The 57,671-nt window shown below is 63.7% G+C and carries 47 protein-coding genes, 5 tRNA genes, 1 rRNA gene, 1 pseudogene and 2 riboswitches (2 of these 56 only partly in view); of the genes and pseudogenes, 10 read left to right on the top strand and 44 right to left on the bottom strand.

The annotated features are described in order from the left end of the window. The 3 genes from C1A13_RS04035 to C1A13_RS04025 form a co-directional block, all read left to right on the top strand. Positions 1 to 606: the 3' portion of an AraC family transcriptional regulator gene (locus C1A13_RS04035; protein ID WP_101549337.1), read on the top strand. The gene continues 246 nt to the left of window position 1, outside the view; the window shows 606 of its 852 coding nt (coding positions 247-852); its start codon lies beyond the left edge, outside the window; its stop codon occupies positions 604 to 606. An 11-nt stretch (positions 607 to 617) separates the two neighbouring features. After that, positions 618 to 1,499, top strand: a complete 882-nt coding sequence (locus C1A13_RS04030) for a mechanosensitive ion channel family protein (RefSeq protein WP_101549335.1) — start codon at positions 618 to 620, stop codon at positions 1,497 to 1,499. Between the two features lie 179 nt (positions 1,500 to 1,678). Further along, on the top strand, positions 1,679 to 1,861 hold the full coding sequence (locus tag C1A13_RS04025; protein WP_101549332.1) for a hypothetical protein: 183 nt from the start codon (positions 1,679 to 1,681) through the stop codon (positions 1,859 to 1,861). Positions 1,862 to 2,564: 703 nt separating this feature from the next. Here the strand turns inward: C1A13_RS04025 and C1A13_RS04020 are convergent. The 17 genes and pseudogenes from C1A13_RS04020 to C1A13_RS03940 form a co-directional block, all read right to left on the bottom strand. Then, entirely contained in the window at positions 2,565 to 2,828 is a 264-nt protein-coding gene (locus C1A13_RS04020) for a spore coat protein (protein ID WP_101549330.1), read from the bottom strand. An 8-nt stretch (positions 2,829 to 2,836) separates the two neighbouring features. Beyond that, positions 2,837 to 3,019, bottom strand: a complete 183-nt coding sequence (locus tag C1A13_RS04015; RefSeq protein WP_101549328.1) for a spore coat protein — start codon at positions 3,017 to 3,019, stop codon at positions 2,837 to 2,839. 71 nt (positions 3,020 to 3,090) lie between these two features. Then, a complete protein-coding gene (locus tag C1A13_RS04010; RefSeq protein WP_101549326.1) occupies positions 3,091 to 4,107 on the bottom strand; it encodes a rod shape-determining protein in 1,017 nt (338 codons plus the stop codon). Positions 4,108 to 4,178: 71 nt separating this feature from the next. Further along, complete coding sequence (locus tag C1A13_RS04005; RefSeq protein WP_101549324.1) at positions 4,179 to 4,907, bottom strand: ComF family protein; 729 nt, start codon at positions 4,905 to 4,907, stop codon at positions 4,179 to 4,181. Then, positions 4,900 to 7,122, bottom strand: coding sequence for an SF1B family DNA helicase RecD2 (gene recD2, locus C1A13_RS04000; RefSeq protein WP_101549323.1), 2,223 nt, complete (start codon positions 7,120 to 7,122; stop codon positions 4,900 to 4,902). The genes C1A13_RS04005 and recD2 overlap by 8 nt, the downstream gene beginning before the upstream one ends. 87 nt (positions 7,123 to 7,209) lie before the next feature. Next, the gene (locus C1A13_RS03995; RefSeq protein ID WP_101549321.1) at positions 7,210 to 7,539 is read right to left on the bottom strand and encodes a hypothetical protein; all 330 of its coding nucleotides are present in this window, start codon (positions 7,537 to 7,539) and stop codon (positions 7,210 to 7,212) included. Positions 7,540 to 7,599: 60 nt separating this feature from the next. After that, entirely contained in the window at positions 7,600 to 8,784 is a 1,185-nt protein-coding gene (metK, locus tag C1A13_RS03990) for a methionine adenosyltransferase (RefSeq protein WP_101549320.1), read from the bottom strand. A gap of 52 nt (positions 8,785 to 8,836) precedes the next feature. Then, positions 8,837 to 9,583, bottom strand: coding sequence for a hypothetical protein (locus C1A13_RS03985; RefSeq protein ID WP_101549319.1), 747 nt, complete (start codon positions 9,581 to 9,583; stop codon positions 8,837 to 8,839). Next, a complete protein-coding gene (locus tag C1A13_RS03980; protein ID WP_146021678.1) occupies positions 9,580 to 11,364 on the bottom strand; it encodes an N-acetylmuramoyl-L-alanine amidase family protein in 1,785 nt (594 codons plus the stop codon). Before C1A13_RS03980 ends, C1A13_RS03985 begins: the two co-directional genes overlap by 4 nt. 120 nt (positions 11,365 to 11,484) lie before the next feature. Further along, positions 11,485 to 11,578: riboswitch (SAM riboswitch) on the bottom strand. 55 nt (positions 11,579 to 11,633) lie between these two features. Next, a complete protein-coding gene (locus C1A13_RS03975; RefSeq protein ID WP_101549315.1) occupies positions 11,634 to 12,194 on the bottom strand; it encodes an ECF transporter S component in 561 nt (186 codons plus the stop codon). Positions 12,195 to 12,296: 102 nt separating this feature from the next. Beyond that, positions 12,297 to 12,416, bottom strand: a riboswitch (FMN riboswitch). Between the two features lie 1,057 nt (positions 12,417 to 13,473). Next, positions 13,474 to 14,397: a pseudouridine-5'-phosphate glycosidase gene (locus C1A13_RS03970; protein ID WP_101549314.1), complete on the bottom strand. Its 924-nt coding sequence runs from the start codon at positions 14,395 to 14,397 to the stop codon at positions 13,474 to 13,476. 30 nt (positions 14,398 to 14,427) lie between these two features. After that, positions 14,428 to 15,531, bottom strand: a complete 1,104-nt coding sequence (locus C1A13_RS03965; RefSeq protein ID WP_172439158.1) for a PfkB family carbohydrate kinase — start codon at positions 15,529 to 15,531, stop codon at positions 14,428 to 14,430. Positions 15,532 to 15,666: 135 nt separating this feature from the next. Continuing rightward, complete coding sequence (locus C1A13_RS03960) at positions 15,667 to 16,593, bottom strand: ABC transporter permease (RefSeq protein ID WP_101549312.1); 927 nt, start codon at positions 16,591 to 16,593, stop codon at positions 15,667 to 15,669. After that, positions 16,583 to 17,710 (bottom strand): ABC transporter permease, encoded by a 1,128-nt coding sequence (locus tag C1A13_RS03955; protein ID WP_101549310.1) that lies wholly within the window; start codon positions 17,708 to 17,710, stop codon positions 16,583 to 16,585. The genes C1A13_RS03960 and C1A13_RS03955 overlap by 11 nt, the downstream gene beginning before the upstream one ends. Then, complete coding sequence (locus C1A13_RS03950; RefSeq protein ID WP_101549308.1) at positions 17,707 to 19,242, bottom strand: ABC transporter ATP-binding protein; 1,536 nt, start codon at positions 19,240 to 19,242, stop codon at positions 17,707 to 17,709. The genes C1A13_RS03955 and C1A13_RS03950 overlap by 4 nt, the downstream gene beginning before the upstream one ends. A gap of 191 nt (positions 19,243 to 19,433) precedes the next feature. Continuing rightward, the gene (locus tag C1A13_RS03945; RefSeq protein ID WP_101549304.1) at positions 19,434 to 20,549 is read right to left on the bottom strand and encodes a BMP family lipoprotein; all 1,116 of its coding nucleotides are present in this window, start codon (positions 20,547 to 20,549) and stop codon (positions 19,434 to 19,436) included. Between the two features lie 64 nt (positions 20,550 to 20,613). Beyond that, a pseudogene (locus tag C1A13_RS03940) lies at positions 20,614 to 21,039 on the bottom strand (cytidine deaminase); the annotation flags it as partial. A 470-nt stretch (positions 21,040 to 21,509) separates the two neighbouring features. On the opposite strand from C1A13_RS03940, the gene C1A13_RS03935 reads away from it, so the two are divergent. Genes C1A13_RS03935 through C1A13_RS03925 form a run of 3 tightly spaced genes read left to right on the top strand, consistent with a single transcriptional unit; the run spans position 21,510 to position 24,609 of the window. After that, positions 21,510 to 22,217, top strand: a complete 708-nt coding sequence (locus tag C1A13_RS03935; protein WP_101549301.1) for a Crp/Fnr family transcriptional regulator — start codon at positions 21,510 to 21,512, stop codon at positions 22,215 to 22,217. Between the two features lie 53 nt (positions 22,218 to 22,270). Then, positions 22,271 to 23,773 carry a YjjI family glycine radical enzyme gene (locus C1A13_RS03930; protein ID WP_101549299.1) on the top strand — a complete coding sequence of 501 codons (1,503 nt, stop codon included), beginning with the start codon at positions 22,271 to 22,273 and terminating at the stop codon, positions 23,771 to 23,773. Continuing rightward, the gene (locus C1A13_RS03925; RefSeq protein ID WP_101549298.1) at positions 23,770 to 24,609 is read left to right on the top strand and encodes a YjjW family glycine radical enzyme activase; all 840 of its coding nucleotides are present in this window, start codon (positions 23,770 to 23,772) and stop codon (positions 24,607 to 24,609) included. Before C1A13_RS03930 ends, C1A13_RS03925 begins: the two co-directional genes overlap by 4 nt. A gap of 112 nt (positions 24,610 to 24,721) precedes the next feature. Here C1A13_RS03925 and tuf read toward each other — a convergent pair whose 3' ends face one another. The 14 genes from tuf to C1A13_RS03855 form a co-directional block, all read right to left on the bottom strand. Continuing rightward, positions 24,722 to 25,924, bottom strand: a complete 1,203-nt coding sequence (tuf, locus tag C1A13_RS03920; RefSeq protein ID WP_101549297.1) for an elongation factor Tu — start codon at positions 25,922 to 25,924, stop codon at positions 24,722 to 24,724. A 119-nt stretch (positions 25,925 to 26,043) separates the two neighbouring features. After that, a complete protein-coding gene (fusA, locus tag C1A13_RS03915) occupies positions 26,044 to 28,128 on the bottom strand; it encodes an elongation factor G (protein ID WP_101549296.1) in 2,085 nt (694 codons plus the stop codon). 113 nt (positions 28,129 to 28,241) lie between these two features. Next, a complete protein-coding gene (gene rpsG, locus C1A13_RS03910) occupies positions 28,242 to 28,712 on the bottom strand; it encodes a 30S ribosomal protein S7 (RefSeq protein WP_172439157.1) in 471 nt (156 codons plus the stop codon). 129 nt (positions 28,713 to 28,841) lie between these two features. Continuing rightward, positions 28,842 to 29,267, bottom strand: a complete 426-nt coding sequence (rpsL, locus tag C1A13_RS03905; protein WP_101549292.1) for a 30S ribosomal protein S12 — start codon at positions 29,265 to 29,267, stop codon at positions 28,842 to 28,844. Between the two features lie 177 nt (positions 29,268 to 29,444). Continuing rightward, positions 29,445 to 33,029 (bottom strand): DNA-directed RNA polymerase subunit beta', encoded by a 3,585-nt coding sequence (rpoC, locus tag C1A13_RS03900; protein ID WP_101549290.1) that lies wholly within the window; start codon positions 33,027 to 33,029, stop codon positions 29,445 to 29,447. A gap of 58 nt (positions 33,030 to 33,087) precedes the next feature. After that, positions 33,088 to 36,846, bottom strand: coding sequence for a DNA-directed RNA polymerase subunit beta (rpoB, locus tag C1A13_RS03895; protein ID WP_101549288.1), 3,759 nt, complete (start codon positions 36,844 to 36,846; stop codon positions 33,088 to 33,090). A 410-nt stretch (positions 36,847 to 37,256) separates the two neighbouring features. Beyond that, entirely contained in the window at positions 37,257 to 37,856 is a 600-nt protein-coding gene (locus C1A13_RS03890) for a lysine exporter LysO family protein (protein ID WP_101549286.1), read from the bottom strand. After that, positions 37,853 to 38,164 (bottom strand): LysO family transporter, encoded by a 312-nt coding sequence (locus C1A13_RS03885; RefSeq protein WP_101549284.1) that lies wholly within the window; start codon positions 38,162 to 38,164, stop codon positions 37,853 to 37,855. Before C1A13_RS03885 ends, C1A13_RS03890 begins: the two co-directional genes overlap by 4 nt. Before the next feature lie 89 nt (positions 38,165 to 38,253). Next, positions 38,254 to 39,663: an aminopeptidase gene (locus tag C1A13_RS03880; RefSeq protein ID WP_101549282.1), complete on the bottom strand. Its 1,410-nt coding sequence runs from the start codon at positions 39,661 to 39,663 to the stop codon at positions 38,254 to 38,256. 81 nt (positions 39,664 to 39,744) lie between these two features. Next, positions 39,745 to 40,203: a lytic transglycosylase domain-containing protein gene (locus C1A13_RS03875; RefSeq protein WP_101549279.1), complete on the bottom strand. Its 459-nt coding sequence runs from the start codon at positions 40,201 to 40,203 to the stop codon at positions 39,745 to 39,747. Between the two features lie 130 nt (positions 40,204 to 40,333). Next, on the bottom strand, positions 40,334 to 41,086 hold the full coding sequence (gene coaE / locus C1A13_RS03870; protein ID WP_242970809.1) for a dephospho-CoA kinase: 753 nt from the start codon (positions 41,084 to 41,086) through the stop codon (positions 40,334 to 40,336). Between the two features lie 17 nt (positions 41,087 to 41,103). Beyond that, the gene (locus C1A13_RS03865) at positions 41,104 to 42,132 is read right to left on the bottom strand and encodes an L-threonylcarbamoyladenylate synthase (protein ID WP_101549277.1); all 1,029 of its coding nucleotides are present in this window, start codon (positions 42,130 to 42,132) and stop codon (positions 41,104 to 41,106) included. A 21-nt stretch (positions 42,133 to 42,153) separates the two neighbouring features. Further along, positions 42,154 to 43,230: a peptide chain release factor 1 gene (gene prfA, locus C1A13_RS03860; protein WP_101549275.1), complete on the bottom strand. Its 1,077-nt coding sequence runs from the start codon at positions 43,228 to 43,230 to the stop codon at positions 42,154 to 42,156. 47 nt (positions 43,231 to 43,277) lie between these two features. After that, positions 43,278 to 43,499 (bottom strand): DUF951 domain-containing protein, encoded by a 222-nt coding sequence (locus C1A13_RS03855; RefSeq protein WP_101549272.1) that lies wholly within the window; start codon positions 43,497 to 43,499, stop codon positions 43,278 to 43,280. A 1,308-nt stretch (positions 43,500 to 44,807) separates the two neighbouring features. Here C1A13_RS03855 and C1A13_RS03850 point away from each other — a divergent pair. Further along, positions 44,808 to 45,740: a S1 RNA-binding domain-containing protein gene (locus C1A13_RS03850; protein WP_101549270.1), complete on the top strand. Its 933-nt coding sequence runs from the start codon at positions 44,808 to 44,810 to the stop codon at positions 45,738 to 45,740. 50 nt (positions 45,741 to 45,790) lie between these two features. Here C1A13_RS03850 and C1A13_RS03845 read toward each other — a convergent pair whose 3' ends face one another. From C1A13_RS03845 to C1A13_RS03815, 7 genes are all read right to left on the bottom strand, one after another. Then, on the bottom strand, positions 45,791 to 46,027 hold the full coding sequence (locus C1A13_RS03845; RefSeq protein WP_101549268.1) for a helix-turn-helix domain-containing protein: 237 nt from the start codon (positions 46,025 to 46,027) through the stop codon (positions 45,791 to 45,793). 157 nt (positions 46,028 to 46,184) lie between these two features. After that, the gene (locus tag C1A13_RS03840; RefSeq protein ID WP_101549267.1) at positions 46,185 to 46,601 is read right to left on the bottom strand and encodes a YjdF family protein; all 417 of its coding nucleotides are present in this window, start codon (positions 46,599 to 46,601) and stop codon (positions 46,185 to 46,187) included. A 162-nt stretch (positions 46,602 to 46,763) separates the two neighbouring features. Continuing rightward, a complete protein-coding gene (locus tag C1A13_RS03835; protein WP_101549264.1) occupies positions 46,764 to 47,795 on the bottom strand; it encodes a hypothetical protein in 1,032 nt (343 codons plus the stop codon). Positions 47,796 to 47,799: 4 nt separating this feature from the next. Next, positions 47,800 to 49,071: a replication-associated recombination protein A gene (locus C1A13_RS03830; protein ID WP_101549263.1), complete on the bottom strand. Its 1,272-nt coding sequence runs from the start codon at positions 49,069 to 49,071 to the stop codon at positions 47,800 to 47,802. A gap of 263 nt (positions 49,072 to 49,334) precedes the next feature. Continuing rightward, the gene (gene glyA / locus C1A13_RS03825) at positions 49,335 to 50,588 is read right to left on the bottom strand and encodes a serine hydroxymethyltransferase (protein ID WP_101549261.1); all 1,254 of its coding nucleotides are present in this window, start codon (positions 50,586 to 50,588) and stop codon (positions 49,335 to 49,337) included. Between the two features lie 461 nt (positions 50,589 to 51,049). Beyond that, positions 51,050 to 51,367: a hypothetical protein gene (locus C1A13_RS03820; RefSeq protein ID WP_101549259.1), complete on the bottom strand. Its 318-nt coding sequence runs from the start codon at positions 51,365 to 51,367 to the stop codon at positions 51,050 to 51,052. Positions 51,368 to 51,701: 334 nt separating this feature from the next. After that, positions 51,702 to 52,787, bottom strand: a complete 1,086-nt coding sequence (locus C1A13_RS03815) for a hypothetical protein (RefSeq protein ID WP_101549257.1) — start codon at positions 52,785 to 52,787, stop codon at positions 51,702 to 51,704. A gap of 260 nt (positions 52,788 to 53,047) precedes the next feature. Between C1A13_RS03815 and C1A13_RS03810 the strand changes: the two genes are divergently transcribed. From C1A13_RS03810 to C1A13_RS03800, 3 genes are all read left to right on the top strand, one after another. Continuing rightward, on the top strand, positions 53,048 to 54,172 hold the full coding sequence (locus C1A13_RS03810) for a M42 family metallopeptidase (protein WP_101549255.1): 1,125 nt from the start codon (positions 53,048 to 53,050) through the stop codon (positions 54,170 to 54,172). 47 nt (positions 54,173 to 54,219) lie between these two features. Further along, positions 54,220 to 55,623, top strand: a complete 1,404-nt coding sequence (locus tag C1A13_RS03805; RefSeq protein ID WP_207654175.1) for a short-chain fatty acid transporter — start codon at positions 54,220 to 54,222, stop codon at positions 55,621 to 55,623. 128 nt (positions 55,624 to 55,751) lie between these two features. Beyond that, positions 55,752 to 56,645 carry a LysR family transcriptional regulator gene (locus C1A13_RS03800; protein ID WP_172439156.1) on the top strand — a complete coding sequence of 298 codons (894 nt, stop codon included), beginning with the start codon at positions 55,752 to 55,754 and terminating at the stop codon, positions 56,643 to 56,645. Between the two features lie 54 nt (positions 56,646 to 56,699). Here C1A13_RS03800 and C1A13_RS03795 read toward each other — a convergent pair. From C1A13_RS03795 to C1A13_RS03770, 6 genes are all read right to left on the bottom strand, one after another. Then, positions 56,700 to 56,775: transfer RNA gene (locus C1A13_RS03795), tRNA-Thr, on the bottom strand. A gap of 28 nt (positions 56,776 to 56,803) precedes the next feature. Continuing rightward, positions 56,804 to 56,879: transfer RNA gene (locus C1A13_RS03790), tRNA-Trp, on the bottom strand. Positions 56,880 to 56,929: 50 nt separating this feature from the next. After that, positions 56,930 to 57,006, bottom strand: a tRNA-Ile gene (locus C1A13_RS03785). Between the two features lie 47 nt (positions 57,007 to 57,053). Continuing rightward, positions 57,054 to 57,129 (bottom strand) — tRNA-Asn (locus tag C1A13_RS03780). Between the two features lie 50 nt (positions 57,130 to 57,179). Next, positions 57,180 to 57,296 (bottom strand): 5S ribosomal RNA (rrf, locus tag C1A13_RS03775). A gap of 335 nt (positions 57,297 to 57,631) precedes the next feature. Continuing rightward, positions 57,632 to 57,671 (bottom strand) — tRNA-Glu (locus C1A13_RS03770); it runs 35 nt beyond the window's last position.

Raw genomic sequence — 57,671 nt, 5'->3', positions numbered from 1 at the left:
GCGGACGACGCAGACCCGTGGGAATACTGCTGGGTGGGTTTCAACGGCGCGGAGGCCAAGCTGCTGATGGCCCAGACCCCCTTTACCCGCGAAAAGCCGGTCGTCCGCTTTGAGGACCCGGCCGCCATCGAGAGCGCCATCACCGGCATCTACCGCGCCTCCGGCACCACCCCTGCCAGCGAGCTGCGCGCCATCGGCCTGCTCTACCTCTTCCTCGCGCTGCTCACCGAGCAGCCGGGCGCGCCCGCGCCCGCCGCCGGACTTTCGCTCGAATATGTCGAGAGCGCCATCCGGTTCATCGCGCACAACTACTCAGGCTCGATCGACGTCAGCGACATCGCCGCCTCGGTCGGCATCAGCCGAAGCCACCTCTACCGGGTGTTCATGCGGCATATCGGCACCTCCCCCAACGAATACCTGACCAAGTTCCGCATCTCCCAGGCGGTGGAACTGATCGAGCGTTCCTCCCTGCCCGTCTCGGCGGTCGCCGCGTCGGTCGGCTATGACGACTCCCTCTACTTCTCCCGCGTGTTTAAAAAGATCACCGGCGTATCCCCCTCCTCGTATATCAAAAAATCCGCCTCCCACGCCGGGAAGGCGGATTGAAAGGAGCCCTCATGGAAACCATCGACACCTCCTCCGCCGCCTCCGAAATCCAGGAGGTGGTGAACGCCCTCACCAGCATGCCCTCCGACACCCGGTGGAACTACCTGTGGCACAAATTTCTCGACTTCGCCCCCCGCCTGCTGACGGCGCTCATCATCCTCGCGGCCGGCATCCTGCTTGTGCGCTGGATCTGCTCCTTCTCCCGCAAAATGCTTAAGCGCTCCAAGCTCGACCCCACCCTGCATAATTTCATCGTTTCAATCATCTGCGCGGTGCTCTATATCGTGCTCGGCATCATCGTCGTCACCGTGCTCGCCCCCTCCGCCGCCGGGTCGCTCATCGCCCTCTTCGGCGTCTTCGGCCTGGCGGTCTCGCTGGCCGTCAAGGACTCCCTCGCGAACCTCGCGGGCGGCATGTCGGTGCTCTTTACCAAGCCCTTCGCGCTCGGCGACTATGTCCGCATCAACGGCAACGAGGGCACCATCCAGGAGATCCGCCTCAACTACACGATCCTGAAGACCTTCGACAACAAGGTCGTGCACATCCCCAACGGCGACGTGGCCAAGGCGGAGATCGTCAACTTCACCTATGAGCCGACCCGCCGCCTCGACCTCGTCTTTTCGATCGGCTACGGCGACGATTTTGAGAAGGCCAAGCGGATCATCCGCGGCGCGCTCGGCGACAACCCCCTTGCGCACCGGGATCCCGAGCCGGTCGTCCGCATGTCCGAGCACGGCGACTCCGCGATCAAGATCGCCTGCCGCGTATGGGTGGACACACCCGACTACTGGACGCTCAACTTTGACCTGCTCGAGGAGGTCAAGCGCCGGTTTGACGCGGAAGGCATCTCGATCCCCTACAACCAGATGGACGTTCATCTGCACGGCAAATGATAAAACGCCTCGCGGCCAGGCCGCGAGGCGTTTTTGTCAGCTTCCGAAACCGTTTCCCTATGTAGAAGCTGTAACTCCATTATAATTAATAATCCCCATGTTTACAATATTAATATCTTGCAAAATAAGGTGTATATATTCGTGCAATTTGCATCTACAATAATAATCAGGTGATGCAGATGCTCGAAATAAAAAAGCAGGATCCCGAGAAAGTAAACAAAACTTTCCGTTTGCCCAAAAGTCTGGTTGACCGGATGGAACAAATTGCTCAGGCTAAAAATATTTCACTCAATGCGCTTGTTGTGCAGTTTTTTGAGTACGGGTTGGCTCATCTCAAAGCAGACACCGATGAGGTTGAATAAGGGAGCGGGGAATATCCCCGCTCCCTTTTCGTTATGGTTTGTGGCATACCGCGCTCCGGCGGCGGGCTTGGATTTGCCGCTCATTGAGCGGTGCAGTTGCCGGGTCCCGCCCCGGCGGGCGGCCCCATTTCTTGTACGGACAAGAAATGGGGGAAAGAAGCCGCAGGGGGCTGCGCCCCCTTGACCCCCACGCCGCCTCCGGTTGTCCTTCGGCCAAAGTCGGCGGCGCCCTGCCACGGATCAGCGGACGAGCCTACAGCATCCCGCCTGCCGCCGCGCCGCGGGCGCAATGCCTCTGCCCGAGAGTCTCCGGAACCGTACCGGAAGTGCGCCCGGGGAGGCACGACCGCTTTTGCGTGGCGCGCAACGCCCACGGGGAGGCGGAAAACTGCGCGGCTTTGCCGCGCACGCGCGCAAGGCGCGCGAACGCCCGGAACGGGGCGTTGTTTTCCGCCGTATGTCCCCGACGAGCCTTCCGACAGCCGTTGTTGGGAGCGCCCGCAACCAGAATTGTGCCCACAGCTGGTGTACCCGTGGGGAGTGGCGGTAGTTCGCGGGTCTTGGCAAGGTACTCCCGGGGATTCCAAAGGACCCGGCGGAGGGTCCTTTGGCGTCCTTCTTTGGTGACTTTCTTTGACGTAAAGAAAGTCACTCGCCGCCGGTCGACTACCGGCAAGCTACACCGCTCCCCGAGCGGCAAGATTTAGCCCTGCGCGTGCTGCTGCTTACACTGGTCGATCTTCTTCTGCGGGGCGGGCTCGGTCTGGTACCAGCCGCGCTTGACCATCTCGTCGAAGACCTCGTGCTGAATCTGGTGTTCCTCATTGAGGATGTTCATAAGCTCGCTCATGACGGCTGGCGACGCGCATTCGTTCGCGAAGGTGTTGTAGCCCTCGGTGACGAATTTCTGGCTCGAAAGCACGTCCTCCATCATTTCACGGTCGCCGAACAGTTTCTGCTGGTTCATACGCCCTCCTACCCCAGCTGCTGGAGCAGCCGGTCATAATGGTTTTGGTGTTTCGCGGAGTTCTGTTCAAACTGGGTCTTGAGCTGCGGGTCGGTGGTCATCTGGGCATAAAGCGCGAACTTTTTGACGAGCGTCTGTTCCACGCCGAGCTGGTCCTCGATGGCGGAAAGCTCTTTGGACGTCAAAGGCATAAAAAACAACCTCCTTCAATTGGGATACCTAAAGTATTCCAACCAAAGGAGGCAAATATACGATTGGCCGCTCAGTGGCGGTGGGTGGAGGAAGCTACAAACCCGTCCACGAGCTGGTCGATATACTGGAAGGAAAGCCCGGTGCCGACCGCGACGCATTCGACGGGGTTTTCCGCGAGGCGCACCGGCATCTTGAGCTCGCGGGACATATAGACATCCATGCCGTGGAGCATCGCGCCGCCGCCGGTCATGACCATGCCGTTGGTGAAGATGTCCCCGACAAGCTCGGGCGGCGTGCGTTCGACGACCGAATGGACCGCCGCGCGGATCTCGTCCACCAGCTCGACCATCACCGGATAGAGTTCCTTCCGGGTGAGCAGCACCTTGGTCGGCAGTCCGGTCGCAAGGTGGCGGCCCTTCACTTCATAGGACGCGTCCTCCGCGTCGCGGTCGACGCTCGCGATCGCGATCTTGACCCGCTCGGCCATCCGCTCGCCGAGCAGGACGTTGTAGCGGGAACGCATGTATTTGATGATCGCGGCGTTGAACTTGTCCCCCGCCAGCTTGATCGACGTTTTGCAGACGATGCCGTTGAGGGAGAGCACCGCGATGTCGCTCGTACCGCCGCCGATGTCGAGGATGAGGTTGCCGTTCGGCCGCGAGATGTCGATACCCGCGCCGATCGCCGCCGCGACCGGCTCCTCGATCAGGTAGACGCTGCGCGCGCCCGCCTGCACGGCGGCGTCGACCGCCGCCTGCGCCTCCACGCCAGTGATGAGCGAGGGCACGCAGAGCGCCACCCGCGGTTTCATCATATTGTTGGGACAGGCCTTTTTCATGAAGTATTTGATCATCGCCTCGGTCATCTTGTAGTCGGAGATGACCCCGTCCTCCAGCGGGCGGATGGCGGTGATCTTCGCGGGCGTCTTGCCCAGCATGTCGTGCGCCTCGTCCCCCACGCTGAGCACGTCCCCGGTGCGGGTGTTGATCGCCACGACCGAGGGCTCCCGCAGCACGATGCCGTGCGCGCCGTTATAGACGAGTACCGTCGCCGTTCCCAGGTCGATCCCGATGTCGATTGAATTCATACGATTTTGTCCCCCTGACGGGCCCCGCCCGATTCATTACCGCACCATTATACAACAATTTACAGCAGAATTCAACGCCGCCCGCCATTTGCCGCCATTTTCCTCTGCCCGGCGGGCGTCGTGGCCGCCACGGTGAGGCGGACCTCCCCCGCGCCCGCCTTTTTGAGAAGCTCCGCGCACCGGCGGGCCGTCGCGCCCGTCGTGAGCACGTCGTCCACGAGCAGCACCCGCTCCCCCCTGAGCGCCGCGCCCCGGCAGAGGGAGAATGCCTCCCGCGCGTTCTGTTCCCTCGCCGCGGCGCCCTCCTGCCGCGCCTGCGCGCCGCCCTTTCCCGTATGGGCCAGGAGCCCGCCTTTGGCGGGCGCGCCCAGCCGCCGGGAAAGCTCCCGCGCCAGCAGCTCGGTCTGGCAGAACCCGCGCCGGCGGAGCTTTTTGCGGTGCAGCGGCACCCAGGTGACGAGGTCGAACGCCCCGTCCCCAAAGTCGCCGCGCACCCGCTTTGCCATCAGCGCCGCGAGGAAGGGCGCGTAATAGCTGCGCCCGCTGTATTTGTACCGGTGGATGCCCCGGCGCACGCCGCCCTCATACCAGAGCGCCGCGGACACGCCGTCACAGACCGGGCCGGACGCCTCGCAGACGCACCGGTCCAGCCGCTTGCCGCAGCCGGGGCAGGCCTCCCCCGCCGTCTCGGGCAGACCGCACTCCCCGCAGAGCCACCCCTCCCCCGCGAGCACCCGCCCGCAGAGGAAGCATTTGTGCGGGAAGAGCAGGGTGAGCGCGCGCTCCCACAGGCTAGCCATCGCACACCTCCCCCAGCAAAAACCGCAGGTTGGCGTAGCGGCGGGTCCGCTTGTGGCTCTGCACCATCGTGCGCACCGCCGAGGCCGAACCGAGGATGATGAGCAGCTTTTTTGCGCGGGTGACCGCCGTGTAGAGCAGGCTCCGGTAATACATGCGGCTGCGTCCCTCCGCGAGCGGCAGGATGACCGCGTCGTACTCGTTGCCCTGGCTCTTGTGCACGGTGATCGCGTAGGCGAGCTCGAGCTCGCCCGCCATGTCGAAGGAGTACTCCGCGCGGCGGCCCTCGTCGAACCGCACGATGATCGACGAGGAGGGGCGGTTGATGAGCTCGATCACGCCGATGTCGCCGTTGAAGATGCCGAGTCCCTCCTCGCCGTCCTCCTTTTCCCACAGGAGGTCGTAGTTGTTCTTCACCTGCATGACCTTGTCCCCCTCGCGCAGCGTCTGGGGGCCGGAGGAAAATTCCTTTTTGCGCTCGTCGGGCGGGTTGAGCGCCTGCTGGAGCACCCGGTTGAGCTCCCCGGTGCCCGCCGCGCCCACCCTTGTCGGCGCGATCACCTGGATGTCCCACATCGGCGAAAAGCCGTAGCTCTTGGGCAGCCGCCGCGCGCAGAGATCGGCGGCGGTCGCGCAGATGCGCGCCGACTGCTGCTCGGGCAGGAAGAAGAAGTCGTTGTCCCGCGCGTCAAGCCGAGGGTCCTCCCCCGAGACGATCGCGTGCGCGTTGGTGACGATGAGGCTTTTGGCCGCCTGCCGGAAGATCTCCGACAGGTGCACGACGGGGAGCTTGCCGCTCGCGATGAGGTCGCTCAGAATGTTGCCCGCGCCGACCGACGGCAGCTGGTCGGGGTCGCCGACGAGGATGAGCCGGCAGGAGAACTTGACGGCGCGCAGCAGCGACTCGAAGAGGAGCGTGTCCATCATCGAGGTCTCGTCGATGATGACCGCCTCGCAGGGCAGCGGGTTCTTCTCCCCGCGCTTGAATTTGGTGACCCCCGAGCCGTCGTCGAAGTCGACCTCGAGCAGCCGGTGGACCGTCCTGGCCTCCACGCCGGTCAGCTCGGTCATCCGCTTGGCGGCGCGCCCGGTCGGCGCGGCGAGCGCCACCTTCTCCCCCATCTGCCCGAGCAGGCGGATGATCGCCGAGATCGCCGTCGTCTTGCCGGTGCCGGGGCCGCCGGTGAGGATCATGAGGGGGGAGGTGACCGCCGTGACGATCGCCTCCCGCTGGAGCGCCGCGTAGGTGATCCCCTGCTTTTGCTCGAGCGCGGAGATCGCAGCCTCGAGATCGGGGGTGAGGCCCTCCCCCCGCTGGTCGCGCATGAGGGCGAGCTTGGAGGCGATGTAGCACTCCGCCTCGTAGTAGCGGGGGACGTAGAGGAAGGGCTCCCCCTTTACATCGAGCCGCACCAGCTCCCCGCGCGCCACGAGCTCCTCGAGCACGTCGGCGGCGTGGTAGCTGTCCGTCTGGACGAGCCGCGCCGCCGTCTCGAGCAGCTTCGGCTCGGGCAGACAGGTGTGGCCGTTGTTCATGCTGTTGTGGCGCAGCACGTGCAGAATGCCCGCGGCGATCCGCTCGAAGCTGTCGGGCGCGAGCCCCGCCGCGTCGGCCGCGGCGTCCGCCGTCTCGAAGGGCACGCCGATCTCCTCGCAGCAGAGCACATAGGGGTTCTGCGACACGATCTCCTGCGCCTGGGGGCCGAACTTCTTCCACGCCTTGATCGCGAAGGGCGCGGGAACGCCGATTTTCGCCAGATATAGCATTACAGTTCGTATACCAAACAATTTTCGATACTCATTGGAAATTTGTTCCGCTTTTTTTGGCGAAATTCCGGAAACCTCAGTGAGCCTTGCCGGATTCTGTTCGATCACGGTGAGCGTCTCGTCCCCAAACCGCGCGACCAGCCGCCCGGCGGTCTTGGGGCCGATCCCCTTGATCGCGCCGGAGGAGAGATAGGAGGCGATGGCGGCGGCGGTCGCCGGGAGCAGCCGCTCATACTTGTCCGCCTTGAGCTGGAGGCCGTATTTCGGGTGGGTGGCGTACACCCCCTCCACGATGAGCGTCTCGCCGACGGCGATGCCCACGAACTCCCCGACCACGGTGACCAGCTCGCCGTCAGCCGAAAGCTCGAGCACCGTAAAGCCCGTCTGCTCGCTGTGGAAGATGACCGTCTCCACCCCGCCCTCCAGCCGGTAGCGTTCGCCAAGCTCCATGTTCCTTCCCTCCCCGCGCGAAGATTTACAGCTATCATTATAGCCGTCCGCGCGGGAAAGCGCAAGCGCGCCGGGAGCCTGCGGCCCCTAGCGCAGGAGCCCCGCCAGCTCCTCCGGGGAGCGGACGAAACGCACCCCCGCGCCGCGCGCGAGCTCCTCGCAGTCGCGCGCCGCCCGCTCGTCGAGGCCCGCGTCGTAAAGCAGAAGCACTTGACCGCTCGGGTTGGATTCCCACTGGAGGCAGGCGTAGAAGAGGGACATCTGGTCGCCCGAATTTTTCCCTTCTCCGCCGACCGGCACGACCTTGTAAACCCCGTTGCCTTTCCGGCTCAGGCGCACCGCGAGCCACGCGGCCGCGTGGATGAACCCGATGCAGGCGAAGACCGACAGCAGGCCGATTCCCAGGATGTGCAGCATGAAAAATCACCTCGGAACATCCTATGTTCCGAGGTGATTTTGTGTGAGGCGTTTTGGGCCCTATTCCTTCACGGCGGCCAAAAGCGCGTCGGTTTTGTCGGTTTTTTCCCAGCTGACGCCCAAATCCTCGCGGCCCATGTGGCCGTAGGCGGCGAGCTGCCGGTAGATCGGGCGGCGCAGGCCGAGAGTGCGGATGATCGCCGCCGGGCGCAGGTCGAAGACCCTGGTCACCGCCTCGGCGAGCCGGTCGTCAGGCACCGCGCCGGTGCCGAAGGTGTTGACGTTGACCGACACGGGGTTCGCCACGCCGATCGCGTAGGCCACCTGCACCTCGCAGCGGCGGGCGAGCTTGGCGGCGACAATGTTCTTCGCCACCCAGCGCGCGGCGTAGGCCGCCGAGCGGTCCACCTTGGTCGGGTCCTTGCCCGAGAAGGCGCCGCCGCCGTGCCGGCCGAAGCCGCCGTAGGTGTCGACGATGATCTTGCGGCCGGTGAGCCCCGAATCGCCCTGCGGCCCGCCGATCACGAACCGGCCGGTGGGGTTCACGTAGATCTTTGTGCGGTCGTCCATCAGCTCGGAGGGGATCACCTTGTCGATGACCTCCGCGATCACGTCCGCCCGGATCTGCTCGAGGGAGACGTCGGGCGAATGCTGGTTGGAGATGACCACCGCGTCGACGCGCACCGGCGCGTCGTCCTCGTATTCGACCGTCACCTGCGTCTTGCCGTCCGGCCGCAGGTAGGGGAGCGTCCCGTCGTGGCGCACCTCCGAGAGCCGCTTGGCCAGCCGGTGGGCCAGCGAGATCGGCATCGGCATCAATTCGGGGGTGTCGTCCGACGCGTAGCCGAACATCATGCCCTGGTCGCCCGCGCCGGTCGAATCCGCCTCGTCGCCCGCGCCCTGCTTCTGCTCGAGCGCCTCGTCGACGCCGAGCGCGATGTCGCCCGACTGCTCGTCGATGCTCGTCAGCACTGCGCAGGTCGCATAGTCAAAGCCGAATTTCGCGCGGTCGTAGCCGATCCCCCTGATCACGTCGCGCGCCACGGCGGGGATATCCACATAGCAGTTGGTGGAGATCTCCCCCATGATGAGCACCATGCCGGTGGTCACCGCCGTCTCGCACGCCACGCGCGCCTGCGGGTCCTTCGCGATGATCGCGTCGAGCACCGCGTCGGAAATTTGGTCGCAGATCTTGTCGGGATGTCCCTCGGTTACTGACTCCGAGGTAAAAAGGTACTTGGCCATCTTCTATCGAACTTCCTTTCGTCCAGCCCCTCCGGGCTTCAATATACAAATTTTACGCCGCTTCCTCCGGCAGGACCTGCACCGACCGGTATTGGAAGCCGCCCCCGTCCAAAAGCTCCACCGTCATGACGGCGGAATAGACCTTCTGTCCGGAAGCCTCGGACGCGTTTCCCTCGCTGTCCCGGACGGCGTAGCCCTCCGTCCACACCTCGTAGGAGATGCGCAGCAGGTCCCCCTCCCGTTCGGCGGAGAGCACCCGCGGCCACCACTCCTCGCCCAGGCCGCCGCCCCGCATCTGGTAGACGTTCTTCTGCGCGTCGTAGGAATAGGCGGTGCGCAGGTAGTCGGCAGGCGCGCCGAAATAGGCGAGCGCCGTGGCCTCGACCTCCTCGGCGGGATAGGCCGCAAAGCCCTCCCCGTCCACCGGCGGGTCGACGCGCGCCCATTCGGGGCCGTACCGCTCGGCGTAGTCGATCTTGGACATGTAGATGTGGTAATTTTGCTGCACCGTGAACTGGAAGAGGGAGTCCGGGCCGAGGTCCTCATAGCGCTCCCACCCCTCGGCGTAGATCAGGTTGCCGTAGGGCGCGAAAAAAATCTCCTGACAGACCGCCGGGTCGGCGTAGTCGGGCTCCGCAGGGGATTCCGGCTCCGGCGCGCTCCCGGGCGCGGCGGGTTCCGCCGGACCCGGCGCCGCCGGTCCCGCGTCCGCGGGCGGGGCCTCCCCGCCGCGCGCCGCGCAGCCGGCCAGCGCCAGCAGCAGCGCGAGCAGGCCGGCCAGAACCCTTGCGCGCGTCATACGCCCAGCACCGCCAGCACGCCGTCCCCGATCGCGTTCGCGGTCTGGTAGATGCCGTTGCGGCTGGTCATGCTGTCATACTCCGTGGGATTGGTGACAAAGCCCATCTCCACAAGCACCGACGGCGCGAAGGCGTTGAGGGTCACGCGGTAGTTGGACTGCTTCGCGCCCCGGTTGGTGCGCCCGGTATAGCCCGCCACGTTCGCCGAGAGGGTTGAGGCGAGGCTCTTGGAGATCGGCTCGAAGTAGTAGACCTCGGTTCCACCGATCGTGTTCATATCCTTGGTGTAGGCGAGGCTGTTGCAGTGAAGGGAGATGAAGAGGTCGGCGCGGTTGTCGAGCGTGATCTGCATCCGCTTGTTCATGTCCACGTCGTCGTCCCCCGTGCGGCAGAGCACGACCTTCGCGCCGAGAGACTCCAGCCGCTTTTGCACCGCGACCGCCGATGCGAGGGTGATGTCCTTCTCCATCGCGCCGCCCGTGCCGGGGATGCCGATCGCGCCGGGATCGGCGCCGCCGTGGCCCGCGTCCACCGCGATCGTCACGCCGGAGAGCGGCTGGCTGCCGCCCGAGACCCGGGGCGCGTATTTCGCGTAGAGGATGACGTCGCCGTCGTCGTAGCTGATGTCGTAGCCCCACAGCTGCCGGGACCCCGACCGCAGGAACTGCATGACCGTGTCGCCGTCCTCCTCCGTCACGTCGACCGCGTCGAACAGGTCGCTGCCGTCCGCCATGCCGTCCTCATAGTCCGCGATGCCGGTCGTGTTGAAGAGCTTCACATAGAGTTTTTCCCCGTCCATATAGGCCCGGAACATCGTGTTTGCGGTGCCGTGGAAGGTGTAGTATTCGCCGCTGCCCGCCTGCTCGAAGGAGACGCCGGACACCCTGTTGCGGATGTTCACCTGCTCCTCCAGCGGCTGCACCGACTCCTTGGGGATCCAGCCGCCCGTCGACAGGCGGTACATGTTCCCCACCTCGGTCACATAGTCGACCGCGCCCCCCTTGGCCGTCTCGATGAAGGCGCTCGCCGCCGCGTCCTTGTAGACGCTTGCCGCCACGTTCTTCACCTCGACGTACAGGCGGCTGCCGCTGCCGGTCAGGTAGACGCTGCCCGCCGATTTGACCGAGCTGGTCTTGCCCTTGTAGGTCATCGTGTAGGTGACGGGGCCGAGGTTGCGGGTGCCGTCCACCTCGCCCGCCGTCGTCTTGGCGGAGAAGGTCGCGGGCACGCCCGCCACGGCGGTCGCCGCCGCCTGCTTGAGCGCCACCTGCCGCCCGCCGACCGTCGCGGTCACCTGCGCGCCCGACGGCGCGGTGCACTGCAGGCTGATCGTCTCGCCCGAATAGGTCGCGCAGTCAAAGGAGGGCGCCGCGCCGCGGATGTTGGTGATCGTAACGGGGGTGTCCGCCCCGCGCGTGATGTTGATCTCCTCCGAACGGCCGCCGTTGCGGAAGACGAAGGTGTTGACCCCCTTCTGGAGCGCCACGAGCACGCCGAAGCTGCCGCGCGCCCCCCGGCCCGAAACCGCCTCGCCGTTCATCGTCAGCTTCTCGTCGGGGTCGGAGCCGCCCGTGATGAAGTAAGCGGCCCCCGAGGTGGAGACGTCCTTCTCCGGGCGGGTCAGGGTCAGCCGGGCGGGCACCTTGAGATTCACATGGCTGGTGATCGCGTCGAAGTCGTTGTAGCCGCCCGCCGCGAGGGAGGGCGCCGCCACCCCCGCGCAGAGCGCCGCCGCCAGCACCGTGGAAATGAGTTTTCTGCACATTCCGTCTATTTTCACCTGTTTACCCCCTGTTACGCAATATTTCTTATACAGTGGGGACTCGGCCGCGTTTTCCTGCGGCCAATTCCTGTCAAATCAAAACAAAAAGCGCCCGGCGATATGCCGGACGCTATCATTTCCTCATCTCTCGGTCATACCGCTGGATTTGGCACCTTGCAATGCAGGTTGCCGGGCTTCACAGGGCCAGTCCCTCCGCCGCTCTTTATAAGGTAAAGCTATTCAGTTGTCTTTGTTATTCTACAGGATGCGCCAGAAAATGTCAAGCATTACGCGGGCTGTTCGGAATGCTCATGCTTCACCAGCCGCGCGATCGGCTTGTAGACGAAATAGGTGACGATCCCATTGACCCCCGCCTTGAGCAGGTTGAAAGGGATGATGACCGGCAGCAGCATCGGGATGACCGCCTCGATCGGGGTACCCATGAAGATCGGCGTAAAGATGAGGTTGCAGAACACCATCACCACGGTCATCGCCGCGACGCCCGCCCCCAGCGCGACCACCGCGCCAACGCGGTTATGGCGGAGGCGGTAGAGATTGCCCGCGAGCAGCGCGAACGCGCCCGTCGCCAGAAAATGCATCACGATGCCGATGATGCCGCTGCCCGCGCTGACCGTCGTGCCCTGGATGACCGACACGACGAGCGTAAGCCCGAGCCCCGCCACCGGCCCGTAGAGGAAGGTACAGATAAAGATTGGGATGTCGGCAGGGTCGTACTCGAGGAAGGGCGCGGGCGGAAACGGAATGCGGATGAGCGCGACCAGCACGATCGATACGGCGGCCAGCATGGCGATGGTGGTGAGCTTGCGGGTGGTCTGGGATGCTTTCATGTGTCATACCTCCAAAAATGTTTGGAGCCTGCCGGGGAACTGAAAACGCCCTTGAACCAAGGTTCAAGGGCGCGGGCATATCGGCGGAAAATCCGCGAATATACGCCGTTTCTTTCATCCGGACTATACCGTTGGTATGGGAATCGCACCCATTCGGCCGACTTGCGCCGGTTCGCGGACTGTACCGCCAGTGGGGACTTTCACCCCGCCCTGAAACAGACTTTGTGGTTTTATTATAGCGCATGTGACCGTTTTGTCAAGGGGGTTGCCGTGGGCCTTTTGTTTGCCGCTCGAGGAGCGGCGGAGCTTTCCGCTCTCGCCCCGGCGGGTGGCGGCGCTTTAGATATGCCGCTCGGGAAGCGGCGGAGCTTGCCGGTGGCCCACCGATTTGCCGCTCATGAAGCGGCGGAGCTTGCCGGGTCCCGCCCCGGCGGGCGGCCCCATTTCTTGTACGGACAAGAAATGGGGGAAAGAAGCCGCAGGGGGCTGCGCCCCCTTGACCCCCAGCGCCGCCTCCGGTTGGCCTTCGGCCAAAGTCGGCGGCACCCTGTCACGGATGAGCGAGCGAGCCTACAGCATCCCGCCAGCCGCCGCGCCGCGGGCGCAATGCCACTGCCCGAGAGCCTCCGGTACCGAATCGAAAGTGCGCCCGGGGAGACACGGCCGCTTTTGCGTGGCGCGCATCTCCCACGGGGAGGCGGAAAACTGCGCGGCTACGCCGCGCACGCGCGCAGGGCGCGCGAACGCCCGGAACGGGCGTTGTTTTCCGTCGGGTGTCCCCGGCGAGCCATCCGGCTTCGGTCGTTGGGAGCGCAGGGCGCACGTCAGTTGCGGCCCCTGCCCGCAACCGACCCCGCGATCGGTCAAGCCGATGCGTGTACCCCTGCCTGACAAGCTCGCCGCGCCGTTGTTTTCATCGTTGGGAGCGCCCGCAACCTGAATTGAGCCTTCAGCTGGTGTACCCGTGGGGAGTGACGGTAGTCCGCGGGTTATGGCAAGGTACTCCCGGAGATCCCTAAGAACCCGGCGGAGGGTTCTTAGGCGGACTTTTGGTTCCTTTTCGTCCGTCCGAAAAGGAACCCGTGCCGCGCGGCGGAACGCGCTCGTATTTCTTGCCGCTTGGAAAGCGGCAATTCCCGTCTACGCCCCGCCGGGCGCAGCGAGGTAAACTCAAGAGGATTCCGCCGGGCGGCCGTCGGCGGGACACGCCTCCGGCACTAGGCCTGCGGGCCGTCGCAGCGCGGCAACCTCCGCCGCTCACGGGCAGCAAATGCCGCCTTTATTTTTTGCAGAGCTCAACCGCGATCCGCGAGGCCAGCCGCGCGTTGTTATACACAAGCTCGATGTTGGCTTCGAGGCTCTTGCCGGCGGTGATCTGCTGGATCCGGTCGAGCAGGAAGGGAGTCAGCTCCTTGCCCTTGACGCCCTTCTGCGCGGCCTCGGCGCAGGCGTCCTCGATGGTGCGGGAGATGTAGTCATGGTCCATGGCGTACTGCTCGGGGATGGGGTTGGTGACCAGCATGCCGCCACGGAGTCCCAGGTCCTCCTTGGCAGAAAACGCCGCCGCGATCTCCTCGGGGGTATCCATGCGGTAATCGACCTTGAAGCCGCTCTTGCGCGTATAGAAGGCGGGAAGCTCCTCCGTCTGGTAGCCCAGCACGGTGACGCCCTTCGTCTCCAGGTATTCGAGCGTGAGCCCGAGGTCAAGGATCGACTTGGCGCCGGCGCAGACCACCATGACGGGGGTTTCGGCCAGCTCCTCCAGGTCGGCGGAGATGTCCATCGTCGTCTCGGCGCCGCGGTGCACGCCGCCCACGCCGCCGGTGGCGAAGACCTGGACCCCGGCCAGCGCGGAGAGGATCATCGTGGCGGCCACCGTGGTGGCGCCGTCCTCGCCGCGGGCGCAGAGCACCGGCAGATCGCGGCGGCTGGCCTTGATGACGCCGAGCCCCTTCTTGCCCAGATGAGTGATCTCCTCTTCCGAGATGCCCACCTTCAGCTTGCCGCCGATGACGGCCACCGTCGCGGGTTCGGCGCCGCAGCTCCGGACGACCTCCTCCACCTTGAGGGCGGTTTCGACGTTGCGCGGATAGGGCATGCCGTGAGAGATGATGGTGGATTCCAGCGTGACCACCGGACGGTTGTTGTCGAGGGCCTCCCGGATACGGGGGGAAACTTCGAGGTATTTTTCAAGACGGTTCATGATACGGACACTCCTTCTCGTCAATTTGATTTATTCATCGGGGGTCGGTGTGGGCGCCCCCGTGATTGCCAGGATGGATTCCGCGCTGATGCGCGGACTGATCGTCTCGGCGCTTTCGATGCAGATGTCGGCCGCGGCCAGCCCGGCCTTGGCGCAGTCCCGCAGCGAAAAGCCCTGCCGCCAGCCCCAGGCGAGCGCTGCCATGAAGCTGTCGCCGGCGCCGGTGCTGTTGACCATGTGGGAGGGATAGGCGGGCAGGTGGAACTGCTCATGGTGGTCGGCGCAGAAAACGCCCTTGGAGCCGAGGGAGAGGAACACCTGCTCGACCCCCATGTCCAGAAAGCGGCGGGCGGCGCGGCGGAGCGAATCCTCGTCGCGGATCTCGATACCGGTCAAAAGCTGCGCCTCAAGGAGGTTGGGCTTGATCGTGTGGATCTTGTAGAAGAGCCCGGCCAGCTTTTTCGCCTTGACGGTGGAGACGGTGTCGGCGAAGAGCGGGCAACGGCAGTTTTCCGCCAGGAACCGCAGGCTCTCCTCCGGCAGATTGGTGTCCATGATGCACAGGCTCGCGCGGTTGATCAGGTCCATCTTGCTCTCGAAAAAGCGCGGCGTGAGCTCCTCGTAGATGTCCATCTCGTTGATCGCGAGCTGCATCTCGCCGGTGTGGTCGGCGATGAACAGGTAGGTGGAGGTCGTCCCGCCCGGCACGGTCAGGGTGTCGTTCACATCGATCCCCAGACGGCGGCAGCCCTCGGCGAGCTGGTTGGCGTGGGGGTCGTCCCCGAAGGCCGTGATGAGCTTGACGTCCTCCCCCAGCAGCGCCAGGTTGTGGGCGATGTTGCGCGCCACGCCGCCCGGCGACAGCCGCACCTTGCCGGGGTTGGAATCCTGCGCCACGAGCGGGGCGTCCGGACGGCCGCTGATGTCCATATTGGCGCCGCCCACCACCACGATATAGGGATTTTTCTGCAGCAGGTAGCCCTTACCCTGAATGAAGCCCTTCTTCATCAGGTTGGAGATGTGCACCGCGACCGACGAACGGGCGATCCCGGCCCGCGAAGCCAGCTCCTGCTGAGAAATCAGCGGGTTATCCTCTATCCAGCGCAGAATCTGCCGCTCGCGTTCAGTGATCATGCTCCTCGCTCCTTAAACATATGTTTATTTGATTAATCTTATGCTTATATTCTAGCAGGCCAACCGCGCTTTGTCAAGACAAAAAAAGAAAAAAACGCCCCCGCTTTCGCGGGGGCGTTTTTAAACAATCGGGGGTTACCGTTCGCCCTTGCGGTAGGGCGTGCCGTTGGCCTTCGGGGCCTCCGAACGGCCGACGAAGAGCACGAGCACCACCATTGTGAGCACATAGGGCAGCATGGCCAGCAGCTGGGAGGGGATGTACTCCATCCCGCCGAGCATGACCACCATCGCTTGGGCGAAGCCGAAGAGCAGGCAGGCGCGCAGCGCCCCCTGCGGGGTCCACTTGCCGAAGATCACGGCGGCCAGCGCGATGAAGCCGTGGCCGGAGATGACCGTCGGGCTGAAGTTGGAGACGACCGCCAGCGTCATGGCCGCGCCGCCGAAGCCGGCGAGAAGGCCCGAGAGGATGCAGCAGACGTAGCGGATCACATAGATGTTGACGCCGAGCGAATCGGCCGCCGCGGGATGCTCGCCGCAGGCCAGCACCCGCAGGCCCCATTTGGTCTTGTAGAGGAAGAACCACATGGCGACGGTCAGCAGGATGGCCAGCGGCACCGTGATGTCGATGTTGATGGCGTTGATGGTCAGGTTGGAGGTGTCCATCCCGAGCAGCGACAGGATCTTCGGCAGCTTTTTGGGCACCGGCTGGGTCTGGGTCGCGCCGTCGAAGAAGAGCCGCGACAGGAAGAGCGCCAGCCCCAGGCCGATGAAGTTGATGGCGACGCCGGAGATGGTCTGGTTGCCCTGCAGGTGGATGGAAGCCACCGCATGGAGCACCGCCATGGCGGCCCCCGCCAGCCCGCCGATCAAAAATCCGAGCCACGGGCTCCCGGTGAAGTACCCCACCGCGGTGGCGACAAACGCGCCGATCGTCATCATGCCCTCGATGCCGATGTTGTCCACACCGGAACGCTGGGTGATGACCCCGCCGAGCGCCGCGAAGATGAGGGGCGCCGAATACATCAGGGTGATATTGATGGCAAGCAGGATGTTATTCAACATGTGAACCACCCCTTCTCTTGAGCCGTTCGGCGATCATCGGGTAGATGGAGACCAGCGCCACACAGAAGACGATGGAGCCGATCATAATGTTGATGATCTCGCTCGGCGCGCCGATTTCCGACTGGATGGAGCCGCCCCCGTACTTGAGCCCGCTGAACAGCAGGCCGGAGAGCACGCAGCCGAGCGGATTGTTGTTTGCGATCAGCGAGACGGAGATGCCGTCCCAGCCGTAGCCCTCGGTGACCGGCAACACGCTGATGCGGAAGGGATTGGTGCCGAGAATCTGGATGGCGCCCGCCAGCGCCGCGATACCGCCGGAAATGAACATGGCCATGACCATGTTCTTCTTGACGCCGATGCCGGCGAATTCGGCGGCGTCCTTGTTGGCGCCGACCGCGCGCAGCTCAAAGCCCTTGGTCGTCCGGTTGAGGTAGTACCAGGCGAGCAGCACGACCACAAGCGCGAGCAGAATGCCCCAGTGCAGGTCGGTGCGCAGGAAATCGCCCCAGAAGGCGTTCGACTTGATGAACTCCTTGCCCGCTTCCGACTTCTTCCAGTCCCCCAGGAAAAGCAGCTTCGCGGTGTCCGCGACCTCGTAGGAGGCCTGGGAGCCGGGCTTCTTCACACCGGGCAGCGTGAGGATGAAGTTGTTGAAGTAGAGGGCGATCCAGTTGAGCATGATGGTGGAGATGACCTCATGCACGCCGAACCGGGCCTTGAGCCACCCGGCCAGCCCGCCGAACAGCCCGCCGAAGAGGAAGGCCAGCAGCAGGACCGCCGCCGGATGGACGCCCATCGGCAGCAGGAAGTAGCGGCCCACCAGCGCTGCGGTCACGGTGCCGATCATGTACTGCCCCTCCGCGCCGATGTTGAAGAGCCCGCTCTTGTAGGCGAAGGAGACCGAAAGGCCGGTCAGGATGATCGGCACGGCGTTGATGACGATCTGGGAGACGTATTTCGGCTTCCGGAACATGCCGGCGAACATCGCGCCGTAGGCCTCCAGCGGGTTGTAGCCGGCCACCGCCAGCACCACCGCGCCGACAATGAAGCCGATCAGCACCGAAATGAGGATCCCGGTCATCGGTTTTTTGAGCAGCTTGATGAGTCGATCCCTCATGTCTGGTTCCCCCCTCCCGCCATCAGCAGGCCGATTTCCTTTTCATCGGCGCCCGCGGCGTCCATTTCGCCGACGATCCTGCCGTTATAGAGCACATTGATGCGGTCGGACAGGTCCATGACCTCGTCAAGCTCCAGGCTGATGAGCAGCACCGCTTTGCCGTGGTCCCGCTGCTCCACCAGCGACTTATGTACAAATTCAATGGCGCCCACGTCCAGTCCGCGCGTGGGCTGGACCGCGATCAGCAGGTCGGGGTCGTTGGTGACCTCTCGCGCGATGATCACCTTCTGCTGGTTGCCGCCCGACAGGGCGCGCGCCTCGGTCCGCGCGCAGTCGGCGGGCCGCACGTCAAACTCCCCGATGAGCTTCTGGGCGTTCTCCTGAATCTTGGGGAAATTCAGCACGATGCCCTTGGAAAAAGGGGGTTTGCGGTAGTTTTCGATCACCATGTTCTCCGCCACCGAAAAGCTCAGCACCAGCCCGCGCTTGTGGCGGTCCTCATGGATGGTGCAGATGCCATGGTCGAGCACGTTGCGCGTCGTCGTGTTCTGGATTTCGGCGCCGTTGATCACGATCCTGCCCCCGTCGCAGCGGGTCAGGCAGGTGATCGCCTCGACGAGCTCCTTCTGGCCGTTGCCGTCGATGCCGGCAATACCGAGGATCTCGCCCTTGTGCACGTTCAGGGAGAGGCCGCGCAGCTTTTCGATGCCGCGGTTGTCCCTGACGGTGAGGTCCTCGATGGAAAACACCACGTCGCCGGGTGTGGCGGGCTTTTTTTCGATGTGCAGCGTGACCTCGCGCCCGACCATCTTCGTGGCCAGGTCCTCCTCGCTCTCCTCCGCGACCGACACCGTGTCCACATAGTGGCCACGGCGGATGATGGTGCAGTAGTCGGAGGACTGCTTGATCTCGCGCAGCTTGTGGGTGATAATGATGACCGTCTTGCCGTCTCCGACCAGGCGGTGCATGATTTCGATCAGTTCCTCGATCTCCTGCGGGGTCAGAACCGCCGTGGGCTCGTCGAGGATCAGGATATCCACGCCGCGGTAGAGGGCTTTCAGGATCTCCACCCTCTGCTGCATGCCGACCGAGACGTCTTGGATCTTGGCGTCGGGGTCCACATAGAGGCCGTACCGTTCGGAGAGCTCCCGGATCTGCGCCTTGACCGACTCGAGGTCCAGCACGTCGAAACCCTTCGTGGTCTCCGCGCCGAGCATGATATTCTGTGTGACGGTGAAATTCTCCACCAGCATGAAGTGCTGGTGGACCATGCCGATGCCGTGTTTGATCGCCACGCTCGGGTTCTTGACCTCCACCGGCTCCCCGTTGAGGAGGATCTCCCCCTCGTCCGCCCGGTAGAAGCCGTACAGGATGTTCATGAGCGTGGATTTCCCCGCGCCGTTCTCACCGAGCAGCGCGTGGATCGTACCTTTTCTGACATTCAAATCCACATGATCCAACGCGCAGAAGCTGCCGAAATACTTGCAGATCTGCTTCATCTGGACCGCGTATTGGGGGGTTCCCGCTTCCATAACCTGCCTCCTCGCCAACAACAATCTGCATCAGGGTCCCGGCCGCGGCGGGCCGGGAAGCGCGTCCGCGCCCCCTGGCTAAAAAAGGGCTGCCGCAGGAAACCCGCAAGGGGTTCCATCTGCCATAACAGCCCTTTTGGGCCCGCGGGGGCAAAAGCCCCCGCGGGCAAATAACGCTCTACAGGCGAATCTTACAGGTTGGCCACGAAGGCGTCGAAGTCCTCCTGGGTGTAGGGGACAACGATCTCGCCGTCGATGATCTTCTGCTGCAGTTCGTCCACCTGGGCGAGCAGCTCGGCGGACAGGTGCTTGTCGGAGGAGGGGGCGATGCCCACGCCGCCTTCCGCCAGGCCCATGGTGACGTTGGTGCCGCCCAGCTCTTCGCCGTCCATGATGCGCCCGGTGATGTCGTAAACAGCGTTGCCGACGTTCTTCAGCGCGGAGGTGATGACGTTGTCGGGAGCCAGGAAGTTCTGGTCAAGGTCGACGCCGATGACCATCTTGTTCATCTCTTTGGCGGCCTCGATGGCGCCGCTGCCCGTCTGGCCGGCCGCGTGGAAGATCACGTCGGCGCCGTCGGTGTACATCTTCTGCGCCATGGCCTTGCCCTTGGCGGTGTCGCTGAAGCTCTCGGCCAGCGCGAAGTCATACTGGATCTCCTTGCCGAGCTCCTTGGCGCCGTAGCGCACGCCGGCCTCATAGCCGTATTTGAAGCGGTCCATGACGGGGCTCTCCATGCCGAGCAGGAAGCCGACATGGTTCGTCTCGGTCTTGTGGGCGGCGATGTAGCCGACCAGGAAGGAGGACTGCTCCGCCTGGAACTGCACGCCGATGGCGTTCGGGTACTGGCCGTCCTCAAAGACGTCGTCGACGAGCGCGTAGCGCTGGTCGGGGTTGCTCTCGGCGGCCGCGGCCAGGGCGTCCTTCATCAGGAAGCCGATGCCCCAGACGATGTCCGGCGCGTCGTCGGTGACCTTGGCCAGGTTGGGCGCGTAGTCGGCGTCCTTCTTGGACTCGAGGAAGCTGACCTTGACGCCCTTGTCGCTCTCGAGGCGCTGCATGCCCTCCCAGGCGGACTGGTTAAAGGACTGGTCGTTAATTCCGCCGACGTCGGTGACGAGCGCGGCGGAAAATGCTCCGTCGGCCGGAGCGGCGTCGTCCGCGGGCTCCTCAGCGGGCTCGGCGGAGGGAGCCGTCTCGGCGGGCGCCGTGGAGGACGGGGTCTCGGGGGTTCCGCCGCACGCGGCGAGCATGCCGGCGACGAGAACCATTGCCAGAATCGTGCTCAGTAATTTCGTCTTTTTCATAATTTTCTCCTTTATTGCATTTTGAATGAATCTGCCGGCGGAAACCGGCAGGATCAAACCGATATCAAAGCAGGTCCTCGGGACCGAAGGATTCGGGCAGCAACTGCTCCAGCGTATACTCCCGGATATCCGCTTCCTTTTCGCTCACGGCCACATAGACCTTCATGCCCGGCACGGCGAATTCCCGCAGGAACTGGCGGCAGATGCCGCAGGGGAAGGCGTAGCCCCGCTCCTCCGGCTTCGCGTCGCGGTGCCAGCCGACGACCGCGATCTCCGAAAAACGCTTCTCCCCCTCGAAGACCGCCCGCAGGGCGGCGTTGCGCTCGGCGCAGATGCCCGCGCCGTAGGAGGCGTTTTCCACATTGCAGCCCTGGTAGACCTTGCCGCCTGAAGTGAGCAGCGCCGCGCCGACGCGGAAATTCGAATAGGGGGAATAACTGCTCTCCCGCGCTTCGATCGCCAGGCGCACCAATTCTTTCTTATCCATTTCAGCAGCGTCCTTTCCCGCATGGGAGGCGGCTTTCCGCCTCCGCTCCGCTTACAAAAAATCCGGCTTTTCCGCTCGCCGCGCCTACGCGCCGAAGATGGAAAACACCGGTTCCAAGTGGGCAGTTTGTCCCACCGATTACGGTTTCAGTATAACACAGCCGCTCGAAATGTAAAGGCTATCTTTCTAAATTTTTCAGAAATTGCAGATATTGGCTTTCTTTTTTGGCACAGGCTACAAAACTTCTGCTTAGGACAAATTGCACTTTTTCAATCCGGAACTTTCCATTCCGCTTGGGCAAAACGTACAGTCATACCGCTTGTTCGCTGTGCATGCCTACAAAGAATCCAGAAAGGGACTCGTGTCCTTTTTTTCCGTTTTCAGCGTTGCTATAATAAACATGGAGGAACGAAAAGCACAAAACGCGGCCTCCCCGGCCCGAATGGCCGCGCGTTGAGAGGAGCGGAAAACGGATGCAGTTTGCCGACTGGCTACAATCAGAACCCATGCCGCTGGCGGCCCGTCTGCGCAAGCTCTTCGCGGGCTTTCCGTCCGACGCCCCCGTGCTGACGGCTGAGGCCCGCGCGGGCGAGCACATCATCCGCCAGGACGACCCCTGCGGCTCCGTCTGCGTGCTGCTCGAGGGGCGCGTCACCGTCTCGGGCATCCAGCCCGGCTACGCCACCTACACCTTCTCCGATTTCGACGCGATCGAGTTTTTCGGGGAATACGAGGCGCTTTCCGGCGCCGACCGCTTCTTCGCGCAGGTGCAGGCGAAGACCCGCTGCCGCCTGCTGCGGCTGCCCGCCTCCAGCTATATGCAGTGGATCCTGTCGGACAGCGGCATCATGCTTTCCCGGGTGCGGGCGGTCATGCAGAGCCTGCTGCTTCAGGCGGACCGGGAGCGCAGCTTTCTCTTCCTGGACAGCGAAAGCCGGCTGCTGCAGTTTTTGACCGGCTTTTGCACGCGAAATCCCGCGGAGGACGGGGAGCCGGTCGTCGTGGAGATGACCCGTTCCGCCATCTGTGAGGAAACCGGCTTCTGCGTGCGCACCATCAACCGCAGCATCCGCCGCCTCGAGCAGGACGGGTTCCTGACCGTGCGGCGCGGCAAGATTACCGTCTCGCCGCAGCAGGAGCAGCGGATGCGCAGGGAGCTGGCCCTGCGGATCGGGCGATAATGCTGTAACAAAACAATTCACATATCGACAGTGGATGAATGGAGGATTTGATTATGGTTGATCTGGAAAATATCCGCAAAATCGTAACATCCCGCGAACTCACCCATGAGCAGAAGCTCATGCAGCTTGCGAAGGCGGCGGAAAACTCGCTGGACGTGCTGAATATCCCGCCGCGCACCAGGCATTTCTTCGAGACGGGCGCCATCAACGACCTCTTTGAGGGCGGCGCGCCCTACCGTCCGCGCTACATCCTGCCCGACTATGAAAAATTCGTCAAAAACGGCAGCGCGTTTTTGCGCGTGGACCCGCCCAAGGACCTCGACGAGCTGCTCAACGCCCTGATGATCCTCTACCGCCACGTGCCGTCGATCACCAACTTCCCGGTCTACCTGGGCAGCCTCGACACGCTCATCGACCCCTTCCTCGACGGGCTCTCCGACGAGGAGATCTGCAAGAAGCTGCGCCTCTTCCTCAACTACCTCGACCGCACCATCACCGACTCCTTCTGCCACGCCAACCTCGGCCCCAGGGACACGAGGGCCGGACGGCTGATCCTCAAGGTGGAGAAGGAGCTCGCCAACACGGTGCCGAACATGACCATCAAATACGATCCGGCCGTCACGCCCGACGGCTTCATGGAGGAGGCCATTGAGTGCTCGCTCGCCTGCTCCAACCCGGCCATCTGCAACGACGTGGCCAACCGCGCCCCCTTCGACCGTTACGGCGTGGCCAGCTGCTACAACATCCTGCCGATCTGCGGCGGGGCCTACACCCTCACCCGCGTCACCCTGACCGAGCTGGTCAAGGAGGCGGTGAACGAGGAGCAGTTTATCGGGGAGCTTCTGCCCGAATGCCTTGGCCTCATCGCCGATTACATGAACGAGCGCATCCGCTTCATCGTCGAGCAGTCCGGCTTCTTCGAGTCCAACTTCCTCGTGAAGGAGGGCCTGCTTTCCCCCGACCGCTTCCTGCCCATGTTCGGCGTGACCGGTCTGGCCGAGTGCGTCAACGCGCTGATGGCCGACCAGGGGAAGGTCTACGGCCGCGATCCCGAGGCGGATGATCTCGGGCAGCGGATCATGGACGCCATCGCGCGCATCGTCCCCACCTTCACGGCGGCCTACTCCCCCATCTCCGGCAACAAATTCATGCTGCATGCGCAGGTGGGCCTCGATTCCGACCTCGGCATCACGTCGGGCGTGCGCATCCCCGTGGGCGGCGAACCGGATTCCTTCTCCGACCATCTGCGCCACTGCGCCCGCTTCCACAAGTACTTCCCCACCGGCGTGGGCGACATCTTCCCCATCGCCTCCAACGTGACCCAGAACCCGGCCGCGCTGCTCGACGTGGTCAAGGGCGCCTTCCAGACCGGCGTGCAGTACATGAGCTTCTATTCGGCCGACACCGACCTCGTGCGCATCACCGGCTACCTGGTCAAGCGCAGCGAGATGGAGAAATACCGCAACCACGAGGTCGTCCTCAAGAACACGACCCAGCTGGGCGCGCCCAACTACGACGTGAACCGGCTGGCGGAACGCAAGGTGCGGATGGCATGAAAAACGCCGCTCCGGTCAACCGAATCATCCCCTTCAGCACGGTGGACGGCCCGGGCAGCCGGACCTCCATCTTCGTGCAGGGCTGCAACATCGCCTGCGCCTACTGCCACAATCCTGAGACGCAGCGGATGTGCGTCCACTGCGGCGACTGCGTGCCGGGCTGCCCGGCGGGCGCGCTCTCGATGGTCGACGGGCATGTCGTCTGGGACGAGGCGCTCTGCGCCTGGTGCGACGACTGCATCCGCACCTGCTCCCACCATGCCTCCCCGCGCGTCCTCTGGATGACGCCGGAGGCCGCGATGGAGCGCGTCTCCCGGAACATCCCCTTCATCCGGGGCATCACCGTCTCGGGCGGGGAATGCTCCCTCTACCCCGGCTTTTTGACCGGGCTCTTCACCCTTGCGAAGGAGCGGGGGCTCACCTGCCTCATGGACAGCAACGGCACGGCGGACCTCGCGCGGCACCCCGCGCTCATGGAGGTCTGCGACGGCGTCATGCTGGACGTGAAAAGCTGGGACCCCGCCGTCCACCGGGCGCTTACCGGCGCGGACAACGCCGCCGTCAAAAAGAACCTCGCCTTCCTCTCCGAGACAGGCAAGCTGGAAGAACTGCGCCTCGTGGTCGTCGACGGCCTTGTGGACGCAGAGGCGGTCATCGCGGGCGCCGCAGAGACGCTCGGGCCGCGTGCCGCCGAAACCCGTCTCAAGCTCATCACCTTCCGCCCCCAGGGGGTGCGCGGGCGGCTGGAAAACCACCCCTCCCCCAGCCGGGAGACGATCGAGCGGCTGGGCGAACTTGCCCGCGGGGCCGGCTTCCGGGAGATCCGGCTCATCTGAATCAGATCAAAAAGGCCCCGCGCCTGCGTTTTGCAGGCGCGGGGCCTTTTCCCTTTTACGCCAAAGGACAAAAAGCGGCCGCCCGTCCGGGCGGCCGCTTTTTTATGGGATCTTATTCGTTGATCTTGATGACAACGCCCGAACCAACGGTACGGCCGCCCTCACGAATCGCGAAGCGGAGGCCTTCCTCGATCGCGATCTCGGTGATCAGCTCAACGTCCATCTCGACGTTGTCGCCAGGCATGCACATCTCGATGCCCTCAGGCAGGGAGACGACGCCGGTCACGTCGGTGGTACGGAAATAGAACTGCGGACGATAGTTGTTGAAGAACGGGGTGTGACGGCCGCCCTCTTCCTTTTTCAGGATGTAGACCTGGCCGCGGAACTTGGTGTACGGATGGATCGAGCCGGGTTTGCAGAGAACCTGGCCGCGCTCGATCTCGGTGCGCTGAATGCCGCGGAGCAGGGCGCCGATGTTGTCGCCGGCCTCGGCGTAGTCGAGGATCTTGCGGAACATCTCGATGCCGGTAACGACGGTCTTCTTCTTCTCGTCGGAAAGACCGACGATCTCGACCTCGTCGCCAGTCTTCAGCTGGCCACGCTCGACACGGCCGGTGGCGACGGTGCCGCGGCCGGTGATGGTGAAGACGTCCTCAACGGGCATCAGGAACGGCAGGTCGGCCTTGCGCTCCGGAGTCGGGATATACTCGTCGACAGCGTCCATGAGCTCGAGGATGCTGGCATACTCGGGCGCGCTCGGGTCGGTGCTGGTGCACTCGAGGGCCTGCAGCGCGGAACCCTTGATGATGGGGATGTCGTCGCCGGGGAAGTCGTAGCTGGAGAGCAGCTCACGGATTTCCATCTCGACGAGCTCGAGCAGCTCGGGATCGTCGACCTGGTCGACCTTGTTCATATAGACGACGATGTAGGGAACGCCGACCTGACGGGCGAGCAGGATGTGCTCACGGGTCTGGGGCATCGGGCCGTCGGCGGAGGAGACGACGAGGATCGCGCCGTCCATCTGCGCGGCGCCGGTGATCATGTTCTTGACGTAGTCGGCATGTCCCGGGCAGTCGACATGCGCGTAGTGGCGCTTGTCGGTCTCGTACTCAACGTGCGCGGTGTTGATGGTGATGCCGCGCTCCCTCTCTTCAGGGGCCTTATCGATCATGTCATACGCTTCGAACTGGGCCTGGCCCTTCATCGCGAGAACCTTGGTGATCGCCGCGGTCAGCGTGGTCTTGCCGTGGTCGACGTGTCCGATCGTACCAATGTTGACATGGGGCTTGTTTCTTTCAAAATGTGCCTTTGCCATCGAAAATTTCCTCCCTTATGATCAAGAATTTTATTCACGGGGATATTCCTGTGCCGGCGCTGGTAGTCCGCCGGGCCTGATGCTTGTATTCTACCAATTCGCAGGGGAAAAAGCAAGTCTTATTCGGCTTTTTTGCCCCTGGAGGACATAATTCCTTCCGCGATCGACTTCGGAACCTCGATGTAGTGGCTGGGCTCCATGACATAGTTGCCGCGGCCCTGCGTCTTGGAACGCAGGTCGTTGGAGTAGCCGGACATCTCGGAGAGCGGGACGAACGCCCGGATCTCCTGCGCGCCGAAGACGGCGTCCATGCCCTGGATCTGTCCGCGGCGGCTGTTCAGGTCGCCGATGACGTCGCCCATGTAGTCCTCCGGCGTGGTGACAGAGACCTTCATGATCGGTTCGAGCAGGACCGGGTCGGCCTTCTGCATGGCCATCTTGAACGCCATCGAAGCGGCGATCTTAAACGCCATTTCGGAGGAGTCGACCTCGTGGTAGGAGCCGTCGTACAGCGTGACCTTCACGTCGACGACCGGATAGCCGGCGAGCACGCCCGCCTGCATCGCGCCCTGAATACCCTGGTCGATCGGACCGATGTATTCCTTCGGGATGGCGCCGCCCACGATCGCGTTGACGAACTCGTAGCCCTTGCCGCTCTCGTTGGGTTCGATGCGGATCTTGACGTGGCCGTACTGGCCCTTACCGCCCGACTGGCGCGCATATTTGTGGTCGACGTCGGCCATCTTGCGGATGGTCTCCTTGTAGGCGACCTGCGGCTTGCCGACGTTCGCCTCGACCTTGAATTCCCTCAGCAGGCGGTCGACGATGATCTCCAGATGGAGCTCGCCCATGCCCGCGATGATCGTCTGGCCGGTCTCCTGGTCGGTGTAGGTGCGGAAGGTGGGGTCCTCCTCGGCCAATTTGCCCAGGCCGATCGCCATCTTCTCCTGGCCGGCCTTGGTCTTCGGCTCGATCGCCAGGTTGATGACCGGCTCGGGGAACTCCATCGACTCGAGGATGATCGGGTGCTTGGGATCGCAGAGCGTGTCGCCCGTGGTGGTGTTCTTGAGCCCGACCGCCGCGGCGATGTCGCCGCAGTAGCAGACCTCAAGGTCCTTCCGGTGGTTGGCGTGCATCTGCAGGATGCGCCCAATGCGCTCGGTGGCGTCCTTGTTCGGGTTGTAGACGCCCGAGCCGGCCGCCAGCGTGCCGGAATAGACGCGGAAGAAACAGAGCTTGCCGACATAGGGGTCGGTCGCGATCTTGAAAGCGAGCGCGGAGAACGGCTCGTTGTCGCTGACCTTGCGCTCCTCCTCCTGGTCGGTCTCCGGGTTGGTGCCCTTCACGTTCTCGATGTCGGTCGGAGCCGGCATGTAGTCGACGATCGCGTCGAGCAGCTTCTGGACGCCCTTGTTCTTATAGGAGGTGCCGCAGCAGACGGGGACCATCGTATTGGCGATGGTGGACTTGCGGATCACCGCCTTGATCTCGTCGGTGGTGATCTCCTCGCCCGCGAGGTATTTCTCCATGAACGCCTCGTCACACTCGGAGAGGTGCTCGAGCAGCTCCTCGCGGTACTGCTCCGCCTTCTCGCGCATGTCCTCGGGGATCTCCTCGACACGCATGTCCTTTCCGAGGTCGTCGTAATAGACGTCGGCCCTCATCTCGACAAGGTCGATGATGCCCTTGAACCAGGTCTCCGCGCCGATCGGGAGCTGGATCGGGACGGCGTTGCATTTGAGGCGCTGGCGCATCATGTCGATGACGCGGTAGAAATCCGCACCCATGATGTCCATCTTATTGACATATCCCATGCGCGGGACATGGTATTTGTTCGCCTGGCGCCACACCGTCTCCGACTGCGGCTCGACGCCGCCCTTGGCGCAGAATACGGTCACCGAGCCGTCGAGCACTTTCAGCGAGCGCTCGACCTCGACGGTGAAGTCCACGTGTCCGGGGGTGTCGATGATGTTGATGCGGTGGTCCTTCCAATAACAGGTGGTCGCGGCGGAGGTGATCGTGATGCCACGCTCCTGCTCCTGCGCCATCCAGTCCATTGTCGCCGTGCCCTCGTGGGTCTCACCGATCTTGTGGTTGATGCCTGTGTAGTACAGGATACGCTCGGTGGTCGTCGTCTTGCCGGCGTCAATGTGGGCCATTATGCCAATGTTGCGGGTTAATTCCAGAGATACGTCTCTAGGCATAGTGTCCTCCCTTAATTTGCTTTCCGACGCCGGAACAGCTGATGCTGACGCCGCCGGGGAACGAAATAAAATACTCCGCGCCGCCGCTCACGCGGCCGCGCAAAGAAAGCGGATTACCAGCGATAATGTGCGAACGCCTTGTTGGCTTCGGCCATCTTGTGGGTATCCTCGCGTTTCTTGACCGCGCCGCCCTGCTGGTTGAGAGAATCCATGATCTCGCCGGCAAGGCGCTCTCTCATGGTCTTCTCGCCGCGGTTGCGCGAATAGGTGCAGAGCCACCGCAGGCCCAGGGTCTGACGGCGCTCCGGCCGGACCTCCATAGGCACCTGGTAAGTCGCGCCGCCGACACGGCGGGCCTTGACCTCCAGCACGGGCATGATGTTTTCCATCGACTGCTCGAACGCCTCCAGCGGGTCTTTGCCGGTCTTTTCCTTGACAATGTCGAATGCACCGTATACAATCTTCTGCGCCACGCCCTTTTTGCCGTCATACATGATGTTGTTGATCAGGCGTGTCACCAGCTTGGAATTGTACAGCGGGTCAGGCAAAACGTCACGTTTTGCAATTTGACCTCTTCTTGGCACTTCGCTTCCCTCCTTCATAATTAGTATGAAATCATTGGTACTCGAAAGTGACAAAACTCCCGTTCGTGCCAATCCCGGCTGCACACATCTATATGTTAGCCTGAAACTGGCAGATTATCAGTTGTTTTATTACTTCTTGGCACCAGCCTTCGGACGCTTCGCACCGTACTTGGAACGGGCCTGCATCCTCTTCGCGACACCTTGCGCGTCGAGCGTACCACGAACGATGTGGTAACGAACGCCAGGCAGATCCCTGACACGTCCGCCACGGATCAGCACCACGCTGTGTTCCTGAAGGTTGTGGCCGATACCCGGAATGTAGGACGTAACCTCAAATCCGTTGGACAGCCTGACCCTGGCGACTTTCCGCAGCGCAGAGTTCGGTTTTTTCGGGGTCGAAGTACGGATCGCCGTGCAGACGCCGCGCTTCTGCGGAGAAGTCTGATCGATGGCGACGCGTTTCTTGGCGTTCCATCCTTTCAGCAGCGCAGGAGCCGTGGATTTCTTTGCGGTAACCTCTCTACCCTTACGAACGAGCTGGTTAAAGGTTGGCATATTGCACCTCCTTACATAATAATAGACTTTATTTCCACGGGGCGAAGCTGGCGCTCCGCCCCGGTGAAATCTGGTAAATGGGTCAATCTCACAGTTTTTAATTATAGCTCTTCCGCTCGCATCTTGTCAATACGTACGAAAGATTTTTGAAAATTTCAGAGGAACTCACAAGCCCGGTCAGACGGTCTGCATGTCGTCGCTCAGAGACCCGATGAAATCGTAGTCGCTGCGGTCGACGTGTCCCTCCGCGGTGTTCATCACCTCGAGCTCGTCGTAATCGACCGTGCCCGTGCCTGCCGGCACCAGCTTGCCGATGATGACGTTCTCCTTGAGGCCCTGGAGCTTGTCGACCTTGCCCTTGATGGCCGCCTCGGTCAGCACACGGGTCGTCTCCTGGAAGGAGGCCGCCGACATGAAGCTCTCGGTGGCGAGCGACGCCTTGGTGATGCCCAGCAGCACCGGAATGCCGGTGGCGTGGCGGCATTCGCAGCCCTCCTCCGCGCACCGCGCGTCGAGTTCCGCGTTGATGCGGGCAAGCTCGGTCTTGTCGATGTTCGAGCCGGTGATCAGCGCGGTGTCGCCGCCGTCGTCGATCTTCACCTTGCGCATCATCTGGCGGACGATGACCTCGATGTGCTTGTCGTTGATGTCGACGCCCTGCGTCCGGTAGGTGCGCTGGACCTCCTTGATCAGGTAGTCCTGCACCGCCAGGTGCCCGGAGACTGTGAGGATCTCGTTGGGCTCGACCGCGCCTTCGGTGATCTGCTCGCCCTTCACGACCCGGTCGCCCTCCGACACGCGCAGGGTGGAGCCGTAGACGATCTGCCGCTCGAACCGCTCGCCGTCGTCGGCGGTGACGACGACGAAGTCGCCGCCCTTCTGGTCCTTCTCGAACGAGACGACGCCGTCGAGGTGGGAGATGACCGCGCTGTTCTTCGGCTTGCGGGCCTCGAACAGCTCCTCGACGCGCGGAAGGCCCTGGGTGATGTCCGCCGCCGACGCGATGCCGCCCGTGTGGAAGGTACGCATCGTCAGCTGGGTGCCCGGCTCGCCGATCGACTGCGCCGCGATGATGCCGACCGCCTCGCCCACGCCGACCGGCTGGCCGTTCGCGAGGTTGGCGCCGTAGCACTTGGCGCAGACGCCGATCTTCGCCTCGCAGTTGAGGGGGGTGCGGATCTTGACCTCGGTGAAGCCCGCGTCGCGGATGCGCCGGGCGTCCGCCTCGGTCATCATGCGGTCGCGGGTGACGAGCACCTCGCCCGTCCTGGGATCGACGAGGTCGTCGGCCACGTAGCGGCCGATCAGGCGCTCGCACATATCTTCGATGACGCGGCCGCTGTCGACGATGTCGCAGACGACGATGCCCTCATGGGTGCCGCAGTCGTGCTCGCGGATGATGACGTCCTGCGAGACGTCGACGAGGCGGCGGGTCAGGTAGCCCGAGTCCGCGGTGCGCAGCGCCGTATCGGCCAGGCCCTTTCGGGCGCCTCGGGAGGAGTTGAAGTATTCCAGGATGTTCAGGCCCTCGCGGTAGTTCGCCTTGATCGGGATTTCGATCGCACGCCCGGAGGTGTTGGCGATCAGGCCGCGCATACCGGCGAGCTGGCGGATCTGGTCCATCGAGCCGCGGGCGCCCGAGTCCGCCATCATGAAGATGGGGTTGCGCTCGTCGAAGGTCTTCTGGAGCGCGTCCTTGACCTTCGCGGAGCACTCGTTCCACGTCGAGACGACCCGCTCGTAACGCACGTCGTCCGAAATGAAGCCGCGGTCGTACTGGCGCTTGATCGCGTCGACCTTCTTATCCGCCTCGGCGATGTACTGCGCCTTCTCGGGCGGGATGACCGCGTCGGAGACCGAAACGGTGATCGCGCCCTTGGTGGAGTACTTGAAGCCCTGCGCCTTGATGCGGTCGAGCATCTCGGAGGTCTTGGCGGTGCCGTAGGTGTGGATGCAGCGGTCGATGATCTTCCCGAGCTCCTTCTTGCGGACGAGGAAGCCGATCTCGAGGTCGAAGACGTGGTCCGGATCGGTGCGGTCGACGTAGCCGAGGTCCTGCGGGATGGGGTCGTTGAAGATGATGCGGCCGACCGTCGTGTCGACGATGTGGGAGATGCGCTCGTCGCCCACCTGCTTGGTGATGCGCACCCTGATCGGCGCGTGCAGGCCGACGACGCCCGCCTGGTAGGCCATGGTGGCCTCGTTGAAGTCTCGGAAGACCTTGCCCGCGCCCGGCTCGTCGTCGCGCACCATCGTCAGGTAGTAGGAGCCGAGCACCATGTCCTGGGTCGGGACGGTGACGGGCTTGCCGTCGGAGGGCTTGAGGAGGTTGTTGGCGGCGAGCATGAGGAAGCGGGCCTCCGCCTGCGCCTCCGCCGAAAGCGGGACGTGCACGGCCATCTGGTCGCCGTCGAAGTCGGCGTTATAGGCGGTGCAGACGAGCGGGTGGAGCTTGAGCGCGCGGCCCTCGACGAGGACCGGCTCGAACGCCTGGATGCCCAGGCGGTGGAGGGTCGGGGCGCGGTTGAGGAGCACGGGGTGGTCCTTGATGACCACCTCCAGCGCGTCCCACACGTCCTTGACGGTGGCGCGCTCGACCATCTTGCGGGCGTTTTTGATGTTGGTGGCGACCTTGAGGTCGACCAGCCGCTTCATGACGAAGGGCTTGAAGAGCTCGAGCGCCATCTCCTTGGGCAGGCCGCACTGGTACATCCGCAGCTCCGGCCCGACGACGATGACCGAACGGCCCGAATAGTCGACGCGCTTGCCGAGGAGGTTCTGGCGGAAACGGCCCTGTTTGCCCTTGAGCATGTCGGAGAGGGATTTGAGCGGGCGGTTGTTCGGCCCGGTGACGGGACGGCCGCGGCGGCCGTTGTCGATGAGCGCGTCGACCGCCTCCTGGAGCATCCGCTTCTCGTTGCGCACGATGATGTCGGGCGCGCCGAGCTCGAGCAGCTTCTTCAGGCGGTTGTTGCGGTTGATGACGCGGCGGTAGAGGTCGTTTAAGTCGCTCGTCGCGAAGCGGCCGCCGTCGAGCTGGACCATCGGGCGGATGTCGGGCGGGATCACGGGGATCACGTCGAGGATCATCCACTCGGGGCGGTTGTGGCTCTGGCGGAACGCCTCGACCACCTCGAGGCGCTTTAAGAGCTTGACGCGCTTCTGGCCGGCGGCGGTCTCGAGCTCGGTCTTGAGCTCGTCGGAGAGCTGGTCGAGGTCGATCTCGGCGAGCAGCTCCTTGATCGCCTCCGCGCCCATGCCGGCGCGGAAATCGTCCTCGTAGGCCTCCTTGAGGTCGCGGTATTCCTTCTCGGAGAGGAGCGTGTACTTTTTGAGGTTCGTGATGCCGGGGTCGATCACCACGTAGGACGCGAAGTAGAGCACCTTCTCGAGCAGGCGGGGGGACATGTTTAGGAGGAGCCCCATGCGGGAGCTGGTCCCCTTGAAATACCAGATGTGGCTGACGGGCGCGGCCAGCTCGATGTGGCCCATGCGCTCGCGGCGGACCTTGGCGCGGGTGACCTCGACGCCGCAGCGCTCGCACACCTTGCCCTTATAGCGGATGCGCTTGTAGCGCCCGCAGTAACACTCCCAGTCCTTGGTCGGTCCAAAGATCTTTTCGCAGAAAAGGCCTTCCCGTTCCGGCTTGAGGGTGCGGTAATTGATGGTTTCGGGCTTCTTGACCTCGCCCCACGACCACTCGCGGATCAGCTCGGGCGACGCCAGTCCGATTTTTATCGATTCAAAAACGTTGAATTCCAAATGCGAACCCCTCTCTTCTAATCAGTGTGGACACGCCGGTGATTCTGTTATGCGCGTCTCAGAAACTGTCGTCCTCACTCGCGATGCCGTCCAGGCCGAGCGCCTCGATCGGGTCGAAGCTCTCTTCGAGGTCCGCGTCCCCCAGGTCCACATCGAGCAGGTCGATGTCTCCCTCGGGTTCGCCCTCCGTGTCCGGATGCTCGATGTCGAAGCCGTCCTCGAATTCGGAGGCCACTTCGACGCCGTCCATCAGCGAGTCATCCACAGGGGTCAGCCCCATATTTTCGTCGTCGTCGAACGTCTGCTTGAGGTCGATCTCCTGATCGTCCTTATCCAGCACGCGCACGTCCAGGCCGAGCGACTGGAGTTCCTTGATGAGCACCTTGAACGATTCCGGGATGCCCGGCTTCGGCACGTTCTTGCCCTTGACGATCGCCTCGAAGGTCTTGACGCGGCCGACCACGTCGTCCGACTTGACCGTCAGGATCTCCTGCAGGGTGTAGGCGGCGCCGTAGGCCTCCAGCGCCCACACCTCCATCTCGCCGAAGCGCTGGCCGCCGAACTGCGCCTTGCCGCCCAGCGGCTGCTGGGTCACGAGGCTGTAGGGACCGGTGGAGCGGGCGTGGATCTTGTCGTCGACCAGGTGATGGAGCTTGAGGTAGTACATATAGCCGACGGTGACCGGATGGTCGAACAGCTCGCCCGTGCGCCCGTCGTGCAGCCAGGTCTTGCCGTCCCGCGGCAGCCCCGCCTGCTCGAGGCAGTCGGCGATATCGTTCTCGTTCGCGCCGTCGAAGACGGGGGTCATGACCTTCCAGCCAAGCTCGGCCGCCGCGCGCCCGAGATGGACCTCGAGCACCTGCCCGATGTTCATGCGGCTTGGGACGCCCAGGGGGTTTAAGACGATGTCGAGCGGGCGGCCGTCCGGCAGGTAGGGCATATCCTCCTGCGGCAGCACCCGGGAGACGACGCCCTTGTTGCCGTGGCGTCCGGCCATCTTGTCGCCGACCGAGATCTTTCTCTTCTGGGCGATATAGCAGCGGACCACCATGTTGACGCCCGGCGAGAGCTCGTCGCAGTTTTCGCGGGTGAAGACCTTCACGTCCACGATGATGCCGTATTCGCCGTGCGGCACGCGCAGGGAGGTGTCGCGCACCTCGCGCGCCTTCTCGCCGAAGATCGCGCGCAGCAGGCGCTCCTCCGCGTTGAGCTCGGTCTCGCCCTTGGGCGTGACCTTGCCCACGAGGATGTCGCCGGCGCGCACCTCGGCGCCCACGCGGATGATGCCGCGTTCGTCGAGCTCCTTGAGCGCGTCGTCGCCGACGTTGGGGATGTCGCGGGTGATCTCCTCGGGTCCCAGCTTGGTGTCGCGGGACTCGATCTCATATTCCTCGATGTGGATCGAGGTGTAGATATCGTCCTTGACGAGGCGCTCGTTGATGAGCACCGCGTCCTCGTAGTTGTAGCCCTCCCAGGTCATGAAGCCGACGAGCATGTTGCGCCCGAGGCTGATCTCGCCGCCCGCGGTGGACGGGCCGTCCGCGATGACCTGGCCGACCTCGATTTGCTCCCCCTTCGCGACGATGGGGCGCTGGTTGATGCATGTCCCCTGGTTGGAACGCATAAACTTAATCAGATGGTAGGGATGGCGCTCGCCGTCGCTGTCGCGGATGACGACCTCGTTGGCCGACACCGCATCCACAACGCCCGCGTGCTTGGAGACGACCGCGACGCCCGAGTCGACGGCGGATTTGTACTCCATGCCCGTCGCCACGATGGGCGCCTCCGGCACGAGCAGAGGCACCGCCTGGCGCTGCATGTTCGCGCCCATCAGCGCGCGGTTGGCGTCGTCGTTCTCGAGGAAGGGGATCATCGCCGTCGCGACCGAGACGACCATCTTCGGCGAGACGTCCATATAGTCGACCTTCTCGCGCTCGCAGACCATGACCGCGTCGCGGTAGCGGACGCTGACCTTCTCGTTGGCGAACTTGTGGTCGTCGGTGAGCGGCTCGTTGGCCTGCGCCACGATATACATATCCTCGATGTCAGCGGTCATATACTCGACCTCGTCGAGCACCACGCCCGTCTCCTTGTCGACGCGGCGGTAGGGCGCCTCGATGAAGCCGTATTCGTTGATCTTCGCGAAGGTCGCGAGGTAGGAGATCAGTCCGATGTTCGGGCCCTCAGGGGTCTCGATCGGGCACATGCGGCCGTAGTGGCTGTAGTGCACGTCGCGGACCTCGAATCCGGCGCGGTCACGGGAGAGGCCGCCGGGTCCGAGCGCCGACAGGCGGCGCTTGTGGGTGAGCTCCGCGAGGGGGTTGGTCTGGTCCATGAACTGGGAGAGCGGCGAGGAGCCGAAGAACTCCTTGATCGAGGCCACGACCGGGCGGATGTTGATGAGCGCCTGCGGGGTCACGACGTCCATGTCCTGCGCCTGGGTCGCCATCCGCTCGCGGATGACGCGCTCCATGCGGGAAAAGCCGATGCGGAACTGGTTCTGGAGCAGCTCGCCGACCGAACGGATGCGGCGGTTGCCGAGGTGGTCGATGTCGTCCACCGTACCGATGGCGTGGCCGAGCCCGCACAGGTAGTTGATCGAGGCGAAGATGTCGTCCTTGATGATGTGCTTGGGGATGAGCTCGTCGCGGCGGGAGGCGATCGCCTCCCGGAGGGCGTCCTCCCCCTCGCTCTGCTCGAGGATCTCACGTAGCACGGCAAAGCGTACCTTCTCGTTGATGCCGAGAGGCGCGCAGTCGAAGGACACGAAGTCCTTGATGTCGACCATGCCGTTGGAGATGACCTTGAGCTCGCGGTCCTCGCCGAGACTCAGGTAGACGGTGTCCGCGCCGCTGCGGCCGATCCGCTCGGCCAGCTCGCGGGAGATCACCGCGCCGGCGTCCGCGATCAGCTCGCCGGTCATCGGGTCCGCCACCGGGCGCGAGAGGGTGTTGCCCAAAATACGCGGCGGCAGGGACAGCTTTTTGTTATACTTGTAGCGGCCGACCTTGGACAGGTCGTACCGGCGGGGATCGAAGAAGAGCGCGTCGATGTGGCTCTGGGCCGAATCGACCGTCGGCGGCTCGCCGGGGCGCAGCTTGCGGTAGACCTCGAGCAGCGCCTCCTCGGTGTTGGCGGTGGGGTCCTTCTCAAGCGTCGCCATCACCCGTTCGTCGTCGCCGAAGAACTCGATGATCTGCTCGTTGGAGCCCAGGCCGAGCGCGCGGATGAAGGTGGTCACCGGCAGCTTGCGGTTTTTGTCGATGCGGACGTAGAAGACATCGTTGGAGTCGGTCTCATATTCCAGCCACGCGCCGCGGTTGGGGATGACGGTGGCGCTGTAGAGCTCTTTGCCGCTCTTGTCGTGCGCCGCGCCGTAGTAGACGCCCGGCGAACGGACCAGCTGCGAAACGATGACACGTTCCGCGCCGTTGATGATGAAGGTGCCGCTCTCCGTCATCAGCGGGAAATCGCCCATGAAAATATCCTGCTCTTTGACCTCGCCGGTCTCCTTGTTGAGCAGGCTCGCGCGCACACGCAGGGGAGCCGCATAGGTCGCGTCACGCTCCTTGCACTCCTCGATGGTGTACTTCGGCTTGTCGTCCAGACGATAGTCGATGAAATCGAGCACCAGGTTGTCCTGATAATCGGTAATCGGCGAGACGTCCTTGAACACCTCTTTGAGCCCCTCGTCAAGGAACCACTGGTAGGAGTTCTTCTGCACCTCGATCAGGTTCGGCATCTGCAGAACCTCGTCGATGTGCGCGAAACTCATACGAGTCGTTTTGCCCTGCGTTACTGGCTTGACATTCACCATAGGCTTTGCTCACTCCATTCTTCTGATTTACGCCCCGGAAAATTTTTTTGCGACCCGGGACGCACGATCCGCCGCGCCCGGCACCGGCGCCAGAGATATCTATCCACAATGTTGTGCAAAACAGACAGGATTTTAAAGAATCTCCCGTAAATTTTGCAGATCACTATTGCCAAATCTGTCGAAACGTGCTATAATTTTTTTAAATCTCCGCAGAAATAGCCATTTTGATACAGTATATTAGTTTACCACATCCGGTCAATCCTGTCAAGAAAAACCGTATGCTCCAATCCGACAAAAAACCGGCCCGATTGGGCCGGTTTTTTTGATGATCCGGCACCGCGGCCGGAAAAACGCTTACCCTCCCCCGTTTTATGACTGAAAACAGCCGCCCTCCGGGCGGCTGTTTTCGATTAGAGCAGGTTGTAGAGGAGCGGCACGAGCACCGGCACGAGCGCCGTGAGCACCACGCCCGAAATCACCGCGATCAGCGCCGTCTCGTCGTCGGTCGCCCGCGCGATCACCGGCAGGGTGGTGTCCATCGCGGTCGCGCCCGACGGCGCGACCGCCGCGTAGCGCCCGAAATGCCGCGCCACGAAGGGGATCATCAGAAAGGCCATCAGCTCCCGCAGGACGTTGGTCATGAACGCGACCGTCCCGAGCTGCGCGCCGCCGAGCCCCCGCAGGATGACCGCCGACACGCTGTAGAAGCCGAACCCGGAGGAGACGGCCGCGCTCTCGTTCACCGGCATGCCGAGGAAAAAGCCGAGCAGCAGCCCGCCCGCGATCGAGCCGACCGCCACCCCGAAGGGGATGACGAGGATGCGCACGTTGTATTCGCGGATCTTGCGGAAGACCGTCTTGTTGGTGCCCACCTCGATGCCGACCGAGAGAAGCAGCAGCATGAGCGCGTAGGACATGAGCCTGTCCATCACCGGGACCGCCTCGGGCGGAAAGAGGAAGTACCCGCACAGGATGCCGAGCAGAAGGCTGCCGAGCGCGAAGAGGATCATTCCGCATCCTCCTTTTTCCGCACCTGCCGCGGCAGGGTGATCCGGGAGAGTATGTAGACCAGCAGCACCGAGCCCGCGATCGTCACCGCCGCGAAAAGAAAGGCGCGCACGCCCGCCGTGCGCAGGTCGGTGAGGAAGGTGGGGCTGCCCGCCATCGACGCGCCCATTGAAAAGAGGGTGAGCGCGATGCCCACCGTCTGAAGCCATCCGTTGAGCCGGAGCCACCTGAGCGGGAAAATTGTCACGCCGATGATGATGCCGACCGCGAAGTAGACGATCAGCGAAAAGGGACCTAAGAAGTCAAACAAACGAACCATCCTGACTGTTGGAAAATCTGCCGCTCTCCGGCGGCCGGGAGGCTGCCGCCCGCGGCTGCGGGCGGCGGGAACGGGGCCCGCTATTTCGCGGCGATATACGCCCGGAAGGCGCGGTAGGTCTGGTAGACGTCCTGCTTGGAGACGACCTCGAAGGGGGCGTGCATCGAGAGCACCGGCACGCCCACGTCGACCACGTCGACGTTGAGCGCCGCGATATACATCGCGACGGTGCCGCCGCCGCCCAGATCGACCTTGCCGAGCTCGCCCGTCTGCCAGACGACCTTCGCGTCGTCGAGCAGGTTGCGGATCTCGGCCATGAACTCGGCGGACGCCTGGCTCGTGCCGCTCTTGCCGCGCGCGCCGGTGTACTGGGTCACGACGACGCCCTGGTTGAGGTAGGCGCAGTTGCGTTTTTCCAGCGTGTCGCCGAAGGTCGGGTCGTAGGCAGCGTTCACGTCCGCCGACAGGCAGGTGGATTTCGAGAGCACCTCGCGGCCCGAGAGCCCGTGCATCCCGGCGAGGTCCTTGATGAAGTATTTCAGGTAGTTGGAGTTGAGGCCGGTGTTGCCGTCCGAGCCGGTCTCCTCCTTGTCGGTGAAGACGGTGACGGTCGTATACGCGGGGTTTTCGGCCTCGAGCTCGGCCATCAGCGAGGTGTAGGCGCAGACGCGGTCGTCGTGGCCGTAGGAGCCGACCATCGAGCGGTCGAGCCCGACGTCGCGGGCCTTAAACTGCGGCACCGCGGTCAGCTCGGCGGAGAGGAAGTCCTCCTCGACGACGCCGTACTTCTCGTTGAGCAGGCGGATGATGTTGAGCTTCACCTTCTCGCTCACCTTGTCGTCCTTGAAGGGGCGGCAGCCGACGAGCACGTTGAGCTCCTCCCCCTTGAGCCCCTCGGCGAGGGTGCGCTTCATCTGCTCCTGTGCGAGGTGGGGCAGCAGGTCGGTCACGGTGAAGACGGGGTCGTCCTCGGCCTCGCCGATCGCGCAGGTGATCGTCTCGCCGTTCTTCTTGACGATGACGCCGTGCAGCGCCAGCGGGATCGCGCCCCACTGGTACTTTTTGATGCCGCCGTAGTAGTGGGTCTTGAAGAGGGCGAGCTGCGCCTCCTCATAGAGCGGGTTGGGCTTGAGGTCGAGGCGGGGGGAATCGATGTGGCTGGCCATGATGCGCACCCCGTCGGACATCGGGCGGGTGCCGATCGTCGAGAGGATGACCGCCTTGCCGCGGTTGTTGTAGTAGACCCGGTCGCCCGGCAGATAGACCTCCTTGGGATCGAAGGGCTTGTAGCCCGCCGCCTGCGCCCTGGCCACGATGTAGGTGACCGCCTCGCGCTCGGTCTTGCAGGCGTCGAGGAACTGCTTGTAGGGCTCGCAGAACGCCTGCGCCGCCGCTTCCTCCCCGTCGGTCGCGGTCAGCCCGATGTTCCTGCGGTTGATGCAGAGCTTCTCCTGCAGCAGCTCGCCCGCGGTCCTGTTCTCTTTATCCATAGCTGTAAAACCTCCTGTAGTGTGATTTCTATTGCCGCCGCAAAAACCGGCCGCCGGGCCTGGAACGCGCGGCGGCTGTTCTTACAGATCATAGAGTCTCCGGTAGACCTCCATCGTCTTTTTCACCTTCGCCACATAGGCGCGGGTGTCGTCGAAGGGGATGTCGGTGATGTGCTCGCCGTCGGGCGCGTGGGCGGGGTCGCCCAGCCACTGCTTGGCGCTGCCCCAGCCCGCGTGGTAGGCGCAGAGGACGTTTTCCACCGTGCCGAACTCGTCGAGCAGGATGCGCAGCATCGACGTGCCGTATTCGATGTTGGTCGCCGGGTCGAAGCAGTCCTCCCCCTTCGGGGCTTCGCCGCCCCCCTTGCGCATCTGCACCCAGTCGAACGCGTCGGGCATGAGCTGCATGAGCCCCTGCGCGCCCACGTTTGACCGCGCCCGCGGGTCGAAGCCGCTCTCGGTGCGCACCACCGCGTAGACGAGCGCGCGGTCAAGGCCCTTCTCCTCGCAGGCCGCGTCGATCAGCTCGGTGTATTTCATCGGGTAGGCGCCATGGTAGTAGCGGTCGAAGCCGTATTTCGCGAGACCTGCCGCCCCCCACACCGCCAGCAGGAGCAGCAGCAGTTCAAAGCCCAGTTTGACAGCGCGTCTGATGTCCGCTCCCCTCCGTTCATTCGTCCGTCCCGGTCAGCTCCTCAAAGCCGCCGTCGTCGGGGTCCTCCCCGCCGTCCGCCTCCGTCTCCGCGCCGGATCCGTCCGCGGGCACGGCCTCCGGTTCCGCGGCGCGCGCCCGGCGCCCCGCACCGTCCGCCGCCAGCCTTTCCAGGCGGGCATAGAGCTCCGAAAAGGCGAGGCGCAGCTCGTCTTGGTCCCCGTCATTGGTCAGTATATCGTCCGCGCGCGAGGTATAGAACCCGTCGCGGTTCTGGGCGCTCACGCGGCGTTCGGCCGCCTCCTCGGTCATCGCGTCCCGCGCGATGATGCGGCGCAGGCGGACCTCCCGGTCGGCGGTCACCGCCACGATCCAGTCGCATTTTTTATCGAGCCCCGACTCGAAAAGGGTCGGCGCGTCGAGCAGCAGCATCGGCGCGCCCGACGCGCTGATCTCCTCTATTTTACGCATGATCGCCGCGATAATGTATGGATAGGTGATCTCATTGAGGCGTTTTAATTTGGCGCGGTCGGAAAAGCAGATCTCCGCCAGCTTTTCCCGGTTGAGGGTCGCGTCGGGGTGGATGACCTCGGTGGAGAACTCGAGCACGAGGTCCATCAGGCACGCCCGGCTGTGCTCCATCGTCTCCCGCGCCACCGCGTCCGCGTTGATGACCGGCACGCCGCGTCCGGCGAACATCCCGCTCAGAGTGGATTTGCCCGCGCCCGTCTGCCCCGTCAGGCCGATGATCATGGTATTCTGACTTTTCAAAACGTTTCCCGCCTTCCCTATAGTAGAACCTCGTCGAACCCGGCCGCGCGCAGCAGCCGGTTGTACACAGCCTGTCCAATTCCTTCGTCGTCAGATACCCTGGTGTATACGAGCGTCAGCCCGTCGCGGTCGACCTCCCGCAGCGCGTCGAACAGCCGGTGCGCCTGGGATGCGGGGTCGCTTTCCGCGCCGTAGGTAATACATTTTTGTGTGAAGTGTTTTTCCTCCCCCTCGAAGCAGAGGATGCCGAACGCGTGCTTCTGCGCCGCGATGAACCGTTTGAACTGCCCGAGGCTCCCGCGCACGAGCACGACCCGCGCCTTGGGGGAATAGTGCCTGTACTTCATGCCGGGCGAGGCGACCTTTCGGTCGTCGGGCAGGTGCTCGAAGACGCCCGGGTCGTATTCGATGTCCGGCAGCACCTCCCGCAGCATTTCAAGCGTCACCGCGCCGGGGCGGAGCACCCGCGGCGGGTCGGTGCACAGCGTGAGCACGGTCGATTCCACCCCCACGTCGCACTCCCCGCCGTCGACGATCGCGTCCACCCGGCCGGTCAAATCGTCGACGCAGTGCCGCGCGCAGGTGGGGCTGGGCGAGCCGGAGAGGTTCGCCGACGGCGCCGCGAGCGGGACCCCCGCGCGGCGGATGAGCTCCCGCGCGACCGGGTGGGCGGGCATGCGGACCGCCACCGTGTCGAGCCCGCCCGACGTCTCCTTTGGCACGCGGCCGGATTTCGGCAGGATGACCGTCATCGGCCCTGGCCAGAACTGCCCGGCGAGCCGTTCGAGCGCGGCGGGCAGCTCGCGAACGAGCGGCGCGACCTCCTCCAGCGAGGAGACGTGCACGATGAGCGGGTTGTCGCTCGGGCGGCCCTTGGCCGCGTAGATCGCCTTCGCGGCGGCGGGGTCGAGGGCGTTTGCCGCAAGCCCGTAGACCGTCTCGGTCGGGATGGCGACGAGCTTCCCCTGCCTCAGCAGCGCGGCCGCCTCGTCGAGCGCCGCGGAATCGCGGCTGATATCGGTGATTTTCAGAAGTTTTGTCTGCAAGGTTTCATCTCCAAAATCGGTTCATTCCTCCTGCGCGGCCTGCAGCTTCTGCGCCTGATCGTGGGTCATCAGCGCGTCGAGCAGCTCGTCGAGCGCGCCGTCGAGGATCGCGTCGAGCTTGTAGAGGGTCAGCCCGATGCGGTGGTCGGTCACCCGGCCCTGCGGATAGTTGTAGGTGCGGATGCGCTCCGAACGGTCCCCCGTGCCCACCTGCGAGCGGCGCTCGGAGGCGATCTGGTCGTTCTGCTCCCGCACCTTCTGGTCCAGCAGGCGGGAGCGCAGGACCTTGAGCGCCTTGTCCTTATTCTTATACTGGCTGCGCTCGTCCTGGCACTCGACCACCATGCCGGTGGGCAGGTGGGTCACGCGGATGGCCGAGGAGGTCTTGTTGACGTGCTGGCCGCCCGCGCCCGACGAACGGAACACGTCGATCTGCAAATCCCTGGGGTCGAGCTCGAAGTCGACCTCCTCCGCCTCGGGCAGCACCGCGACGGTCACCGTCGAGGTGTGGATGCGCCCCTGCGTCTCCGTCTCGGGCACCCGCTGCACCCGGTGGACGCCGCTTTCATATTTGAGGCGGGAGTAGGCGCCCTCGCCGCTGATCGAAAAACTGATCTCCTTAAAGCCGCCCAGCTCGGTCTCGTTGGCGCCGAGCACCTCGCACTGCCAGCCGCGCGACTCCGCGTACATCGTATACATGCGGTAGAGCACCCCCGCGAAGAGGGCCGCCTCCTCGCCGCCCGCGCCGCCGCGGATCTCCACTATGACGTTCTTGTCGTCGTTCGGGTCGCGCGGCAGCAGCAGGATTTTCAGCTCCTGCGACGCGGACTCGATCACCTCGCGGTTCTCGTCGTACTGCTCCTGCGCGAGCGCGCGCATCTCGGGGTCGAGGCCCCCCTCGTCGAGCATCTCCTTCGCCTCGTCAAAGGCCTCTTTGGCGGATTTGTATTCGCGGTATTTTTCAACGATCGGCTCCAGCCGCCGGTATTCCTTCATCAGCTCGGTGTATCTGGCCGGGTCGCTTGTCACGTTCGGTTCCATCAGGCGCATCCCGAGCTCCTCGAAGCGCGCCGCCACCGTATCCAGTTTGTCAAACATGCCGTTCCCTCCTGTGTGTTTCTCTTTTCAGCGGATGGGAAAGGCTGCTACAAATGCCGGATTTTGAGTTCTTCCCGCCCGAGCTCGGTTTCGCCGCGCAAAACCTTTTTGATGTTCTTTTCCACCTTGGCGCGCGGCACCATCACCTCGCGCCCGCAGCCGACGCAGCGGATGCGGAAATCCATCCCCACACGGCCCACCGTGAAGCGGTTTTCCCCGCAGGGGTGCGGTTTTTTCATGATGAGCACATCGCCGATCTGGATATCCATTCTACCCGCCTCCCGACACGTTTCCTTGGAATACTACAATCTATTATTATACAGAAGAACTATTTCTAACGCAAGGCGCGAGTTGTGAATTTTCCTTTTTTCCGCCCACGGGCGGAGGAGTATGTCGGTGGCCGGCCGACGGCTGTTTCAGGTTTGCCGCTCAGCGAGCGGCACAGTTTGTCGGTGGTTGACCGACGGCGGTTTTAGGCTTGCTGCTCAGGGAGCAGCGTAGCCTGCCGGGTTCCGCCCCGGCAGGCGGCCCCATTTCTTGTGCGGACAAGAAATGGGGGAAAGAAACCGCAAGGGGAGAACCCCTTGACCCCCGCGCCGCCTCCGGTTGGCCTTCGGCCAAAGTCGGCGGCGCCCTGTCACGGATCAGCGGACGGGTGTACAGCATCCCGCCCGCCGCCGCGCCGCGGGCGCAATGCTTCTGCCGGCGAGCCTCCGGAACCGTACCGAAAATACATTCGGGGAGGCACGGCCGCTTTTGCGTGGCGCGCAGCGCCCACGCGGAGGCGGAAAACTGCGCGGCTTCGCCGCGGGTCCCCGGCGAGCCATCCGGTGTGCGTTGTTGGGTGCGTCCGCAACCTGAATTGAGCCCTCAGCTTGTGTACCCGTGGGGAGCGGCGGTAGTCTGCGGGTTATGGCAAGGTACTCCAGGGGATCCCTAAGGGGGCGGTGGAGCCCCCTTAGGCGGACTTTTCGTTCCTTTTCGTCCGTCCGAAAAGGAACCCGTGGTGCGCGGCGGAACGCGCCCGTGATTCTTGCCGCCCACGGGCGGCAATTCCCGCGAAAGCCCCGCCGTGCGCAGCGCGGCAAATCCAAAACCACCGCCGGGGCGGGACCCGGCAATCTCCGCCGCCGCAGGCGGCACATCTGGAACGCCCCGGAGGGGCGCGAAAAAGGCCGTCCGTCCGCAGGGCGGAAAACCCAAAACCGCCGCGCGGCGGAACGCGCTCGCGATTTTTGCCGCCGAAGGCGGCTCCGCTTAGGGTTCCGGCCCGCAGGGCCGGGTCGCATGGCGACTCCCTACGGGGAATCCAAAGGGGTCGCGAAGCGACAGCCCGAATGGGGACACCATTTGTCCCGTAGGGACAAGTGGCGCCTGTGGCCCTCTTTGAATGCGCGTCGCCGCTCTGCGGCGCTCGCCGCAGGCGAGGAGCGCATCTAAAGCCCCGCCGGGCGCAGCGTGGCAAATCAACGAGGTCTTCGCCGCTCCCCGAGCGGCAATCCAAAGGCAAATCCATCTTCTATTCCGCCCCACGCGCTCATATAAATGGGGTATGTTGAAAGAGGAGGGCTCACAAAATGCCAAACTACAAACCGGAAGGACTGCTGATAGATACCCCGGCGAACCGGCAGGCGTTCCACTCGCTGAGCGCCCTTCAGGAGGCGCACGCCTCGGGGCGCATCCTGGAAAGCCGCGCGGTCGTCTGCGACCCCGACCACAACCTGATTGTGGACATGGGCGCATGGCGCGGAATCATCCCGCGCGACGAAGCGGCGCTCGGGATCGCGGAGGGCACCACCCGCGACATCGCCATCATCTCCAGAGTCAACAAGCCGGTCTGCTACCGCATCACCGGCTTTGTCAAAGCGTCCGACGGCACCGTCATCCCCCAGCTGTCCCGCCGCGCGGTCCAGCAGGAGTGCCAGGACAATTATATCGCGTCCCTCGTCCCCGGCGACATCATCGACGCGCGTGTCACCCATCTGGAATCGTTCGGGTGTTTCGTGGATATCGGCTGCGGCATCCCCTCCCTCATCCCGATCGACGCAATCTCCATCAGCCGAATCTCCCACCCGCGCGACCGCTTCTCCCCCGCGCAGGACATCAGGGCGGTCGTCAAGGCGCTTGAACCGGGCGGGCGCGTCTCCCTCTCCCACAAGGAGCTGCTCGGCACCTGGAGCGAAAACGCCGCCATGTTCTCGGCGGGCGAGACGGTGGCGGGCATCGTGCGTTCGGTGGAGGAATACGGCGTGTTCGTCGAGCTTTCCCCCAACCTCGCCGGGCTTGCGGAACCGCGCGAGGGAGTGGCCGTCGGCCAGCACGCGAGCGTCTATATCAAAAGCCTCATCCCGGAAAAGATGAAGGTAAAGCTCATCATCGTCGATTCCTTTGAGGCCTCGTGGCGCGCCCAGCCCACCCGCTATTTTCTCACGGAGGGGCACCTGAACCGGTGGCGTTATTCGCCCGACTGCTCCGACCGGCTGATCGAAACAGTGTTCGACGGAGACTAAACGATACATAAAAGGAACCCCGGGACGGCGCGCCGTCCCGGGGTTCCTTTTTACCTGCGCCGCCGTGGTGGGTAGGGCTTTTCAACCGCTGTGCGTCCCAACAGATAATCGGTTGAGGTGCCCAGATGATCCGCCATCTTTTCCAGCATTTCGATGCTGGTCTTCGTCCGTCCCGTTTCCCGGCTCGAGTAGGCTTTCACAGACAGCCCGAATATCCGCCCCATCTCTTCTTGAGTATAGCCCTGGTCCCTGCGCAGTTCTTTGAGAATATCCCCGTCAATCGGCATCCCTTCACCTTCCTTGTAAGTTTTTGGGCCATGTGGCCCTTACAAGGATAGCAGGATCTGATCAGCCTGTGGCGAAATGTGTCACCAGTCGCAACGTTTTGGATAAGGGAAGGGGGCTTTGCAGAAATCCGCAAAGCCCCCTTCCCTCTTCTGGGGCCTAGCGGCCCCGGTGCTTTTCCTTTTTCTTCTGCTGGCGCAGCGCGTACCGCTGCGCCTTTTCCTCTTCGGCGCGCGCCTTTGCGTTCACCTTGCGCTCGCGCGCCGCTTCCTCGCGCATCAGGCTCACCGCCTGCTGCGCCTTGGTCCCCGTTCCCGTCCGGGCAAGCCCGCGCGCGATCTCCCGCTGCATCCGCTTTGGATTGATCTGCCTTGCGGCGCTTTCCCCATCGGGGACGGGCGGACTGAACCGCAGCCTTCGCCAGTGATCGAGGAAATACCCGTAAACCTCGTAGTCCTTCGGCTCCGCGCCGAACACCACCCGCGCGGCGCGCAGCTTTCCGCCCTCGGAAACCTCGCAAACCGCGACCCAGAACGGGTCCTCGAAATAAACCGTTGTCCTGCCGCGAATGTCCATTTGCCGTTCCTCCTAAAAAAGTGTTCGCCGCGGGGAACGGACAACCTTAGGAGGCAGGTTACTGACGGCTACCGCCGCGCCCGGACTACCAACCGGGCCGTGTTTTGATCCCCGCGTTTTGTTATGTGAACGGGCCGGATTGCCCGTGATCACCTCTTTCCGCTATGATTCCGGCACAGCCGGGAACGCCTTCACCGAGAGGTACCGGAAGCTGCCGTCGCCGTTGGGCGCGAGGGTATACCGGAGGGCGCCGTTCGGCAGGAGCTGGAACGGCTCGCCGTACTGTTCGATCCAGACGTCGCACCGGTCCGCGCCCTCGTCGATCCGCACAATCCGCTCGTTGCGGTAGCCGCCGCCGTGCCCGTTGAGCCCATAGCAGCCGCTCTCCGCGTCGTAGAGGGGCGAATCGGTCATGACGAAGCCGGTCAGGCCAAAATAGGTTTCAGCAACCGCGTCGAGCTGCGCCTGGGTATAGCCGAGGCCGGAGCCGATCCCGATCGGGGTCGCCTCCTCCTCGGGATAGTCCCGCGCGGCCGTCCCGAGCAGGAAGTCGAGCAGCGCCCCACGGTCGATCTCCGCCGGGTCGTCGAACGTCTCGAAAAAGGCGAAATCGCGCATCCACCGGACCTGCCGCGCGGCGGCGCTCCGCGACAGCTCCGTGCCGGGTATCTCCTTGCCCGCGGGCGCGAAGGACAGCACCGAATAGCGGTCCCACATGCCGTAGGGCGCACAGCCGATCCGCGCGACACAGGCGTTTTCACCCGTCTTGAGGGGCGTTTCGCCCGGGTCGGACACCTCCAGCGTGAATCGGCAGAGCCAATCTTCGCCGTCCTGTTCCGGTTCCCCATGCGAGACGCTGTCGATTGAAACCGCCTTCCAGTAGTCGAGCTTGCCCTCCACGCCGAAGGCGGGATTGGCCAGCGCCTCGAGCGCGGGGACGTCCCCCTCCCGAAGCGCGGCGGCCAGCAGCTCCGCCGTCCGCGCCGGGGAAAGGGATTCCTCCGGCGGCGGCTCGGCCTCGATGCCCGGCTGTTCGGCGGGCGCGGAGGACGCCTCCGGATGCGAGGAGGCGGTCTGCTCCGGCACGGAACCATGCTCCTCTGCGCCTGCCTGCTCCTGGCGGGGCGGATCGGGGATGCCGCACCCCGCCAGGAGCAGGCAGGCGCAGAGGAGCATGGCAATCAGCCGTTTCATCGCGTCATTCCCCTTTCTCCGGAGCGGCCTCGCGCAGGAGCTTTTCACGATAGGCTTTGGCCGCCTGTTCCGTCTTGTTGTCCCCGAACCGGTAGTAGACCCGGTCGCGCAGGGCGTCGGGCAGGTACTGCTGGCGCAGGTAGTGGTTGGGATAGTCGTGCGGATAGCGGTAGAACTGGCCGGGATTTTTGACGTCCGCGCCGTCGAAGTGCCTGTTCTGGAGGCAGCGGGGCGGCGGGCCGGACTTCCCGGCGCGCACGTCGGCCATCGCCTCCTCGATCGCCATGCAGGAGGCGTTCGACTTGGGCGCGGTCGCGAGCAGCACGACCGCCTCGGCCAGCGGGATCTGCGCCTCGGGCAGGCCGATCTGCACCGCCGCGTCGACGCACGCCTTGGTGACGGCGATCGCCATCGGATAGGCCAGCCCGATGTCCTCGCTGGCGATCACGAGCAGGCGGCGGCAGGGGGAGAGCAGGTCGCCCGCCTCGAGCAGTCGCGCGAGATAGTGGAGGGCGGCGTTTTCATCCGAGCCGCGGATGGATTTTTGCAGCGCGGAGAGCAGGTCGTAGTGCTCGTCGCCCTCGCGGTCGTAGCGCATCGCGCTCTTCTGCGCGACCTGCTTCGCGTCCTCCAGGGTGATCTCCCGCTGGCCGCCGGCCGCGAGCGCGAGCAGCTCGACCGCGTTGACTGCCTTGCGCACGTCGCCGCCGCACGCCTGCGCGATGTATTCCACCACGCCCTCCGCGAGGACGTATCCGCCGTCCTCCCCCGCGGCCTCGAACGCGCGCCGGACGGCGCGCGCCGTATCCGCAGGGGTGACCGGCTTAAACTCGAACACCGTGCTGCGGGAGAGCACCGCGCCGTAGACGTAGAAATAGGGGTTCTCGGTCGTGGAGGCGATCAGCGTGACCGAACCGTCCTCGATGCACTCAAGCAGCGACTGCTGCTGCTTTTTGTTGAGGTACTGGATCTCGTCGAGGTAGAGAAGCACCCCGCCCAGCCCGTCGATCGTGTCGCGCGCGGCCACCGCGTCGCGGATGTCCTGCGTCGAGGCGGTGGTGCCGTTGAGGCGGACGAGCTTTTTGCCCGCCTTTTTCGCGATGATCGACGCAACGGTCGTCTTGCCGACCCCCGACGGTCCGTAGAAGATCAAATTGGGGATGCTGCCCGTCTCGACCATCCGCCGCAGCACCATCCCGGGCGCGAGCAGGTGCTCCTGCCCCACCACGTCGTCGAGGGTCTGCGGCCGGATGCGGTCCGCCAGCGGAGCCGCCATAAAAATCACCTCCGAAAGAAAACGAGCCGCCGCCTGCCGGCGGCGGCTGGGATGACGGCAGGGCCGCTTCTTCATAAGCGGCGCAAACCGTTTGGTTCAGGCAAAACGCCGCCCGCGGCCGCAGACGCGCGCCGTGCGGCGCGGTTCCGCCGCACGGGCGGCGGCCGGCCCCGGGGCAGGGCGCGCAGCCTGAACCAAACGTTCTTTGCCAAGGCTTTCTTTCAAGAAAGCCGACAAGAAAGCCGACAAAAAAGTCCGTAACTCTATTCGTAGAGCGGGTACTTGGCGCAGAGGGCTTCAACGCCGGCACGGATCTCGTCGGCCTTGTTATCAAAGTCCGTGGCGGTGAGGTAGAAGAACTCGGCAATCTTTTCCATGTCCGCCTCGACGAAGCCGCGGCTGGTGACGGCAGGGGTGCCGACGCGCACGCCGCTCGTGATGAAGGGGCTCTGCGGGTCGTTGGGGATGGCGTTTTTGTTGACGGTGATGTAGACCTCGTCGAGCTTCTTCTCGAAGTCCTTGCCGGTGATGCCGAAGTTGCGCAGGTCGAGCAGCACGAGGTGATTGTCGCTGCCGCCCGAGATGAGGCGGAAGCCGCGCGCGGTGAGCGCCTTGGAGAGCGCGCGGCAGTTGAGGACGATCTGGTGTTGGTAGGCCTTGAATTCGGGGGTCATCGCCTCGCCGAAGCAGACCGCCTTGGCGGCGATGATGTGCTCGAGCGGGCCGCCCTGCATGCCGGGGAAGATCGCCTTGTCGATCTTCTTGCCGAGCTCCTCGCGGCAGAGGATCATGCCGCCGCGCGGGCCGCGCAGCGTCTTGTGGGTGGTGGTGGTCACGATGTCGGCGTAGGGCACCGGGCTGGGGTGCTCGCCCGCGGCGACCAGGCCCGCGATGTGCGCCATGTCGACCATGAAATAGGCGCCGGCCTCCCTGGCGATCGCCGAAAGGCGCTCGAAGTCGATGACGCGCGGATAGGCCGACGCGCCCGCGACGAGCAGCTTGGGCTTGCATTCGAGCGCGATCTCCCGCACCTTGTCGTAGTCGATGACCTCGGTGACGGGGTCGACGCCGTAGGAGACGAACTTATAGTACTTGCCCGAGAGGTTCACGGGGGAGCCGTGGGTCAGGTGGCCGCCGTCGGCAAGGCTCATGCCCAGCACGGTGTCGCCCGGCTCGAGCAGCGCGAAATAGACCGCGAGGTTCGCCTGCGCGCCAGCGTGGGGCTGCACGTTCGCGTGCTCCGCGCCGAAGAGCTTCTTGGCGCGCTCGATGGCGATGTTTTCCACCTCGTCGACGTTCTGGCAGCCGCCGTAATACCGCTTGGCGGGGTAGCCCTCGGCGTACTTGTTGGTGAGCACCGAGCCCATCGCGGCGAGCACCGCGGGGCTGACGATGTTCTCCGAAGCGATCAGCTCGATGTTGCGGCGCTGCCTGGCCAGCTCCCGTCCCATCGCCGCGCCGACCTCGGGGTCGGTTTTGGAGACGAACCCAATCGTGTCCATCATGTCCTGATACATCACAATCATCCATTCCGCCGCCGCGCTCCGGCACATATTTTGAGTAGGCGGAGGGCGCGAACCTGCACCGCGCGGAATCCGGCAGGCGTCCGACGCGTCCCCCGGGCGGCCGCGGGCGGCCGCCCTTTTCACGAGTGGTTCCAGTATACCATAAATCCCCGGCGGCGTACAAGGGGTTCCGGCGAGCCCTTCCCTTTTTGCCGAACTTGTGCTAAACTGGACGAGGTATTTTGTGCATTGGGGGCATTGGTATGTCTATCTTCAAGCGGCCCACGCCGCCCACCTGGAAAATCCTGCTCTACTGCGTGCTCTCGCTGGGGGTGCTGCTCCTGCTCGGGCACCTGGCGCCCTACGTCCTCGCTTAGCATCCGCCCGGCGCAAAAGGGCGGAAGAAGAGCGCCGGCATTCTTTCGAATGCCGGCGCTCTTTTTATGAATTAGGAGAAAAAAATGAAAAGCGGTTTAGGCGGTACGCTCCATGCCCGAGTCGCCGGGAGTGAACCGCACGCGGGTCGCCCGCGCGCGCTTTTGGGATTTGACGGCCCTGCCGTAAGCGATCATGCTGTTGGCAAAGGCCGCGCCGCAGCCGATCACGAGCGAAGCGAACAGCTTGGAGCCGAACTTGTTCACGACCAGGTAGACGGCGGTATCGGTAAACCAGCGGGCGAGGCCTGCATCGCGGGAGATCTCGATGAAGCCGCCTGCGAAAACGGAGAGGGCGATAAACGCGGCAACGGCCGCGAGGACCCCGGTTCGGAGCGGATGATTCTTTCTTTTCACGGCTGTTGCCTCCTTTAAAAGTTACAGATTGTAACTTTTGGGATAATTTCTACAGATCATTTTACGTTCTGTATTTTTGCTTACTTATAATATACCACATTCTATGCGAAAATCAAGAGGAAAATGCAAATTTGTTAAAATTATTTTCACAATTGTAACGAGTTTGTAACCACGATGTAACCACATTGTAACTATTCCATTTTATGGAATTTCGTTTGTAACCGGTTTGTCACTTTTATCCAGACGCCGCCGAAAAAGAAAAGCAGCCGCGCGGAGCGCGGCTGCTTTTCCCGTTTCCGCCCGCCGGATCGGACGGGAACAAAATGGGGTGCCGTTATTTTTTCGCGAAGGAAGGCAGGATCGCCTTTTCGGTCGGCGCGGGCCTGGCGGGGGCCTCCTTGACGGGCTTTTCGGCGGGGCGCTCGGCGCGCGCCGCCGCCGCGATCGGCATCTCGGCGACCACATAGGTGCCGAGCTGGCGGGTCTTGGAGCGGAAGACATAGTCCCCGTCGTCCGTCTCGACCGCCGAGAAGGCGGGCGTCACGTCGACCAGCTCGCCGTCGATCACCTGGTAGATCACCACGTCGGACGGGTCGACCGTCAGGGCGTCCTCGTCGGAATCGTAGTAGGGATTGTAGATCTCAAAGGTGGCGCGGCTGGTGGAGGAGATGCGGGGGGCGCCGATGAAGTCGAAAAGGAAGGCGTCCTGGTCGGCAAAGTAGTCGGCGTAATCCTGGTCGTCCCACTTGGTGGTCATCTTGGGGAAGAGCTTTTTGGCGTCGTCGTCGCTCTCAAAGGCGAGCCGCGCGAGCGTCCGGTTCTCGTCCTCCCAGGTGATCTCGTTATCCTCGTTCTTGTTCGGCTCGAGGACCACGCCGCCGTCGCCCGCCATATAATCCTGGTCGGCGTTCTCGGTCGTGTTGCCCATGAAGAATTTGAACTTGATGGAGAACTTCTGGCCCTCGGCGTACTCCTGGCCGCCGATCGTCACCTTCTCCTTGGCCGTGAAGGTCACCTCGGGGGTGAGCTTGTATTCGTTGTCGGTGATGTCCTGCTTGAGCTCGATCTTCACCGCGACCCAGCGGCCCTTGATCCGGCCGCCCGTGCCGAAGTTCTTTTCGGTCACGCTGACCTTCTGGATCATCTTCGAGTTGTCGTCGCCCTTGTCAGTCTTGACCTTGAAGAAATCCTTGTCGGTGAGCTTGCTGACCGCCGCCTCTTCGATCGGAAAGTAGACGGTGGTGTCCGGCGCGATCACATCGGCGGCGGAATAGACGGCGCCGTCCCCGTCGCAGAGGTCGCTCTCCACCACGAGGCCGATGTTCGGGTAGGGGATCGCGTCGCCCGTCGCCGCGGCGGCGGCCACGCCGAGCGGGAGCGCGCACGCGAGCGCAAGGAGCAAAGCCAGTACTTTTTTCATTGTGAAATCCTCCTTCATCTTACCTGTTGGGGAATGTCCTTCCAACATTTCCTTGCCCAGTATACCCCGGCCCGGGAGAAAAACTGCGCGAAAGAGGGCGACGAACCGCCCCGGATTCCCCCGTCCCTCCGCGCCGCTTATAACCGATCCGGTTTGCTCGATATGAAAAATCGGTATTTTTCATAGAATAAATACCGTGATAGTATCAATATAGTTCATATTCACCAGAAATCAGTTCATTTTGAAAAGGAGAAGGGTCTATGGAACGCACCGCTGTCAAACAGGAAATGAAAGAAATGCTTTGCGATTTCACCTCGATCATCGGCGTGTCGGGCGAGGAGCAGGACGTCGTCCGGGCGATGGCCGCCCGCCTCAAGCCCTATGCCGACGAGGTGAAGGTGAGCACGCTGGGCAACCTCACCGCCGTCAAACGGGGCAGCCGCCCCGGCCCCACCGTCCTGATCGCCTCCCACTCGGACGAGATCGGCTTCTGCGTCAAATACATCTACGAGGACGGCTTTCTCGCCTTCGACAAGCTCGGCGGCGTGCCCGAAAACCTGATGGTCGGCCGTAAGGTGTGGATCGGCAGGAACCGGGTACCCGGCGTGATCGGCGCGAAGCCCGGCCACCTCATGACCCCCGAGGAGGCCCGCACCGTGCGCGGCGCGAAGGACCTCTACATCGACGTGGCCTGCTCCTCCGCCGGCGAGGTCCGGGCGCTGGGGATCCGGGAGGGCGACCGCGCCGTCTTCGCGGACACCGTCTCCGAGATGGCCAACCCCGACTTTCTCTGCGGGCGCGCGATGGATAACCGCGCCGGCTGCACCGTGGTGTGCGAACTGATGAAGCTCTGCGCGGACGGCGATTTCGCAGGCACCCTCGTGGTTGGCGCCACCTGCCGTGAGGAGGTCGGCATGGTGGGGGCGCGCGCGCTCGGCCACGCCGTGCATCCCGATTATGTCATCGCCGTCGACACCGTCCCCTCGGGCGACACCCCCGACCAGCCCCGCCGCGGCCTGCTCCCCATTTCGATCGGAAAGGGGCCGGCCGTGCTGCTCGCGGACGGCTGCGACTGCTCCCACCAGTACGGCGTCTTCAGCAGCGTGCATCCCGCAATCCGCAGGGCGATCGAAAACCAGTCGGCGGCGCAGGGCCTGCCGGTGCAGTGGCTCTCGCTGGTCGGCTTCCTCTCCACCACCGACGCCGCCGAGTATGCCTACGCCGGGGACGGCATCCCGCAGGCCTCCTTCACGATCCCGCGCCGCTACTCCCACTCGCCGGTCGAGCTGCTGAACGTGAACGACCTGGTCGATATGGCCTGCCTGCTTCAGGGGATCGTCGAAAAAGAGAACGAGACGATCAGCCTCGACTTCCTCGCCGACTGACGGCCGGCCGGAACGCACAACCGAACGCTGACAAAGGGGTGAATGTTTTGAGTAAACCGAATTCCGCCGCCGAAGCCAAGGACAGCCTGCTCATCCGCATGGGCAATTCCTTCACGCGGGTTTCCCAGAAGTACATGCCCGATCCCACCATCTTCGCCATCGCGCTTACCATCCTCGCCTTCCTGCTGGCCATGGTCATGAAGCGCCTCTCCCCCGCCGCCGTGCTGGGCAACTGGTACGCCGGGCTGTGGGAGCTGCTGACCTTCGCCATGCAGATGGCCATCTGCATCATCGGCGGCGCGGTGGTGGCCGACGCGCCGGTGGCCAAGCGCGCCATCAACCGGGTCGCCTCCCTGCCCCAAAACGGCCCGCAGGCGGCCTTCCTCGTGGCCGCCGTCACCATCCTGCTCTCCTATGTGCAGTTCGGCCTCTCGCTCGCGGGCGGCGCGCTGCTCGCCAAGAGCATCGCGCGCAACTTCCGCCGCCGCGGCGTCCCCTGCGAATACGGCCTGCTGGTCGCCTGCGCCTACCTCGGACAGATGACCTGGTGCGTCGGCTTCTCCAACTCGGTGGGCCTTTCGATTGCGACGCCCGGACACTTCCTTGAGTCGGAGATCGGCCTCATCCCGCTCAACAGCTACATCTTCAACCCGATGAACCTCTTCCTGGCGGCGGGCTTCATCGTCCTGCTGCCCCTCTTCGCCTACCTGCTCCACCCCAAGGGGGACAACGTCCGTCCCATCCCCGACTACGCGCTGCGGGTTGTGGAGGAGCCCGCCGGGGAAATCCTCTCCGAAAAGGCCGAAAAAAAGAACGCGTCGGTGGGCGAGCTGCTCAACAACAGTCATGCCTTCTGCTGGATCATCGGCGGCATGGGCATCCTCTACGTCGTCTACGCGTTCGTCACCAAGGGCTTCGCGGCGTTCGACCTCAACCTCCTCAACGCCATCCTGATCTTCGGCGGCCTGCTGCTCCACGGCACCGTCGCAAACTACGTGTCCGCCTTCGCGCGCTCCACCTCGAGCGCCTCGGGCATCATCTTCCAGTTCCCGCTCTACGCCGGGATTATGGGCATCATCAAGTATTCCGGCCTCGTATCGATTCTGGCGGGCGCGATCGCCTCAATCAGCACCCCCTTCACCTTCTATTTCTGGACCTTCCTGAGCGCCTCGATCGTCAACATGTTCGTCCCGTCGGGCGGCGGCCAGTGGGCCGTGCAGGGTCCCATCGCCGTCGAGTCGGTCCGCATGATCGCGGGTGGCAATGTGCTCAAGGCCTGCCAGGCGGTGGCCTACGGCAACTCGTGGACCAACATGTGCCAGCCCTTCTGGGCGCTCGCGCTGCTCGGCTTCACCGGGCTCAAGGCCAAGGACATCATGGGGTACAGCACCGCCATCATGCTGGGCGCCGGGCTGCTCTTCACCGCGGCCGTGTTCTTCTTCCCTGTCTGAACAAAAGCCAAAAAAGCCGCCCCCATGCAGGCGCATGGGGGCGGCTTCCTTTTTCTGGCTGGCGATTTGAAAGGAGGGGTGGTAAGATGAAAGAAAGCGCCTTCAACCGGCGAAGAGGGGGACTCTGCATGGATATACTCCGGCTCCGATACTTCCGGGCCGTGGCCCAGACCGAAAACATCTCCCAAGCGGCGGAAAAGCTGCTCATCTCCCAGCCGGCCCTGAGCAAGGCCATCTCCCTGCTCGAGGACGAGGTGGGGGTGGCCCTGTTCCAGCGGTCCGGGCGCCGCATCGCGCTCAACGAATACGGACACGCGTTTCTCAAATACGCCGAGCTCGCGATCGACGCAGTCGACCGCGGCGTCAGCGCGGTCCGCGAGATCGAGAACCCTTCGACCGCGCCCATCCGCCTGCAGACGAACATCACCGGCGAACTCTACCTGATCGAGCTGATCCGGAGCTTCCGCCGCGCACACCCCGGCGCCACCTTCGAGGTCATCAAAAACTACACCAAATCCAAGTTCCTCTACGACTGCGACCTCTACATCCACGCGGTCAACATCCCGCTCAACAAGTGCGCCTCCCTCCCCCTCTTCACCGAGGAGCTGGTGCTGGGGGTTCCTGCCGGGCATCCTCTGGCCGCTTACGACCACATTCCGCTGCGCATGGCGCGAAACGAGGAGTTCATCGGGCTCATCCGCTCCACGAGCTGGACCGAGGAGACCAACGGCTTCTGCTTCCAGGCGGGCTTCAAGCCGAACGTCGTCTATACCTGCGACGGCACCGAAATGGTCGCCAAGCTTATCGCAGCGGGCGAGGGGGTCGGCTTCCTGGCTGCCCAGAGCTGGGGGGCGTTTCCCGAAGGGGTGAAGCTGCTCCACCTCGACGATCCGCTCTGCTCCCGCTCCTACAACCTCTCCTGGCAGATCGACAAGCCGTTCACCCCGCTGGCCGAGCAGTTCAGGGAGCACATCCTCGCCTATTTCAAGGCGCGGGAGGCGCCGTCCCGCCAGCCGCGGTAACGCAGGAAGCAAACGCGAAAAAGACCGTGGACAGGCTTGTCCACGGTCTTTTCTTGGAGCTGATAATCAGATTCGAACTGATGACCTCATCCTTACCAAGGATGTGCTCTGCCGACTGAGCTATATCAGCATGTACAGGCTGCCCGCCTGCGAAAAAGTGGCAGGGGCAGAAGGATTCGAACCCTCGGCACGTGGTTTTGGAGACCACTGCTCTACCAGCTGAGCTATACCCCTATATTGCCCACCCGAATGTATCCCCATACACGGGAAATCCTTGATCCCTGTGGTGGGCCATCAGGGACTCGAACCCCGGACCAACCGGTTATGAGCCGGTGGCTCTGACCAACTGAGCTAATGGCCCGTAAAAAGAAGATGTACCGCTACCGCTCTGGTAGCGGTACCATTTGTTGGCTCCCCCTGTCTGGCTCGAACAGACGACCCTGCGGTTAACAGCCGCATGCTCTACCGACTGAGCTAAGGAGGAATATGAAGAATTTGAGATGCCAGCGTACAAAACAATTGTACGCTGGCAGGAGCTGGCATAGACCTATCTTCCCGGGAAGTCACCCTCCAAGTATTGTCGGCACCGCTGAGCTTAACTTCTGTGTTCGGGATGGGAACAGGTGGGACCTCAGCGTCATATACACCAGCCATACGGCTCGCTGCCCGGCTTCGCCGGAGCGCCGCTTCGCGGCGACGCTCGCTCAAAGGAGCCCGGCTCCTTTGGATCCTTGGTTGTGTCCGCTTCGCGGACCCGCCGCCTTCGGCGTCGGATTCTCAATAAGGTGTGCCTTGCGGCACATTAGCCTGCCCGGCCCTTCGCCCTTGAGCTTTCGGCCCTCGGACCGGATTTTGAATAAGGAATGCCTTCGGCATCACAGCCTGCCCGGCTCTTCGCCCTCGAGCTTTCGGCTCTCGGACCAGATTCCGGATAAGGAGTGCCCCCGGCACAGCTCTATCTCAAGCGCTCTCGCGCTTTAGATCTTTGGTGACCCGTGCGGGAATCGAACCCGCGTTACCGGCGTG

This window comes from Anaerotruncus massiliensis (ex Togo et al. 2026), from assembly GCF_900199635.1.
GTDB classification, from domain to species: Bacteria; Bacillota; Clostridia; order Oscillospirales; family Ruminococcaceae; genus Anaerotruncus; species Anaerotruncus massiliensis.
The sequence above is the reverse complement of the archived record's forward strand: the minus strand, read 5'-3'. Positions and strand labels throughout refer to the sequence as shown.

Coding starts and splice junctions, on each gene's coding strand:
- C1A13_RS03945 (WP_101549304.1), bottom strand. CDS start 20,549: ATGAAAAAGACGAAATTACTGAGCACGATTCTGGCAATGGTTCTCGTC.
- C1A13_RS04015 (WP_101549328.1), bottom strand. CDS start 3,019: ATGCCTTTGACGTCCAAAGAGCTTTCCGCCATCGAGGACCAGCTCGGC.
- C1A13_RS03845 (WP_101549268.1), bottom strand. CDS start 46,027: ATGCCGATTGACGGGGATATTCTCAAAGAACTGCGCAGGGACCAGGGC.
- C1A13_RS04020 (WP_101549330.1), bottom strand. CDS start 2,828: ATGAACCAGCAGAAACTGTTCGGCGACCGTGAAATGATGGAGGACGTG.
- C1A13_RS03930 (WP_101549299.1), top strand. CDS start 22,271: ATGGTTGATCTGGAAAATATCCGCAAAATCGTAACATCCCGCGAACTC.
- C1A13_RS04025 (WP_101549332.1), top strand. CDS start 1,679: ATGCTCGAAATAAAAAAGCAGGATCCCGAGAAAGTAAACAAAACTTTC.
- C1A13_RS03810 (WP_101549255.1), top strand. CDS start 53,048: ATGGAACGCACCGCTGTCAAACAGGAAATGAAAGAAATGCTTTGCGAT.
- C1A13_RS03925 (WP_101549298.1), top strand. CDS start 23,770: ATGAAAAACGCCGCTCCGGTCAACCGAATCATCCCCTTCAGCACGGTG.
- C1A13_RS03950 (WP_101549308.1), bottom strand. CDS start 19,242: ATGGAAGCGGGAACCCCCCAATACGCGGTCCAGATGAAGCAGATCTGC.
- C1A13_RS03985 (WP_101549319.1), bottom strand. CDS start 9,583: ATGACGCGCGCAAGGGTTCTGGCCGGCCTGCTCGCGCTGCTGCTGGCG.
- C1A13_RS03970 (WP_101549314.1), bottom strand. CDS start 14,397: ATGAACCGTCTTGAAAAATACCTCGAAGTTTCCCCCCGTATCCGGGAG.
- rpsL (WP_101549292.1), bottom strand. CDS start 29,267: ATGCCAACCTTTAACCAGCTCGTTCGTAAGGGTAGAGAGGTTACCGCA.
- glyA (WP_101549261.1), bottom strand. CDS start 50,588: ATGTATCAGGACATGATGGACACGATTGGGTTCGTCTCCAAAACCGAC.
- C1A13_RS03855 (WP_101549272.1), bottom strand. CDS start 43,499: ATGGATATCCAGATCGGCGATGTGCTCATCATGAAAAAACCGCACCCC.
- metK (WP_101549320.1), bottom strand. CDS start 8,784: ATGGCCAAGTACCTTTTTACCTCGGAGTCAGTAACCGAGGGACATCCC.
- C1A13_RS04005 (WP_101549324.1), bottom strand. CDS start 4,907: ATGGCTAGCCTGTGGGAGCGCGCGCTCACCCTGCTCTTCCCGCACAAA.
- C1A13_RS03965 (WP_172439158.1), bottom strand. CDS start 15,531: ATGATCACTGAACGCGAGCGGCAGATTCTGCGCTGGATAGAGGATAAC.
- C1A13_RS03875 (WP_101549279.1), bottom strand. CDS start 40,203: ATGAAATACACCGAGCTGATCGACGCGGCCTGCGAGGAGAAGGGCCTT.
- prfA (WP_101549275.1), bottom strand. CDS start 43,230: ATGTTTGACAAACTGGATACGGTGGCGGCGCGCTTCGAGGAGCTCGGG.
- C1A13_RS03935 (WP_101549301.1), top strand. CDS start 21,510: ATGCAGTTTGCCGACTGGCTACAATCAGAACCCATGCCGCTGGCGGCC.
- rpoB (WP_101549288.1), bottom strand. CDS start 36,846: ATGGTGAATGTCAAGCCAGTAACGCAGGGCAAAACGACTCGTATGAGT.
- C1A13_RS03815 (WP_101549257.1), bottom strand. CDS start 52,787: ATGAAAAAAGTACTGGCTTTGCTCCTTGCGCTCGCGTGCGCGCTCCCG.
- C1A13_RS03880 (WP_101549282.1), bottom strand. CDS start 39,663: ATGGATAAAGAGAACAGGACCGCGGGCGAGCTGCTGCAGGAGAAGCTC.
- C1A13_RS03955 (WP_101549310.1), bottom strand. CDS start 17,710: ATGAGGGATCGACTCATCAAGCTGCTCAAAAAACCGATGACCGGGATC.
- C1A13_RS03975 (WP_101549315.1), bottom strand. CDS start 12,194: ATGAAAGCATCCCAGACCACCCGCAAGCTCACCACCATCGCCATGCTG.
- C1A13_RS03850 (WP_101549270.1), top strand. CDS start 44,808: ATGCCAAACTACAAACCGGAAGGACTGCTGATAGATACCCCGGCGAAC.
- C1A13_RS03800 (WP_172439156.1), top strand. CDS start 55,752: ATGGATATACTCCGGCTCCGATACTTCCGGGCCGTGGCCCAGACCGAA.
- C1A13_RS03960 (WP_101549312.1), bottom strand. CDS start 16,593: ATGTTGAATAACATCCTGCTTGCCATCAATATCACCCTGATGTATTCG.
- C1A13_RS04010 (WP_101549326.1), bottom strand. CDS start 4,107: ATGAATTCAATCGACATCGGGATCGACCTGGGAACGGCGACGGTACTC.
- recD2 (WP_101549323.1), bottom strand. CDS start 7,122: ATGGAGCTTGGCGAACGCTACCGGCTGGAGGGCGGGGTGGAGACGGTC.
- C1A13_RS03890 (WP_101549286.1), bottom strand. CDS start 37,856: ATGATCCTCTTCGCGCTCGGCAGCCTTCTGCTCGGCATCCTGTGCGGG.
- C1A13_RS04030 (WP_101549335.1), top strand. CDS start 618: ATGGAAACCATCGACACCTCCTCCGCCGCCTCCGAAATCCAGGAGGTG.
- tuf (WP_101549297.1), bottom strand. CDS start 25,924: ATGGCAAAGGCACATTTTGAAAGAAACAAGCCCCATGTCAACATTGGT.
- C1A13_RS03830 (WP_101549263.1), bottom strand. CDS start 49,071: ATGGCGGCTCCGCTGGCGGACCGCATCCGGCCGCAGACCCTCGACGAC.
- C1A13_RS03995 (WP_101549321.1), bottom strand. CDS start 7,539: ATGCTGCACATCCTGGGAATCGGCCTGCTGTCGGTCTTCGCCTGCATC.
- C1A13_RS03835 (WP_101549264.1), bottom strand. CDS start 47,795: ATGAAACGGCTGATTGCCATGCTCCTCTGCGCCTGCCTGCTCCTGGCG.
- C1A13_RS03840 (WP_101549267.1), bottom strand. CDS start 46,601: ATGGACATTCGCGGCAGGACAACGGTTTATTTCGAGGACCCGTTCTGG.
- fusA (WP_101549296.1), bottom strand. CDS start 28,128: ATGCCTAGAGACGTATCTCTGGAATTAACCCGCAACATTGGCATAATG.